37 protein-coding genes and 1 pseudogene are annotated in these 48,497 nt (G+C 58.7%); 19 read left to right on the forward strand and 19 right to left on the reverse strand.

Features of this window, described 5'->3' with window-relative positions:
• The first annotated feature begins 1,239 nt into the window (after nt 1-1,239).
• Nucleotides 1,240-2,610 (forward strand): tyrosine-type recombinase/integrase, encoded by a 1,371-nt coding sequence (locus ACM6JT_RS17895; protein WP_414856954.1) that lies wholly within the window; start codon nt 1,240-1,242, stop codon nt 2,608-2,610.
• 41 nt (nt 2,611-2,651) lie between these two features.
• Here the strand turns inward: ACM6JT_RS17895 and ACM6JT_RS17900 are convergent, their stop codons facing one another.
• From ACM6JT_RS17900 to bcpA, 6 genes are all read right to left on the reverse strand, one after another.
• Nucleotides 2,652-3,059, reverse strand: coding sequence for a hypothetical protein (locus tag ACM6JT_RS17900; protein WP_414856955.1), 408 nt, complete (start codon nt 3,057-3,059; stop codon nt 2,652-2,654).
• 500 nt (nt 3,060-3,559) lie between these two features.
• Nucleotides 3,560-4,150: a hypothetical protein gene (locus tag ACM6JT_RS17905; RefSeq protein ID WP_414856956.1), complete on the reverse strand. Its 591-nt coding sequence runs from the start codon at nt 4,148-4,150 to the stop codon at nt 3,560-3,562.
• Between the two features lie 154 nt (nt 4,151-4,304).
• On the reverse strand, nt 4,305-6,041 hold the full coding sequence (locus ACM6JT_RS17910; protein WP_414856957.1) for a ShlB/FhaC/HecB family hemolysin secretion/activation protein: 1,737 nt from the start codon (nt 6,039-6,041) through the stop codon (nt 4,305-4,307).
• Nucleotides 6,042-6,065: 24 nt separating this feature from the next.
• Nucleotides 6,066-6,287 carry a CDI system lipoprotein BcpO gene (gene bcpO, locus ACM6JT_RS17915; protein WP_080324020.1) on the reverse strand — a complete coding sequence of 74 codons (222 nt, stop codon included), beginning with the start codon at nt 6,285-6,287 and terminating at the stop codon, nt 6,066-6,068.
• A gap of 32 nt (nt 6,288-6,319) precedes the next feature.
• Nucleotides 6,320-7,132: a contact-dependent inhibition immunity protein BcpI gene (gene bcpI / locus ACM6JT_RS17920; protein ID WP_414856958.1), complete on the reverse strand. Its 813-nt coding sequence runs from the start codon at nt 7,130-7,132 to the stop codon at nt 6,320-6,322.
• 1 nt (nt 7,133) lies between these two features.
• Nucleotides 7,134-16,565 carry a contact-dependent inhibition toxin BcpA gene (gene bcpA / locus ACM6JT_RS17925; RefSeq protein ID WP_414856959.1) on the reverse strand — a complete coding sequence of 3,144 codons (9,432 nt, stop codon included), beginning with the start codon at nt 16,563-16,565 and terminating at the stop codon, nt 7,134-7,136.
• 414 nt (nt 16,566-16,979) lie between these two features.
• On the opposite strand from bcpA, the gene ACM6JT_RS17930 reads away from it, so the two are divergent.
• The 9 genes from ACM6JT_RS17930 (at nt 16,980) to ACM6JT_RS17970 (ending at nt 23,617) form a co-directional block, all read left to right on the forward strand.
• Nucleotides 16,980-17,726, forward strand: coding sequence for a hypothetical protein (locus tag ACM6JT_RS17930; protein ID WP_414856960.1), 747 nt, complete (start codon nt 16,980-16,982; stop codon nt 17,724-17,726).
• Nucleotides 17,727-17,821: 95 nt separating this feature from the next.
• Nucleotides 17,822-18,790: a DUF932 domain-containing protein gene (locus tag ACM6JT_RS17935; RefSeq protein WP_414856961.1), complete on the forward strand. Its 969-nt coding sequence runs from the start codon at nt 17,822-17,824 to the stop codon at nt 18,788-18,790.
• Nucleotides 18,787-18,987 (forward strand): hypothetical protein, encoded by a 201-nt coding sequence (locus ACM6JT_RS17940; RefSeq protein ID WP_414856962.1) that lies wholly within the window; start codon nt 18,787-18,789, stop codon nt 18,985-18,987. Before ACM6JT_RS17935 ends, ACM6JT_RS17940 begins: the two co-directional genes overlap by 4 nt.
• Nucleotides 18,988-19,055: 68 nt before the next feature.
• A complete protein-coding gene (locus ACM6JT_RS17945; protein ID WP_414856963.1) occupies nt 19,056-20,051 on the forward strand; it encodes a YqaJ viral recombinase family protein in 996 nt (331 codons plus the stop codon).
• A gap of 11 nt (nt 20,052-20,062) precedes the next feature.
• On the forward strand, nt 20,063-20,278 hold the full coding sequence (locus ACM6JT_RS17950) for a hypothetical protein (protein ID WP_414856964.1): 216 nt from the start codon (nt 20,063-20,065) through the stop codon (nt 20,276-20,278).
• 50 nt (nt 20,279-20,328) lie between these two features.
• The gene (locus ACM6JT_RS17955) at nt 20,329-21,255 is read left to right on the forward strand and encodes a phage capsid protein (RefSeq protein ID WP_414856965.1); all 927 of its coding nucleotides are present in this window, start codon (nt 20,329-20,331) and stop codon (nt 21,253-21,255) included.
• Nucleotides 21,252-22,343 carry a hypothetical protein gene (locus ACM6JT_RS17960; protein ID WP_414856966.1) on the forward strand — a complete coding sequence of 364 codons (1,092 nt, stop codon included), beginning with the start codon at nt 21,252-21,254 and terminating at the stop codon, nt 22,341-22,343. Before ACM6JT_RS17955 ends, ACM6JT_RS17960 begins: the two co-directional genes overlap by 4 nt.
• Nucleotides 22,344-22,409: 66 nt before the next feature.
• Nucleotides 22,410-23,216 (forward strand): DUF4942 domain-containing protein, encoded by an 807-nt coding sequence (locus ACM6JT_RS17965; protein WP_414856967.1) that lies wholly within the window; start codon nt 22,410-22,412, stop codon nt 23,214-23,216.
• A gap of 101 nt (nt 23,217-23,317) precedes the next feature.
• Nucleotides 23,318-23,617 (forward strand): hypothetical protein, encoded by a 300-nt coding sequence (locus tag ACM6JT_RS17970; protein ID WP_414856968.1) that lies wholly within the window; start codon nt 23,318-23,320, stop codon nt 23,615-23,617.
• A gap of 3 nt (nt 23,618-23,620) precedes the next feature.
• Here ACM6JT_RS17970 and ACM6JT_RS17975 read toward each other — a convergent pair whose 3' ends face one another.
• On the reverse strand, nt 23,621-23,878 hold the full coding sequence (locus ACM6JT_RS17975; RefSeq protein WP_009891843.1) for a helix-turn-helix domain-containing protein: 258 nt from the start codon (nt 23,876-23,878) through the stop codon (nt 23,621-23,623).
• A gap of 65 nt (nt 23,879-23,943) precedes the next feature.
• Here ACM6JT_RS17975 and ACM6JT_RS17980 point away from each other — a divergent pair, with 65 nt between their 5' ends.
• Together ACM6JT_RS17980 and ACM6JT_RS17985 are read left to right on the forward strand one after the other, a co-directional pair.
• The gene (locus ACM6JT_RS17980) at nt 23,944-24,342 is read left to right on the forward strand and encodes a hypothetical protein (protein WP_414856969.1); all 399 of its coding nucleotides are present in this window, start codon (nt 23,944-23,946) and stop codon (nt 24,340-24,342) included.
• Nucleotides 24,343-24,351: 9 nt separating this feature from the next.
• Nucleotides 24,352-25,143, forward strand: coding sequence for a methyltransferase domain-containing protein (locus tag ACM6JT_RS17985; RefSeq protein WP_414856970.1), 792 nt, complete (start codon nt 24,352-24,354; stop codon nt 25,141-25,143).
• A 78-nt stretch (nt 25,144-25,221) separates the two neighbouring features.
• Here ACM6JT_RS17985 and ACM6JT_RS17990 read toward each other — a convergent pair whose 3' ends face one another.
• Entirely contained in the window at nt 25,222-25,569 is a 348-nt protein-coding gene (locus ACM6JT_RS17990) for a helix-turn-helix domain-containing protein (RefSeq protein WP_043224931.1), read from the reverse strand.
• Nucleotides 25,570-25,698: 129 nt separating this feature from the next.
• Here ACM6JT_RS17990 and ACM6JT_RS17995 point away from each other — a divergent pair, with 129 nt between their 5' ends.
• Nucleotides 25,699-26,880, forward strand: coding sequence for a toxin-antitoxin system YwqK family antitoxin (locus ACM6JT_RS17995; protein ID WP_414856971.1), 1,182 nt, complete (start codon nt 25,699-25,701; stop codon nt 26,878-26,880).
• 98 nt (nt 26,881-26,978) lie between these two features.
• Nucleotides 26,979-28,244 (forward strand): IS256 family transposase, encoded by a 1,266-nt coding sequence (locus ACM6JT_RS18000; RefSeq protein ID WP_414856972.1) that lies wholly within the window; start codon nt 26,979-26,981, stop codon nt 28,242-28,244.
• 164 nt (nt 28,245-28,408) lie between these two features.
• Here ACM6JT_RS18000 and ACM6JT_RS18005 read toward each other — a convergent pair whose 3' ends face one another.
• Both ACM6JT_RS18005 and ACM6JT_RS18010 read right to left on the reverse strand, forming a co-directional pair.
• Nucleotides 28,409-29,503, reverse strand: coding sequence for a hypothetical protein (locus ACM6JT_RS18005; protein ID WP_414856973.1), 1,095 nt, complete (start codon nt 29,501-29,503; stop codon nt 28,409-28,411).
• On the reverse strand, nt 29,500-30,786 hold the full coding sequence (locus ACM6JT_RS18010) for a hypothetical protein (RefSeq protein WP_334016304.1): 1,287 nt from the start codon (nt 30,784-30,786) through the stop codon (nt 29,500-29,502). Before ACM6JT_RS18010 ends, ACM6JT_RS18005 begins: the two co-directional genes overlap by 4 nt.
• Before the next feature lie 414 nt (nt 30,787-31,200).
• Between ACM6JT_RS18010 and ACM6JT_RS18015 the strand changes: the two genes are divergently transcribed.
• Nucleotides 31,201-31,527, forward strand: a complete 327-nt coding sequence (locus ACM6JT_RS18015; RefSeq protein WP_414856974.1) for an H-NS family nucleoid-associated regulatory protein — start codon at nt 31,201-31,203, stop codon at nt 31,525-31,527.
• Nucleotides 31,528-31,555: 28 nt separating this feature from the next.
• Nucleotides 31,556-32,059 (forward strand): DUF6933 domain-containing protein, encoded by a 504-nt coding sequence (locus ACM6JT_RS18020; protein ID WP_414856975.1) that lies wholly within the window; start codon nt 31,556-31,558, stop codon nt 32,057-32,059.
• Nucleotides 32,060-32,219: 160 nt separating this feature from the next.
• On the opposite strand, the gene ACM6JT_RS18025 is transcribed toward ACM6JT_RS18020, so the two are convergent.
• From ACM6JT_RS18025 to ACM6JT_RS18055, 7 genes are all read right to left on the reverse strand, one after another.
• On the reverse strand, nt 32,220-32,855 hold the full coding sequence (locus ACM6JT_RS18025; RefSeq protein WP_414856976.1) for a GIY-YIG nuclease family protein: 636 nt from the start codon (nt 32,853-32,855) through the stop codon (nt 32,220-32,222).
• Nucleotides 32,856-32,987: 132 nt separating this feature from the next.
• Entirely contained in the window at nt 32,988-35,039 is a 2,052-nt protein-coding gene (locus ACM6JT_RS18030) for an ATP-binding protein (RefSeq protein ID WP_414856977.1), read from the reverse strand.
• 86 nt (nt 35,040-35,125) lie between these two features.
• The gene (locus tag ACM6JT_RS18035; protein WP_414856978.1) at nt 35,126-38,281 is read right to left on the reverse strand and encodes a type I restriction endonuclease subunit R; all 3,156 of its coding nucleotides are present in this window, start codon (nt 38,279-38,281) and stop codon (nt 35,126-35,128) included.
• Nucleotides 38,281-39,027: an abortive infection family protein gene (locus tag ACM6JT_RS18040; RefSeq protein WP_414856979.1), complete on the reverse strand. Its 747-nt coding sequence runs from the start codon at nt 39,025-39,027 to the stop codon at nt 38,281-38,283. Before ACM6JT_RS18040 ends, ACM6JT_RS18035 begins: the two co-directional genes overlap by 1 nt.
• Complete coding sequence (locus ACM6JT_RS18045) at nt 39,024-40,259, reverse strand: restriction endonuclease subunit S (RefSeq protein WP_414856980.1); 1,236 nt, start codon at nt 40,257-40,259, stop codon at nt 39,024-39,026. The genes ACM6JT_RS18040 and ACM6JT_RS18045 overlap by 4 nt, the downstream gene beginning before the upstream one ends.
• Nucleotides 40,249-41,805 carry a type I restriction-modification system subunit M gene (locus tag ACM6JT_RS18050; RefSeq protein WP_414856981.1) on the reverse strand — a complete coding sequence of 519 codons (1,557 nt, stop codon included), beginning with the start codon at nt 41,803-41,805 and terminating at the stop codon, nt 40,249-40,251. Before ACM6JT_RS18050 ends, ACM6JT_RS18045 begins: the two co-directional genes overlap by 11 nt.
• Nucleotides 41,806-42,428: 623 nt before the next feature.
• A complete protein-coding gene (locus ACM6JT_RS18055; RefSeq protein ID WP_414856982.1) occupies nt 42,429-42,782 on the reverse strand; it encodes a hypothetical protein in 354 nt (117 codons plus the stop codon).
• Nucleotides 42,783-42,871: 89 nt separating this feature from the next.
• Here ACM6JT_RS18055 and ACM6JT_RS18060 point away from each other — a divergent pair, with 89 nt between their 5' ends.
• Genes ACM6JT_RS18060 through ACM6JT_RS18070 form a run of 3 tightly spaced genes read left to right on the forward strand, consistent with a single transcriptional unit; the run spans nt 42,872 to nt 46,264 of the window.
• Nucleotides 42,872-44,470 (forward strand): recombinase family protein, encoded by a 1,599-nt coding sequence (locus ACM6JT_RS18060; RefSeq protein ID WP_414856983.1) that lies wholly within the window; start codon nt 42,872-42,874, stop codon nt 44,468-44,470.
• Entirely contained in the window at nt 44,448-45,368 is a 921-nt protein-coding gene (locus ACM6JT_RS18065; protein WP_414856984.1) for a ParB/RepB/Spo0J family partition protein, read from the forward strand. The genes ACM6JT_RS18060 and ACM6JT_RS18065 overlap by 23 nt, the downstream gene beginning before the upstream one ends.
• Before the next feature lie 29 nt (nt 45,369-45,397).
• On the forward strand, nt 45,398-46,264 hold the full coding sequence (locus ACM6JT_RS18070) for a plasmid partitioning protein RepB C-terminal domain-containing protein (RefSeq protein WP_414856985.1): 867 nt from the start codon (nt 45,398-45,400) through the stop codon (nt 46,262-46,264).
• 127 nt (nt 46,265-46,391) lie between these two features.
• Here the strand turns inward: ACM6JT_RS18070 and ACM6JT_RS18075 are convergent, their stop codons facing one another.
• Together ACM6JT_RS18075 and ACM6JT_RS18080 are read right to left on the reverse strand one after the other, a co-directional pair.
• Nucleotides 46,392-47,576 carry a hypothetical protein gene (locus ACM6JT_RS18075; protein ID WP_414856986.1) on the reverse strand — a complete coding sequence of 395 codons (1,185 nt, stop codon included), beginning with the start codon at nt 47,574-47,576 and terminating at the stop codon, nt 46,392-46,394.
• A gap of 637 nt (nt 47,577-48,213) precedes the next feature.
• Nucleotides 48,214-48,497, reverse strand: a pseudogene (locus tag ACM6JT_RS18080) (hypothetical protein); the annotation flags it as partial.

Below are 48,497 nucleotides of genomic sequence, written 5' to 3' on the forward strand. Positions count from 1 at the left end.
GCCGAAATCAACGCTGCCGAAGTTTCTCGTTTCTTCACTTGTTAGCGGCGTAATGATTGGTCTCTCGCGCCGTAATTTATCGAAATACTTGCAAGCACAGTGTCAGAAACTGCAAGGTCGGCATTAGATCACCTGTCGATCAGTGCTGCCTCAACACCGGACACCTTTTCATAAACGCCCGCTCCAACAAGGAAAAAATCGTCAATCGACTCTAAAACAAATAAAAATTTGACGCTTTGCAATAAATAATTTCAGATAGAAATAAAACATTGAGACTCTACGCAACCCGCCGGGGGCATGCCTCTCTCCGAATCTACCGACAACGATCCAGCCATTGATTTTTCTACAACTTTCCAAAAAACACACGCAATTTACAGCCCTTCGCGAGTATTTCCACCACCAAACCTAGGATCGAAAAATATCCCATAAAACCACGAAGTGGATAACAACCAACTACTATCTCAAATAAACCGGATTGACATTTGATGCAACCATCAATTTTCGAGGCGCCTCGTTGCAACCATGCGATTCCATTTCCGCTCGCGTGTATCCAATTTACAACATGAGATCGGCCTACCGCCAAAGCTCGCCTCATGATGGCTATGCACGCGCGCCCCCACTGACGAATTTCCACATAGCACCGCTCGAGGGTTTTCGTGAATCCCACCCACTTCGCACACCGCCGCGCTGATCGCGATCGTCCTTGTCTTCGTTGCCGGTCATGCCGCCTTGTCGACCCTTTTGGGCGATACCAGCGACTTGACCTCTGCGTTTTACGCAGATGGTAACGGAGGGGGCGGACGGGTTGCGTCGATAGGGTACCTGAGTTGGCCGACGTCACCGGATATCCCCGAGAGTCGCGGTCACCAGCTAGTGCGCACGTAACGGCATGGATGGAAGGCCCTGGGCGGATGGCGGCATCTGAATTGACGGAAAATGCCTACACGAAGCCAGAAACGACAAAGGGCTACGAGACAGAATCTCGTAACCCTTTGACTTTATTGGTGCCGGCTGCAGGACTCGAACCCGCCACCTGATGATTACAAATCATCGAACATCCGGGTTGATCAGTTACGATCGAGATAGATGTAGGCGCGGCAACCCTTATATTAAAAGGCCTTCTCGACTCAACCTGGTGATTTTACATTGACTCGCGTTGCCTGAGCATCCCATAATTTGCCTACACCGCACCTACACGAAAGCGTGTAGGCAGCCAAGGCCAGTTATGCCGGAGCCAGCATGTCCAAGGTAAATTTCACGACAGAACGAGTGAACTCGCTTCCTTGCATAGCAGGTAAGCAGCAGACAATCCACTGGGATGCCAAGAGTCCCGGTCTAGGGCTCAGAGTCACGAAATCAGGCGCCCGCGCCTTCGTTTTTGAATCGCGCCTCTTTGGCAAAACCATCCGTCTGACGATTGGCGATCCTCGCTCTTGGGATCTCAGCAATGCCCGAGCCGAAGCTGCTCGACTTGCCCTCCTGATTGACGCCGGACGGGATCCCCGAGAAGTCAGTGCCGAACAAAAGGCCGCGCACGAAGCACGGTTGGCCGACGCACGTCGCAAAGACGTGCTTTTCGTCGATGCGTGGGAAGCGTATTTGGACGATCTGCGTACACAAGTGTCACCAAAGACAAAACGACCTCGATCGGCTCAGTACATCGAAGACCACCGCAAGCTATCCGCCGCGGGCGGTGAAGAGAAGAAGCGCGGCAAAGGGCTTACCTCGCGAGGACCACTGTATGTACTGATGCGAGTGAAGCTCGCGGAGCTAACAGGAGCAGCGATAGCCGAGTGGCTTCGGATTGAGACAACAGAACGCCCGACGAGCGCTGCGTATGCCTATCGAGTCATCAAAGCCCTAGTACGGTGGTGCGAAAGCCACGAACGCTTCGCAGGGTTGATCCCAAGCGACTGCTACTCATCCACGAAAGTCAAATCTCTTCTGCCCAGTGCAAATACAAAGGAGGGAGATAGCTTACAGCGCGAACAACTGCATGCATGGTTCACGGCCGTACGAGCGATCCCGAATTTTGTCGTCTCCGTATACCTCCAGGGCCTTCTCATAAATGGATCTCGCCGAGAGGAGCTTGCTGAACTTCGCTGGGACGATGTCGATTTTGATTGGAACAGTATGCGTCTAAACGACAAGATCGAAGTCAAAAACGGTCGGGTCATTCCGCTGACCCCGTATTTCGCAATGCTTCTGAGAGAGCTAAGGAACATCAATGACAAGCCACCGGCAACATCGGTGCTTGCCACCCTCGCAGAGCAAGGCAAGACATGGCATCCATCTCCGTGGGTGTTTCCAAGCCCCACATCAGAAAGCGGGCATATCGAGGAGCCGCGCTACGCTCATAACCAAGCAATTCAGGCGGCGGGGCTCTCCCACGTAACGTTGCACGGACTGCGCAGGTCTTTCGGCACGTTGGCCGAATGGTGCGAAGTTCCTGTTGGTGTTGTCGCCCAAATTCAAGGACACAAACCAAGTGCTCTTGCAGAGAAGCATTACCGACGCCGCCCTCTCGACATGCTTCGAATGTGGCATACGAAAATCGAAGCGTGGATGCTCGAACAGGCAAACATCAAATTCGAGCCTCCAAGGAACTGAAATACGGGGCAGCGAACACGATTCTTGTCCCAACCCAGTCGTCAGGCAGTTTCGTTCTTGACTGGAATCGGCGAGCGCCCCGTTCCCGTCACGAAACGTTGCAGCCGATCCCAAGCCGCGAGATAGCGGTGCTTCGGCACCGCTGCCAATTGTTCGTCATGCGCGACTAAAAGCCGCTCCACGTCAGCGGCTTCGTTCTCGTGAAGCATCCACGGCTCGTTACGCTCTGCACGCGCGATACAAGCGTCCAATGCGGCCTCTGCTCGACGATACAAGTTCAGGTCTGATCCGGAGGTCGTCTCGCTGCGCATAAAGAACGCCAAGTAGACAACGCGCAACAGGCAAGTGACTTGATCACAATCTCCGCGTCCCGAGCGAACCACAGCCAGCGCCATATGGTTCTCCAGCGACAACGATCGCACCTTTTCGGTCGACAACGGCAACAGCATTTCTTTCGTAAGCGTTGCCCGACCGCCCCGCCGTCCCGCACCTCTTCCCACTGATTTACCCTTCTGTTGTCTCACATTATCGCGCCACGACGCCGACAGTTGCACTATCTCCCCTCGTGGTCATAGCGCCGGCGCAATGCCGGATCCCGTGTGATTCGCAACCGAAAACAGTTCGGGCACCACGCGCCACGATTGATCACCGTGTTAGGCATTGAGTTCCACACATGCCCGTGTGCGCACTGCCATGTCAATTTGACTCGATTGCCGTGATATTCGGTACTCAAGCATCGACCACCGCGCGCCGCAGCAACCGCCTGCATGTCCTCTATCGTTCGGCGCTTCGCGAGATTCGCGCAATGCCGACACCATGCCCCGCCAAGTACCAGATGCCTCCACGTCGTCCATTCATGTCCGCGTGCGCATCGAAATTGGTACTTCGAGTTTGTCAGCTGATACGGAAGTGCGGCATACGACGCGCGATTTTCGCCCGCCGCCGATACTTATTGCCTCAGACGGACGACGTACAGGCCGGTGAAGTTTGCAGCAGCGGCTAGGCTGTAGTTCGGCCGATTCGAATAGATCGAGCCCATGATCGTCGGCTTGTAGGTGACGACCCCGCCCGAAACACTGGCCATCTCGATCACCGGAGGATTCGGATCGGGAACGACATCGGTGGTGAAGTTCAAGGTCAGCGTACGGTTGAACATGTTGTCGAACCCACCGTATGACTTGATCTCGTAGACATAGTCCGCCTTCACACCCGCCGGAACCGGGTCGGGTTTCCCGAGGCAAATCGTCCCGTCGCGAACGACTCCGTCTTGCGGCGTCTTGAACGTCAACGTTGCGATACCGTCATCCGTGACCAGCGTCATCGTTGCGTTCGGGATCGAACTCTTCGTGACTTGAATCGACTTGTACCCGTCCGGACACTTGAACTCGACGGGCCGAGGGTCCTGCGTCGTCGGTGAGGACGCGCCTGACGCGCTGTCGCTGCTCGCAGCATTGCTCGCGCTGCCATCACTGCCACCACCGCATGCCACCAACAACGCAGCCGTGCTCATCAGGCACGACAGAATCATTCTCTTGTTCATCTTTTCTCTCTATTTGTTAAGTATGCTAATTAAACCAATTGCCGTCGCTCATGGTTCGACCTCGATCGCCCAGTGTCACTTTCCCGAAATGCGTTGGGGAACGCCACCACGCAACCTGTCCGGATCCACGCGAGGCCGATCGCGACTCACTCATTCAAAACTGCGCAGTCAATTGGAATCCGACCGCGAAACGTGCGGTCGGGAATTCAGATGGCTTGTAGACTGGCGTACCCACGAACAGGTCGTACGCATAGGCTCCGAATCGCGTACCCACGCTACCCTTTATGCCGATCACTGCGCCAGCCAACTGCGTCCCGACAAGGACGACAGGCTGCGGGCCCCATACGCGACCATAGTCGAGTCCCGCATAAACTGCCTGCCCCGTCTGCCCGATCGGCGCCTGCAATTCGTTGCGCCAGTAGAATCCGCGTGCTGCGGCGAGCATCGTCTCGCCATCGAACCCGCGCACCGTATAGCGACTGCCAATCGTCAAGTCGTCGATGTAGTAAAGCGTGTTTCCGGTGTACTGACCGTGGAATGTGCCGACATAGCGGAATGGCTGCTTGCCGATCGCGAAGGGCACCGACAGGTTCGCGTCGAGCACCGCCATCTTGAAGCGATAGGTCGGCCCGCCTCCCGCCGCCAACGTATCGTCCTGGGCGCCCAATCCACCGACACCTTGACGATATGCAAGTGAGCCGTCAAACTGCGCGCCGCCGAAGTAGTGGCGATCAGTCAGGCCGAGCTCAATCATCGTGTTATTGCGGCGCTGCTGCGAGATCTCAGTGTCTTCGATAAAGCTTTGTCCAAAACGGCGTGACAGGCGAGCGTAGGCGCCGAACACATCGTTCTGACTACGCGACAGCACGCGGGCCAGCTTGAAATCGACCGTCTTTGAATTGCCGCTCGCGACGAACGTCTGATTCACGCCAGCAATCTGCTGGTAGTACGTGCTCGTGTATGCGGAGAGCGTTGCGGTCCAGTAGCCCCACGGGATCGAGTAGAAGCCGTTCCAGCCGTGCGAACCGAGCCGCTTGTCGCCGAACTCGAGATCCTGGCTCACGCCGATGTTGAAGAGGTCGTTCAGGCCGAGCGGATTGTCGATGCCGAGCGACAGGTTGCCCTGCAGCCGGCCGGTCGCCCGCGTGCCCGAGTTGTCGATCGAGGCGACGACGGTCCACGGCTTGCCGCGCTTCACGTCGAGCACGACGTCGCTTTCGCCCGGCACATCGGCCGGTACGATCTGCATCGACACGTCCTGGCTCGACACGCGCTTCATCTGCTCCAGACCTTGCTCAAGGTCGCGCAAGTTCAGCAGTTCGCCGTCGCCGTTCGGGAAGGCGGTCTTCCAGGTGCCGCGGAGCTTTTCGTCGGCGAAGCGCACATGGCGGATGACACCGGGGATCAGCGAGAGCTTCAGCGTGCCGGTCGACAGATCTTGTTCGGGCAACAGCACGCGCGTCGTGACATACCCGTGCGCCAGAATCGCCTGCGACATGCCCTTGACGAGCATGTCAAGTCCCTGTTTGCCGACACACTGCCCAGTGTAGTGCTCGAGCCATTCGCGCGCGAAGGCGAAGCGATCCATCGGCAACGCCGACGCGCCTTGCGATTTCAGCGAGGTAGGCAGCGCATCGGGTACGTCGAGCACAAAACGGTCGATGCGAAAGCACGGCGTTTCGGATGGTAGCGCTGGATACCCTGCGCTCGCCGTTACGCTCGAACGCACCCCGGGCGCTGTGACGGTCCGTTCGCGCTCGCGCGCTTCTTCCTGCTGTCGGATTTGCTGGTCGTTGCCCGAAATGATCGGGCGAGGAGCTTCTTGCGCCGACACGGCCATTGGAATCAGCCATACGGCCGACAGCAGCACGACCGGGATACGGATTGTCATAAATGTGGTGTTGTTAGCTCGACTTTATGGTTTGGGTGCTAAATGTCCCGGAATCCAAACCCATTCCGTACCGCTCCATTTCCAGAAGCCCATGACCCAGATCGTGCTCGACCACGACGGCAACACGGGCTCCATTTCCGGTTTCGGCGGAGGACGCGGAGGTGCATCAGGTGGCACGGTCTCGCATGCAGCGAGAAGCGTCGACATGACAAACGCTAGGGCCATGGGCCATTTGGATTTCTTCATCGTTGCCTCAAAGCGAGTGCGATGTGCGCCGATCACGTCTTAAACCACCGGGAAACGCGGCCAATCAGTCCCTGCGGAGGCGGCACCCACCCCGGCTTCAGAAAGTCGTAGACGTCATCGTAGTGATCGAGGGGCTTCACCGGCATCAGCTCCATTGGTATCAGCGGATGATCGATTTCCACAGGAATGCCCCGACGCCAACACAATTTGGCTTCGAGGACACCAAGATAAGAAAAAAAATCCTCATCGATCGGATCCGTGCTATTTAACGGAGCATGCTTCAATTGAATTAATGACTCTAGCCCGGTCTTGTCGCTCTTAAGTAACAGCGAATAGAAATCTCGACCTTCCGCGCATTCCGTGCGCAATGGTTTCTTGCCATTCCTTGCAATCTTCTCGATCATCCTCGATATTTGATCATCGTCGCCACGAATGGCGAGTTGCAGCATGTAAACATGAGAGAAATTGCTGAGCGGGTCATTTCTATATTTAATGAGATCCGCCGTTTCAGCACGAGCAACCTTTTGGATTACTTCCTCATTATCCGAAAGGAGTGCAACCAATATGGGCTCGCCAGTATCGAACGATGCGCCGCCCGACTCACCAATACTGGCAAGATTTAATCGTGCAGCGAGATACATATTTTGCTTCAACAAAGCAATGTCATTTTCAACAAAATACTCGTAGATTGCTTGCGCGTGAGCACGCCTTGACAGTCCAATCAACACGGAGCCGATCCGGACCTTGTTTCGCCTAAACTGAATGTCATGGAGCAGCTCGGGAAGTAAACGCTTATTAGCCTCAACCAAGTTGCTAATTTTTCGACACCGATCTTCATTCTTCATATCACTTTCCGTTTGGCTTGATAAGCGACATTCCGTTTGAGTCAATCCCAGAAACCACCTTAATCAAATTCCCGCTGGCCCTCGCGGATTCGATTGTATCCGCCGTTTTCACAAGCTCTGGATTGCCCGACGCTTTGAGTCTGTCTATGCTGCGTTGGATCCACGCATCCGACATTTGCGTTGGCAGATCTCCGGATGGCCCGTTCAGTTGTATTGAGCCATTTGCGTTAAGAGGTTTTACTTCGTTGATGTATACTTTATCACCCTTAACATAAACGCCATCAAAACAATTGACGCCACACTTTCCATCCAGTGGGGTAAAGCCGTTGCGTACGAAGTAGTTGTTTGCCACGTATTCCCGGGCTTGGCCCTGGAGTTCCGTAGACGGGAGATGATCTATCTGCGACAGTACTCCTTGTTCCGCAGTATTCAGCTTAACCGGCATGCTCTCCATCGTCACCTTTCCGGTGCTGATGAAGCCTTTATCCGTGGGTTTAACCGCTCCCGCCAACCAAACATCAATCGACTCACCCGCGCGGGCGACCGTCGATGCGATCTTGTTGGTAAGGATACCGCCGATGACCGTTTCCTCGATCGTGTAATCGGGTTTCACGGAGCCGTTTTGCGTGGCGAAGGAATCCACTCGATTCTGATCGCGCTGGCTTGCACCCGGCACGATGGAGCCGGGCAGCGAACCCAGCCCGGAGTTCAAGTACTGGTCTGAACGTTGCGTGGGCGTCGCACTGAAATACGTCTGAGCCGAACCGTAGGAGATGATAGGCGAACCGCGTACCAGAATCGGCTTGCCCATATATTGCGACAACATATCTTGCGCTGTCTGAAGGTTCGCCAGGTAGGAGCTCAGCCCACCCATCGCGCCTTCGCTGGTCGGATTGTTCGCCGTCTGGATCAGCGTCTGGAGATACGCCATGTTTTCCTTGTTGGCAGTGTCGTCGACCATTCCCTTCGCCGCGCGCTCGAGCATGTCGGTCCAGTAAGTCGTTGCCTTCGCCACGCAACTTGAATCGCCGCGGCATACCGCCTGCGCCTTTTCCTTTGCGAGCTGCTCGACAACCTTCACCTCTTCTACGTGAAGCTGCCGATTGTAAAGCTCGTTGTTGACGGCCGACCCTGCACCGGCCAGCGCACCGGATGAACCGCCACCTGCGACAGCGCCAGCCGCCGCACCGCCCGCCGTTGCCACGATCTCGTTTAGCGCATTCCGCGCGGCGGCTTGCGCGCTCAGCGGCAACTGGCTCACAGTCTGATCGATGATCGGCTGCGCCAGGGACTGCAGTACATCACCGGCCAATGAACCCGCGACCGCTCCGCCGATGTTGCCACCCGACAGCGCTGCCCCGATCGCCGCCACCGCGGCGTGCAGCGCGTCGCGACCCGCACCGCCTTCGCCGAACAATGCCTTCATCTGCGGGCTGCTGTTTTCCAACTGAGTCGCCGCTTCCGCCACCGCGAACGTCGCGACCTTGCCGAACGCCTGCGCAAAGGCCATATTGTTCTGGACCTTCTGCAGGTTGAATGTGTTCTCCACCGTCTGGTTCGCGTTCGCGGTGTCGCGCGACAGCCCGGCCGTGCTGTCCGTGCCGTTCTGTTCATCCGACTTCACGACGATCTTCGCCGGGCTCACCGCGGCGTGCGTAACGCCGCTCGCGCTATCACCCGTCTGTGCAAAGCTCGGGCCGCCCGACGTCGAAAAACCTTCCGACGATCCCGAATACGACATCTTGTTCTGGATGTCGGTAAATCCGAGGCTGCCGGTCGTCAGCGTATTGCTGTCTGCCGGCGCCGCGCTCGCGATCTGTGCGCCGTTGAGCTGCGTATGGCCCGCCACGTTGACATCAAACCCTTCCTTGCCAGCCACGATGCCGGTTTGCTGGTTCACCGACGCATAATTCGCGTCGATGCTGGTGTGGCCGATCGATGCGTCAACGCCGCCACCATAGCCGAATGTAAAGCTGCCGCTGACGCCCGTGTTGTGCTGGTTGCTGCTGTAATTCGACGTATCCTGAAGGCTCGTCATCGTCAGGTCGCCGCCGACATCGACCTTGACCTTGTCGCCTGAAACCTTGGCGCCCGACAACGTCGTGTCACCGCCCGACTTCATCGTCAGCGTGTTGCCGGCCGCCACCGTCGTATTGGTTTGCGTGACGCTGTCGCCATTGCCCTGTCCGTGCGAGTTCGAGCCATTCGCGAAGACGCTGATCCCCGTATTCTTGCCCACGCCGATCGCCACGCCTGCATTCCAGCCGGTCGAACTGTTCGAGCTCGTACTCTGTTCGGTGCTCTGCGCACTTTGCAGCGTGATCGCGTTGTTGGCGTCGAGCGCGACGTTCTTGCCGAGCACTGACGCTCCGGTCATCGCAATGTTTCCGGTGCCCGCCTGAGCGTTTCCGCTTGCGTCCGGTGTGCCCGTCGCGGTGATGGAGACGTTGCCGTTGCCTATGATCGACGAACCTTTCGCGCTCGAGATCGATGTCGTCGCATTGCTGCTGCTATGGCTCGACCCGATGCTGAGCTGTACCTGAACGCCCTTGGCAGCTTCGCTCACGTTCCCGTTCGACAGGGCATTGGCCGCGTCCTTGATCCCGCCGCGGTTCTGGTAAGCTTGTTCGGCAGCCGCCACGGCCTGTACTGCGGCGAGGCGCGAATCGCCCGACTGCTGGCCTTGGCGGACGGCGCCTGCCATCGACTGTCCGAGTCCGACCAGGCCGCCGCCCAATCCGACACTCAAACCCGACTGGCTGAACTGCTGCGACTGCGCGTCCTTGTAGGTGTCGTACGCGGCATTTACCGTCACGTTTTGAGCGGCGATTCCGACATCCCGGCCTGCCACAATCGTGCTACCGGTAATCGTGGCATCCTTTCCAGCCTGGATCGTGACATTGCCCTGCGATGACCCGATCACACTCCCCTTATTCGTCACCGAGCTGCTTTGGTCTTGCTGCGCGGCCGAGCGCGAACCTACCGTCACCGACAAACCACCATTCGTCAAAAGACCCGATTCCTTCTTGTCGAAATAGCTGGACGATTGAGTCGTGTCTTGCGAGGTCGTGATGTTGACGTTGCGCGTCGCCTGCAACGTCACGTCGTTCGTGCCAACGACGTTGCTACCCGCCACGTTGATGTCGCGATTGCTGACGATGTTGACGCTGTCGGCCGACACCGTGCTGCCCTGGCTATAGGTCGCCGTCTGGTCGATGCCGCTTGCAACCTGCACGCCGCTCACGACATTGCTGTGGCTGTGCGTTTCGTGCGAGTTCAGCACATGCGTTTCGGTTGCCGCGCCGATATTCACATCGCCGCTCGCCATCAGGTTCGCATTGCCTTTATCCAGGCTGACCGTGCTGCCGCTGATCGTGAGATCCTTGCCCGACGCCAATGTGACGGTATCGCCACCCTTGAGCGTCGTGCCGGTCAGCGCCTGATCGGACGTGTGCAACGTCTCCGCGTAGCTGCCATGGCTATCGCTACCCGAACTGTTGCTGTTCACCGTCGACGTCGTGCTCGCCGCGCCGAGCGTCACGTTGCCCTTGGCCGCGATCGTGCCGCCCTGACCAAGGTCGATCTGCGCGCCCTTGGCCGTCAGGTCTCCGCCGACGCCGATGCTCGACTGCCCACCAACCGTCACCGAGCTGCCGGTGACCTTGTTGATGTCGGTATTCGACACGCCGTTCGCCCGTTGCACGATCTTGTGCTCGCCCGTCTGCACCGCGCCGAGATCCCAGTTGCCGCCGACGTTCATCCCGAGATTGCCGCCGACCGACAGGTTACCCGCATTCTGCTGGAAGTTGCCGCCGGTGACGATCGACGCATTGCCCTCGACGTCCAGTTTGGCGGTTGGCCCAAGCGTCGTCACCACGCTCGTTGCACCGTCCCGACTCACGCGCGTGTTCGTCTTCGTCGCCGTATCGAGAATCAGGTCCTTGCCGGCATCCAGTTGCAAACTGCCGGCCTTCACGTTCGCCGACGTCAGATCAATGTTGTTCTCGGTCTTCAGCGACATCAGCCCGCCGCTTTGCAGCGCGCCGAATGCGTTGTCGATCTGCTTGCCCTGGATCGCCAGCGTGTTGTCCGCCTTGATCGTGCCGCTATTCGTGAACGACTGCGCGTTCTGGAAATCGATATTCGTCGCGCTGATCAGCGGGCCGTTGACATTCTGCTGGTTCGCCTGCGCGAGATACACGACCGGAACGAGCACCGACTGGCCGTCGACCACGCGGGTTTCCATCATGATCACGTTGCCGGTCAGCTTCGACACCTGGTCGGCCGACAGGCTCGCGCCCATCGGCAAATCGAGCGACTTCGACAGATCCGCGCCTGCCGTCATCAACGACTGGTACATCGTTTGCAGATCCGCGTACGGCCCCAGCACCGCCTTGCCGGTCAGCGCCGTCACCTGATTGCGCACCAACTGCTGCTCATAGAAGCCGTCACCAAGCCGCTTCGGAATATGCGTGAGATCAACGCCGAGCTGTCCGAAGAAGTAGTCGCTCGAAATGAAGTTCTTCTGGTTCGTGAACGCCGGATTCGTCTCGATCACGTAGTTCGCATTCGGCGCGGTCGTCGGCCGGTACAGGCCACCTTGCGGAATCGTGAGGTTGTTCAGCACGTTCAGCGCCGTCGCACTGGCGATGATCGGATCGACCGGCGCCGGTGGACCACCGTGCACGGACGATGCATCCGATTTTGCGCCGCTGGCGTTGCCGCTCAGGGTGGTCGGCGTAAGCCCCGGCACCGACTGCCCCGGCAACAAACCGAGCGGCGGAATTGATGCGTTAGCCGCCGTGTTGCTGACGCTGACACCCGTGCCCGAAATCGTGCCGTTCGAACTTATCGTCGAGAAGTAGCCGGGCAGCGTGTAATCCTTGATCGACGCCGGCGCCGCCTGCGTATAGCCACCCGGACGCCCAGTCACGAACGGCGCGTTGCCGAACGGCAGTTGCCAGTCGTGTTCGGTGTTGTCGTAGTTGTTGTAGTGATACTGCCCCGAGTAGGAAACCGTCACGCCCGGCAGTTTCTGCCCGGACGCCGCCCAGCCGTCGGCGTCATAGTGCGCCGGCATCTTGATGTCGCCGACCGCGGCGATGTTGCTCCAGTAGTTTTGCATCGTGCCGACCGACGACGCATCGATCTTGCCGCCCGACACGATCTGCGCGGCCGGGCTGATGTCCGTTACCGTCGTTGCCGTCGCGCTGTCCGCGTAGTAGGTCGTGAACTGATACGTGCTGTTCCACTGACCGCCGTGAGGCGGCTCGGTGTAGACGCCGCCGATGCTGTCCGGATCCTTCACGCCGACCTGGCCCGTGCGGCCCTTGATCGGAATACCGAACTGGCCGAGCAGCGATGGATCGATCGAATTCGTCGAGGTCTTCATCACGCGGCGCGTGCTCGTGATCTTGTCCGCGTGCAGTTGCATGTCGCCGTCGGACTGGATCAGCGCCGATACGTTGTTGACGAGTCCCGCATTCGTGTAGTTGCCGCTCGCGTCCTTGCCGCCTGCCAGCACAACCTTGCCCATGCCGAAGATCGCCGTCGTCGCCATCGAATCGGTCGCGGTCGCGTCATCGCGGTTTTCGATGTCGTGCGCGAGGATTTCCAGCGTACCGTTGCTGTCCGATGCACCGATCAGCGCGGTCGGCCCGAGGTTCGAGATCGTATTCGTCGCGTTGAGCGACGCACTGGCGCCCACGAGCGCGCCGCTATTAATCAGGTTGGTCGATTGCATGTGCAGCAGGCCGCCGGCCGTCAAGGCGCCCACGTTGACGATGTTGCCCGCGTTGACGCTCAGGTTGTTGACCGATTGCAGGTTCGCGTTGTTCGTGAAGGTGCCGGGCAACGTGAAGGCAAGATCGTGACCGACGTTGAACTGCGTATCGGATGCCGCCGTGTAATCGCCCTGCAGATTTACGTTGGCGTCGTGCGTTGCGCTGTACGTGCCGCCGCCCTGCAGCGTGGCCGCCGCGACCGACAGGTCGTGCGTGGAGCTGATCTGACCATTCGTGTTGGTGATCGCACCGGTCGTCGTCACGTCCACGTCGCCGTTCGAATTCGTGACGTTGCCAATCGTGCCGCCGCTATTGTCCAGGGTGTTGCCTTGAACACGCAGTGATGCACCGCTGAGTTGACCGCCCTGCGTATTGCTGATCGACTCGGCGCCGACCGTCACCTCGCCATTGCCGGTAATCGCGCCCATGCCCGCTACGCCGCCGGCGTGGCTGTTCGTGATCTGGCTGCCGCCTTGCACCGTCATCTTGCCCGCGCCGAGATCGACAATGGCGCCGTCCGCGTTGTCGATCGAGGCCGATTGAATGGCGAGCGTGCTGGTGTCGCCTGCTGTCGACTGCCCGGCCTGAATGTGGCCGCCCCGGTTTGACAGAGCGCCGCCGTTCTTCAACGACAGCGACGTGTCCGATCTCAGCAGGCCCTGCGCGTTGTTCACGTCGCCTGCGATGGTCGCGTTGATGCCGCGCTGCGCGGCAAGAATACCGCTCGCGTTGCTCCAGGAAGCCGCGTTGACGACGGCCTGCCCCTTTGTCACGATGGTGCCCGACGCGTTGTTCAGCGCGCTCGATCCATTGCCCGGCGCGATTGTCAGCGTGCCGGTGCCGGCATGCGTGATGGTGCCGCCCGCGTTGTTCAGCTCGGCCGGCGTGAGCGTCAGGTCCGTGCTGTTGGTCTGGATCACGCCGGCGGCCGAGTTGTCGAGCGTGCCGCTGACGTTCATCCCCATCGCTGACGATCCATACTGCGTGATCGTGCCACCGTGGTTCACGAGGTTTGAAGCCGTCAGCGCAAGCTGATTGGCCTCGAGCTTGCCGCCGCTGTTGTCGAGCGTCGAATCGGCGGTGACCGACAGGTTCGGCGCGACGATCGAACCGCCCTGGTTCGTCATCGAGCCCGTGTGGATCGTCGCGTTCGTGCTCGCGCCGATCTGGCCGCCGTCGTTCGCGAGCGTACCGCTGGTGACGCTCAGATCCGTGTTCGACAACAGCTTGCCGCTCACATTGTTCAGCGTGCCGGCGACGGTTGCCATCAGTCCGTTCTGTGCGTTGATCGAGCCCGATGTGTTGTTCAGCGCGCCGGTTTGCGCGACGACGCGCCCGTTGCTCGCGATCGAACCGCCCACGTTCGACACCGCCCCCGTACCTCCGCCGAGCGTCAGCGTGCCGTTGCCGGCATGCGTGATCGTGCCGCCATCGTTGACGAGCGCGGCAGGCGCGAGCGTCAGATCGGTACTGTTGGTTTGCAGCGTGCCGCCATTCGAGTTGTCGAGCGTGCCCGACACGTTCACGCTCATCGCGCCAGCGCCGGACTGCGTGATCGTGCCGCCGTGGTTCACGAGGTCGGTCGCGTTTAACGACACCTGGCTCGCCTGCACGGTGCCCGCGCTGTTGTCGAGCGTCGTGGCGCTGAGAGTTGCCGTCTGGCCGGCGATCGAGCCGCCGTTGTTGGTCAGGCGCGCGCCCGCATCGACGGCCACCTTTTGCGCAGCCTGCAGCGTGCCCCCACCATTGTCGACCGACTGGCCCGATACCCGCAGATTCGTGTTGGATGTGATCGCGCCGCGATTGACAACGTTTGCGCCTTGGACCGACACATCGCCGTTGCCGCCGATGACACCGCCTTGCGCACCGTTCGCGGTGGTACCCGCGGCGTTGGTCAATTGGCCGCTCGTCGTCACCGACAGGCCGTCGCCATTGAGCGACGTGATACGACCCGCCGTGTTGTCCAGCGTCGCACCGGCCACCGTCATGCCGGCCGCGCTTTGAAGGGTGCCCTGGTTGTTCGCGATGGCGCCGCCACGCACGTCCGCCGTGCTCTCGGATACCAGTTCGCCGGACTGGTTGGCGATCTGGCCGGCGACGTTGACCGACAGCGGCCCCTGCGATGAAACCTTGCCGCCCTGATTCGACAGATTGCCACCGGTCAGCGTCGTGCCGCCGCCGCTCGACAGGCTGCCGTGATCGTTGATCACGGTGCCCGATGCGTTCGCCTGAATGGCGCCTTGCGCGCTCGTCGTCGCGTTCGACAGGTTCACGTCGCCGGCCGTCGCGCTCAGCGACAGATTGCCGTTCGTCGCCGTCTGGCTACCGGCGAGATTCACGCTGCCGCCCGTCAGCGACGCATTGCCGCCCGCCACATTCTGGCCGGTCGCGGTCAGCTGGCCCGACGCCATCAGGTTGAGGTCGCCACTGTGCGCGACGGAACCGTCGTTGTTCACGCCGGCGCCGAGCGTGCCGGTCGAATTGATGCTCCCGGCATTCACCGTCGTATTTTGCTGCGCCGCGAGCGTGCCGCTGCTCGTGAGATCGGCGGCCGTGTTCACCGACAGCGATTGCTGCGCATACGTGGTGCCACTATTCTGGATGCCGCCCGCGGCCGATAGCGCCATATTGCCGCTTGCCGTGGTCTTGCCGGTGAGCACGAGCCGGCCATTCGACTGCAGCGTCAGATCGCCTGCCTGCGCGGCGATGGTACCGGCGTTAGCCACCCCCACACCGAACTCATTCGATGCGAGGACGATTCTATTGCTATACATGCCGCCCAACTGGCTCACGTCGATCGCGACCGCCGGAGCGGAGCCGTCGCCGGCGATCGGTGTCGCGGCAAGCGTGTCGTGGTTGACCTGGGCCGCGCCTGCGATCACGTTCAGGTTCTTCGCATAGATGGCGGAATTGACCTGTACAGCGCGGGCGATAAGGTCCACCTGATCGGTACCGGTTGCGTTCAGGCCGGCGCCCGAGACGGTCACGAGCCCGCGGTTGACGTTGTAACCGGCGAGCGAACCATCGGCGCCGTAGTACGGCACGCCGGTCGTCAAGGTCGCGCGGCTGGTATTCAGGAAGGTTCCGCCGTCCACGAAGATCCCGGACGGATTCGCCAGGATGAGCTCCGCGCGAGCGCCTGCGATCTCCAAAGCGCCGCGAATTTGAGAAGGGTTCGGACTATTGACCTGGTTGACGATGATCCGCGCGGCCTGCCCGGCGCCGTAATTCGGGTTGCCGTTGATCCAGCCCGCCTGCTGCGTCTGAACCATCGTGGCCGAGTTGTTCAGGATCGCGCCAGCCTTTTGGACGTCGAACTGGTTGTAGGTGTTCAGCGAAACGCCCGCGCCGCCCGGCTTGTTGATATTCACTTGCGGCAGGCCGTTGGGCGTCTGGATTACCGATGGTGCATTCGGCCCCGCTCCGACGATTTGTGCGTGCACCCACATCGGCATCGCGCCCGCGGCAATCAGCGCACCGAATGCGGCAAGCCGCAACGCGAACTGCGTCACTACATGCACACCGCTGCGATTGAGGGTACGCCGCGTTTCACCTGCGCTCGCCTTCCCCGCTGAGCTGGCCGTTTCTTCTACTGCGACCAACATACCGTGCACGCGGCTGAACACCAGCCGATAATGGTTTTTGTTCATAACCTTGGTCTACTCGCGATTTTCGTTCGATCCGCCCTCACGGCCTCGAACATCGCATGGAATCTAATTTAAACCGTGGAAAGGCAGCGTCAAAGAGTGTCAATCGTTGCCGAGATACGACGGACGAAACAACTCCATCGCTCGATTACTGCCACGCCAGTCCGGCTATCTCGATATTTTGGATAACGACATACTCTATCGACCGCAAATATCGACGGCATTGTTAATCGTAATCCGCGCGAATCTTACCTCACGCATCATCTCAAAAACACCCCTGACAGAATTGCGAGGTCGAATCGGCACTCGACCAGGAATTTACTTTCTTTCAACCACATATCACCTTCCTGAGCACGGCCAGCTACGGCCGCTCCGCTAATGCATTTCCGCATCGGCGCACTTCGCTCAGGAGTTTCCGTGATCTCTAATCCCCCTACCTTTGTGCTGATCGGGCTGGGCCTCGCGCTCGTCGCCTTGTTTGCGGTGGGCTTCTATTGGCTCGCCACCAAGGATCGGCCGGCACACCGACACGCCCCCGTTGCTCCCTCACTAGCTCCCAGTGCTACCACCCCACGTTCCGTCGACGTCGATGAATCCGATGAATGGGAAGCGTTCGCGCCGTATCCCGATCACGTCGTCCGCACGGCGCATGAAGCCAGCGCCGATTCGGGCGATAGCTGTCCACCGTTCGGTCGGCGAGACGAATTCGCCTACGCATCCCCTGCGACCGAAGCTCGCCACGACCTGCACGACGCGATCGAATCGTTGATGGGCGAACCGAGCAAGCCTGATCCGGCGCCGACCAAGGCCGCCGTGCCGTCGTCGTCCGGTTCATCAATCCGCTGTCCGCGCTGCCTGTCCTCACGTATCGACACACGCAATCGCGCCCGCAAAGCTGGCAGCACGATCGGCAGCGTTGCAGGGGCGACGGGTGGCATGGCCGCCGCCCTCGCCGGTGCGGAAACCGGCGCAGTCGTTGGCTCGATCGCCGGACCACTTGGTACCGTCTTCGGCGGACTCGCGGGCGCTGTGATCGCAGGACTCGTCGGCAGCGCCGCGGGCTGCGCAGCCGGGTCCGCTGTCGGCGCGGCAATCGACGACAACGTTTTGGACAATCATCACTGCCTCGCGTGCGGTCACGCTTTCAGTGCCGCGCAGAGCTGAACGGCTCGTCTCCCCCTCTTGCTCGTCTCCCCTCGATTTCCCTTCCGTCCGGCGCTCGCCGGGCTGTATGCCCTCGTCCTTTATAAGGAGCAACCATGCATCTCGTTCAAACAATGGCCTACGTCGGAGCCGAACCCTGGCACGGCCTCGGAAGCAAACTCGCCCCAAAGCAACCGCTCGAAGTCTGGAGACGTGCGGCCGGCATGGACTGGCGGATCGAAGAGGCCGAAGTGCGCTTCGTCGCCGCTGGCAATCGCAGTCTCGGCTCGATTCACGCGTTTCCCGAACAGAAGGTGCTGTATCGATCAGACACCAAGGCACCGCTGTCGGTCGTCTCCGCGCGCTATCAGGTCGTGCAACCCGAAGAGATTCTGGAGTTCTATCGCGATCTGACGGAGATCGGCGGCTTCCAGCTCGAGACGGCCGGCGTGCTGAAGGAAGGTCGCAAACTCTGGGCGCTCGCCCGCACGGGTCAGTCCGGCATGCTTAAAGGCAAAGACGAGGTGAATGGCTACCTGCTGCTCGCCACGGCGTGCGATGGCACGCTCGCGACGACAGCGCAGTTCACGTCGATCAGAGTCGTTTGCAATAACACCCTGCAAATAGCCTTGGGGAACAGCGCTGGCGCGATCAAGGTCTCGCATCGATCGCAGTTTGATGCAGCCGCCGTGAAACGACAGCTCGGCATCGCCGTTTCGACCTGGGATGCCTTTATGGTCCGCACCAAGGCGCTATCCGAACGCAAGGTGACGGACTCGGCGGCCGAAGCGTTCCTGCGCCGTGTGCTGACCTACTCCACCGCCAATCTCCCTGATCGCGAAACGGTTGCCGTCAACGAGCGCGCGATCAAGGCAGTGGGCCAGCTCTATGCCGGCCGCGGGAAAGGCTCGGATCTGGCCTCGGCGTCCAGCACGGCGTGGGGTTTGCTGAATGCTGTCACCGAGTACGTGGATCATCATCGTCGCGCACGCAGTGACGATCACCGTCTTGATGCCGCCTGGTTCGGTGCGGGTGCAACGCTCAAGCAACGCGCGTGGGACGAGGCGATGAAGCTTGTCGCATGACCAAGCCCATACCGCCTCTGGCCGTCGACATGCGCATCCAGATTCCGCGTGGAATCGGGTTACGGTTCGGCGGCCGCTACGCCACGATCCTGCAAATCAAACCGCAAGGCACGATTGTCCACCTCGGAAATGGAAAACTCGTGACCTTCGCTGGCGACGCGTTGCAAGACGCATTCCGACGTACCCGTTCGACATAACCCCCGTATTCCCTCACCTTTCGCCCGGTCAGATTCGTCCTGCCGGGTCTTCCTATTTGCGAGGTTCCATGAACACCCCTCACCCCGAACCACCCCGCACGCGCAAACCAGCGCTGCAGCTCGTCAAGACGAACGATCTATCGCGCGACGACTGGCTTGCTGTTCGGCGTACCGGCATCGGCGGCTCCGACGCCGCCGCCGCTATCGGCCTGAATCCCTACATGAGCGCGCTGGAATTGTGGCTCGACAAGACTGGTCGTGCCGATGGTCTGCCCCGCCCTGATCCGAACGATACGACGTCGCCGGTATTTTGGGGCACGCTCCTTGAGCCCATCGTGGCCGCCGTCTATACCCGACAGACCGGCAACAAGGTACGCAAGGTCAATGCCGTACTGCGTCACCCGACGATCCCCTGGATGCTCGCGAACATCGACCGGGAAATCGTCGGCGCACGCGACGTGCAGGTTCTCGAGTGCAAGACAGCCGGCGAGTTCGGTGCGCGGCTCTGGCGAGAAGGCGTGCCCGAGTACGTGCAGATCCAGGTGCAGCACCAGTTGGCCGTAACCGGCAAGACAGAGGCGCACGTCGCCGTGCTGCTCTGTGGTCAGGCGCTCGAAGTGCATCGGATCGATCGCGACGATGCGCTGATCGGACGTCTGGTCGAACTCGAAGCGCGGTTCTGGCGGTTCGTGGAAACCGATACGCCACCCCCTGCGGATGGATCGGAGTCGGCCGATCGCGCGCTGCGTCACCTGTATCCCGGCAATGGCGAAACGATCGACTTCAGCGACGACCGCTTGTTGTCGTCCACGTTCGCCGATCTGGTCGCAGTACGAGCCGAGATCGAGACACGCCAGCAGCTCGAAGCGCAGCTCAAGCAAACGCTCCAGCAAGCCATGGGTGACGCGACGCGCGCTGTATTCGAGTCCGGCTCCGTGTCGTTCAAGCGCAGCAAGGATTCGTCCTCCGTCGACTTGGCTCGCCTGCTGACCGATCACCCCGAGTACGAAGCACAGTACGCGACCTCGAAGCCGGGTTCCCGGCGTTTCCTCGTTTCTACCTGATTCCATTCCCCATGACCAATTTGGAATGCCTCACGGAGATCATGACGTTCTCCCGATACGGCGCGCTCGCACAAGCATTCGTGATGGATGCACTGAGCCAGCACGCGGCACACGTTGCCGCAACCCCACTCGATCAACTGCAGCTCAACCCGATGGTCAGCGCACGCGCCTGGCACGGCGTCGCGCAGGAGATCCACACGAAGCTCGAAGCGCACTTTTCCCGATAGTCCGCATCGCTCGCAGTTTTCTTCTCCCTTTTTCTATTTTGAGGACCATCATGCTCAAAGGTCTCGCCATCACGCCGCCCGTTATCGGGCGAATCTCAATCGGGCGCATCGTCGAGAAGAACGGCAAGCGCGTCCCCGAGAAGGACGACCAATTCACCCTCACCACCCAGGTGCAGCAGCGCGGCGAATGGTTGCTGCACCCGCTGAACGAAACGCTGCGCAAGGCGACATCGGGCAAGCTGCGTGCCATTCCGATTCGTGTGCTGTTCAACGATCCGGATCTGAACCTGCGGGCTGAGTACTCGCTGTTCGACCGCGATACCGGACGGCCCGTGTGCGTCGGTAACGGGGAAACCTGCCGGCGCGTGACGGACGCCGGCATCGAAACCCTCCCCTGCCTGTCGCCGGACGGCTGCACGTTCGGTCGTCAGGGCAACTGCAAGCCGTACGGGCGGCTCAACGTCATCGTCATCGTCGGCGACGAGGACGAGGACGAGATGGGTTCGTTCATCTTCCGCACCACGTCCTATAACAGTATCCGAACGCTCGCCGCGCGGTTGCACTACTTCCGCGCGGTGTCCGGCAATCTGCTCGCCTGCTTGCCGCTGGAATTGAAGCTGCGCGGCAAGTCGACGGCCCAGAGCTACCGGTCGGCGATCTACTACGTCGACCTCGGCGTGCGTTCGGGCAATACGCTCGAACAGGCACTGATCGAGGCGAAGGAACTGGATGCTCGGCGCCGCGCCGCCGGTTTCGATCAGGCCGCGCTCGATGCCGCTGCGCGTGCAGGGTTCGCTAAGGGCGCGTTCGAGGACAGTCCGGATGAAACGGCGGCTGTCGCGGAAGAGTTCTATCCAGGTACGAACAACCTCGATACCGGGGACGGTCGCACCGACGAGACGACCGGAACGCCGCCGTCGACCCTGCGCGACAAGCTCGAACGCAAGGCCGTGCTGCTCGGCGGCAAGGCAGCATGAGTACGCGTCGCTCGACGTTCGTCCTGGCAGTCTGCACAACCGCCACTGCGCTCTGTCTGTCGGTGCTCGCCGGCTGGCAACGCGGCGGCACGTTACCGGAACGGCTTATCTGGATCGCCATCGGCATGGTGCTCGTCACGAGCGCGCACCTGTTGCCGGCGCTGATCCGTGAGATGCCGATCGCCATTCGAGGTGTAGGTAGCGTGTTATGGGGCGCTTGCCTGCTGGCGGCATGCTTCGGTCACGCAGTGTTCTTCACTTTAGCCCAGCAGCATGCCGGTGAGCTACGGGCGGCAACGGTACGGATGACCTCGGTACCGGAGTCCGCTCGTAGTCTCACGGCGGTCATGGCAGAACGCGCGACTGTGACAGCACAACTCGCGGTCGCGCAGGCACGTAACTGCATCGGAAACTGTACGACGCTCAGATCCCGTCGCGTGACGCTTGCCGCACGACTGGATGCGCTGAACGCCGAAGCCGAAGACGTGCGGCGCCAGCAGGCCGCAGTGGATCGAGTCACGGTACAACATGATGCGTTACTCGTCGATCCAGTCACGTCGCGACTCGCCGCGTTACTCGGGATCACGGCGATGCGTGTCGACTTGCTGTCGGGGTTGATGTTTGCCGCCGTGCTCGAAGGTGTGGCATGCCTGCTATGGACGGTGGCGCTTCGATCGCCGGGAACTGAAGCTGAATCCTCAGCGACCGGCGTCACGTCACCGACCGTCGCGACAGTCACGATGACGGGCGACGTGACCGCACCGGTAGTCGCGGCAGTCACGGACGCGACTGATCTCGGCGAGCCGGGAGTCACTCAGGTCATCGCGAGTCACGCCAGCAAGACCGTTAGTCGCAAAGATGTAACGCCCGGTCATGAGACGACGCCTCGTAGTCACACACCACGTGACGGCCCGATCACGCCGTTTCCCACTGCTCGCACCGACGACCACCTGTCGCAGCTCGTTCGAGACGTGACCGCCGGTTTGGTTCGGCCGACCGTCGCCGACATCAGACGGCATCTGGGCTGTTCTCAGGCCCGCGCGGCAGAGCTACGTCGGCAGCTCGCTGAACACACATCGACAGCATAAGCGGCCGGGCTTCGTGCCCGGCCTTTTGCTGTCGCTTTCCCAATCACCTTCCCATCACCATGAAACATGGAACCGAATACGCTCGTCCCCAGCATCAGCATCGCCAATCTCGCCAACCAGCGCGTCGCCGTCGTCGAGCGCGTACGCGCTGCCCTCGATCTGCTCGGCGAAGCCCAACGGCTTGCCAAGGCCGCGCATCTCGGCTTCCCGCGACTCGTGCTCGATGAAAGCTACGGCTGTCGCGGCCGCCCGACCATTACAGGAGAGTACGCCAAGCGCGACGAAGCCGAAGCCGCTATGGTGCGCATCGTCGACGTGCGCGGCTGGGACTACCTGATGTCGGAGTCAGGCCTGCGTACCTTCATGGATGCGAAGGCTCGCGACCAGTGGAGTCACCAAATTGCCGAAGGCGAAGTGCCCGAACTGACCGTCGCCAACATCGAAGCCACCTTTGCGCAGCTCTACGGAGCACGCGGCGACATGTTCGAACGCGGCGTGCTGCAATGCTTCCAGCGGCTGTCGTGGGACTACAAGACCAATCAGCCTTTCAAGTTCGGCAAGCGCATCATCGTCCGGTATCTGCTCTCGCAAGGCAGCTCCAACTACCACGCGACGAACGAACTGGACGATCTGATGCGAGTGTTCAGCGTGCTCGATGGCAAGCCGGAGCCGGATCATCGGCATGGCATGTCGACGCTCATTTCGGACGCACAGCATCAAGGGAAGACAGAGGCCGAGCACGGCTATTTCCACCTGCGCTGGTTCAAGAACGGCAACGGCCACCTGACGTTCACACGCGCTGATCTGGTCGACAGAATGAACCTGATTCTCGCGAAGCACTATCCGAACGCCCTGGCGTCCGAAGCCCGGTAGTTCCGGGACGCGTCCTGCGTCTCGTCTTCCCTTATCCATTCAGCGAACTCGGTATCCGGTTTATCCGGAGGCTCGTGTTCGTCCGTTACCTGGAGAATTTCGTGAATCTGCCATCCACCGTTCACGCCGGCCCGCGCTTCAAGCTCGGGCGGATCTTCGCCACGCCCGCCGCGCTGGAAGCCATCGCCGACGCGCACGTGTCGATCATCGACCTGTTGATCCGCCACATGCACGGCGATTGGGGTGACCTGTCTGAATCCGATCGCCAGCAGAACGAGTTGTCGATCGACGCAGGGCTACGCCTGCTGTCCAGCTACGTTCTGCCCGGCGGTCAAACCGTCTGGGTCATCACCGAATGGGATCGCTCATCGACGACGTTTTTGCTGCCTGGCGACTACTAGGCGTCATCGCGGCAGGGACGAGATTGGCGGGTTCAGCAGCGCGTCGATGAAGGTATGCGGATCCGCGTCCAGCACCCTCAGGAAATCGAGCAATTCCACGACATCCACACGGCGAGCGCCGCTTTCCACCTTCGAGACGAAGGCTTGTGGGCGCCCGAGCCGGTCGGCGACGTCCTGCTGTAACAAGCCGCGCTGTTTGCGTAGCTCGGCGAGCAGCGTCGCGATCCGCTGATAGCGGGGATCGTGGATTGGATGGGTCATGAAGAGATTCTAGATACGCATTTCGAATATTCTGTATTCGTATACGGTATATTCGGGAGGCTTACATGTTTCAACTGATTTGGCTGGGCAGCGGCGTCGCTACTGCGCTGGTCATTGTCTTCGACATGCGCAAGCTCGGCGCTCGCCGCGTCGGCTTGCCACCGATCGGATGGGGCGTTGCGTCCGTATGCCTCGGCCCCATTGCGGGGGCGATCTATCTGAGCCGGCGGAGCGCAGCACGGCAAGCGTTGATTGACGCGGTTTGGGTACTCGTCGGCGACCGGACCGTTCCCGATCAAGTCCGTCGGGAGCGGCTAATCGCTCTCGCAAACGTCGGCGTGGTCGGTCCGGTGATTTACCGGGCGTGCGCTGCGGTCCTGCATGCAGAACCGCCTGTCGAGGCGCGGCAGATCACTCCCGCTCCATCGCGGCTGACCGACGACGACCTCAGCCGCCCCTTATAAGGAAAAACGATGTTGCAAACGACCAAAGACGTTCATCACCGCGGGGATGCTTACCTCAATCTAACTTGCCCTGTATGTGGCAGTCTGCCGATGCCATATTTCGAGCGGGACGGTTACTACATCGATCGCTGCCCGGAATGCCGGTTCGTCTACGTCCGTAACGTACCGTCAGATGCAACGCTAGCCGCGTTCTATTCCGGCTACTACGGTGATGTCAACGAATTCGTGCCGGTCTCCCGGAAGCGGCTATCGAAGCGCCTCTCGAAATCGGTCGAAAACTGGTGGCATGCGCGCAACCTCGTTCGATGCGCAGCAGGCCGGCGCAAGCTGCTGGAGATCGGATATGGCGAAGGGCACCTTTTGATGGCGCTCAAACAGACGCGGCGATTCGAGCTGCGAGGCATCGACTATGCGACCGGGCCGATGTCGTACATGAGCGCAAACGGTATTGATGTGGCGCAAGGCAGCCTGTTCGACCAGCACTACCCGGACAACCGATTCGAGTTCATCGTCGGTTTCCATGTACTCGAACATGTTCAGCACCTAGGTGAGTTCATGTCGGAAGTGCGTCGCGTGCTCGCGCCTGCCGGCCGCGTCTACTTCGTCGTGCCGTGTGTCACACATTTCTCCGCTGTCCGCCGCGGGCAGAACTGGAAGCACTTCGGACCGCCGGGACACCTCTGGTACTTCTCAGTGACGGCCATGAGGCGATTCATGACGGACCATGGCTTCAAGGTCCTGTCCGCTCACTGCATCTCGAACCGGACGCACCTGACCGTGCAGGCCGAAAAGACGTCGTAGTTCGGTGCCTGGGTTCTGGCAAACATCACCCTCGGATCGCCAGAACCGTTTCGCCGACCGGTTCTCCGGTCGGTTTTTTTATTTGTGTGCCAGTCGAGCTGCGAGCGTTTCGACGATCGATACCAAGGTTTCTCGATCTTGCGGGTTCAGCTTCGTAAGCAACTGGCTGAGATGCCGAGCCTGATCGTCGGGCCGGTGGCTGGCTTCCGTCAACAGGTCGGCGACATTGCACTGAAACACCTTAGCCAGTTGGACCAAACGAGCAACCGTCGGCATGACAATACCGCGCTCGATGCGCGAAATCGCTTCATTCCCGACCCCGAGCTGCTCAGCTACGTCCTCCTGCGTCAGTTGGCTCTCCTCCCGACGCCGAGCAATCGCCTTGCCGACCCGCCGGGCGAGCCGCGTTTCTTCCGTATCCCGCATGTCCGCTCCCATTCCACCTAGATGGTTGGGCATCGACTTCTTGACATGAAGGACTTATAGGGTTGAGATTCATCTTTTTGAGTTGATTTTCAGTCGATTCCGCTTCTACATAAGAACAGGACCACTCACATGAAAGTACCGAACTACCGCTACCCGCTGATTCTTTCTAGCCTCGTTGCGGCCCTCGCATTGACCGGCTGCAAAGGCGACGTACTCGACTATCGCAACGCCCAGTTCGTCAATGGCAAGGTCTATGCCGGAAACGCAAACGAGCCGTTTTCCGGCAAGCTGACGAACGTCCCAGCCGACAAGCTCTTGAGCCAGCAGCCGGGATTCAGCCAGATCAGCGCAGCGATCCTCAATACAGGTGCGTTGATTCCGGGAGATCCTCGTGAGGCACAAAGTCTCATCGGAAGCGGAAACGCCGTCCTGCTCATGTTGACCCCACACGCAGTATGCGATGTCAACATCGACGAAGGTCTGCCGGATGGCAACGCAACCTGCTCAGATCCCAATGGCGGTGCGAAGCGGATAGAAGCCCGATTCAAGAACGGCACACTCGACGACAAGTTCGCGCTATTCAATACCAGCGGTGATCATCAGCTTGTCGACGTGACGCTCAATAATGGGCACCCGGACGGGAAAATGGCGATCTACAACTCGAGCAATGCCACGCTGGTCCATGTTGCTCATTGGCAAGACGGCGCTCTGTCCGGCGACGAAGAAGCCTTCGATCCTAATACGGGCAGCCGTGTGCTGTCCGCCACGCTCGTCCATGGCAAGTATGACGGTGCATTCACGCGCTATGCGTCGGACGGCAAGCATGTAATTTACAAGACTACATTCGCGCACGGCACCCAACAAGGAACCGAAGAATCATTCGATCCGAACACGGGCAAGCTGACCGGCCATGCCGAATATGTCGACGGGAAACTATCCGGCGAAGTCAAACGCTGGAATGCTGATGGGAAACTGATCTACGAAAAGACGTACCAGAACGGGCAAGAGATGCCGGCCAGCAACGAAATCAAAATATGCGTCGACGAACAACTCCACTCCCTGGACAACATGAACGGTGTTGGTGTCGATCGTCTGAACGAACTCGAAGCAACTTGCAAAGAGAAGCTTCGTGGTGGGCTCAACTCTGCCGCCGCATCCGCAACGACGGCAGGTTCGTCGGACAACGACATCTGCGTGTCAGTCTGGACGGCGGCTTTTCATCGCGAAAACGGCGACGAGGTGATCGTAACGGCCGACCAGCTCGACGAATGGCAGTCGTGGTGTAAAGACGGTAAGCGGCCGAACCGATGAGGCACACAGGGAGCAGCATAGTTGGATGCGCCGCGAGGACCTATCCGTCATTTGGTGGGCTGGGCATATCATGAGGTATAAAAGTCATGGATATGCTGATGAAGAAGAAGAGGCAAACCGTAGCGCGTCAGGCAGCGGCCCGAGGGCCGCTGCCTGAGTTGCCCAAGGAACTGCTGGACCAACTGGTCAAGGGGCCGATGACGCCAACCGAGGTTCAGGATCTGATGCTGGCGTTCAACAAGGCGGTGATCGAACGCGCGATGGACGCCGAGATGAATCTGCATCTGGGCTACCCGCCAGGCCAGCCCAAGCCGGTCGGGCAGGCCAACGAGCGCAACGGCGCCAGCGGCAAGACGGTCATCACCGATCGTGGTCTGGTTCGGGTCGAAGTCCCCCGTGATCGCGACGGCAGTTTCGAACCGATCCTGATTCCCAAGCATGAGCGCCGCTTCACCGGCTTCGACGAACGCATCATCGCGATGTACGCCCGAGGCATGAGCGTGCGCGAGATTCAGGCGTTTCTGGCCGAGAGCTACGGCACGGAGGTGTCACCCGACTTCATCAGTTCGGTCACCGACGAAGTGATGGCCGAGGCGCTGAGCTGGCAGAGCCGTCCGCTTGAGGCGATGTATCCGGTGGTGTTCTTCGACGCGCTGCGGGTCAAGATCCGCGATGACGGCGTGGTCAGCAACAAGGCCGTCTATCTGGCGCTGGGCATCCAGGCCGACGGCCAGCGCGACGTGCTGGGCCTCTGGATCGAACAGACCGAGGGCGCCAAGTTCTGGCTCAAGGTGTTCAACGAACTGAAGACGCGCGGCTGCCAGGACATCCTGATCGCCGTGGTGGATGGCCTGAAGGGGCTACCCGAGGCGATCGGCGCGGTCTACCCGCACACCACCGTGCAGACTTGCATCGTGCATCTGATCCGCAACAGCCTGGAGTTTGCCAGCTACAAGGATCGCAAAGCGCTCGCTACGGCGCTGCGCCCAATCTATGCCGCCGCCAGCGCGCAGGCGGCCGAGCAAGCGCTACGGGACTTCGCCGAGGGGCCGTGGGGAGGCAAATACCCGATGATCGTCCAGTGCTGGCAACGCGCCTGGGAACACGTCACGCCGTTCTTCGTGTTTCCGCCGGACATTCGGCGGGTGATCTACACCACAAACGCCATCGAGAGTTTGAACATGCAGCTACGCAAGATCGTCAAGACGCGCGGCCACTTCCCGAACGACGAGGCGGCCGTCAAACTGCTCTGGCTGGCACTGCGCAACGTACTCGCCAAGTCGGTGCGGACCGCCTTTGATTGGAAATCCGCGATGAATCAGTTTGCTATTCTGTTCGGTGATCGATTTACGATGGCGCGCTGATCACAGATTGTTCAACCGCCTCGCCCACAAAAATGCGGACAGGTCCCGCCGCGAGGCGCATCCAACACGTTTCAGTCGTTTCTTTTTTATCGCGACGCGTATCCCGATACGCTCGGGGCGCGAAACCGCAGATGCTCGCAATACACATCAGCAACTACTCAACGTCAACTCGTAGGAACGCTTCCGAGGACCGTGTTGTAGTGGTCGGCAAAATCACGCAGCAATCTCGACAAGGAGCCAAGGTAGCGGTTTATCTGCATGGCATATTGCCGTGCCCGATTGTTTGCGGCGAATTCGATCGCGATTCGCCGTTCGGCAAGCTCTCGTTGAGGAACAAGCTCGCGAAACGCGAGATCCTTAACCGCCAAAGCTCCAGAGCCGGCCAAGAACGGTGCATCCAACAGGCCTCGCACCAGCTCGACTAGCTTGTCCCAATTTGGCAACTGGAACTGCCCCTGATCGTCAGCACCTCGAGCATTTGCCAGTGCCAAATGCAAGCGTTGACGCAACTCATATCCGTCTCGCCCACCCCAGACAAAATTACGCAAAGCAATTTCGAACCGTTCACGTGAAATCGCCGGATCAAAGACCGCATGAAAATCACGCGTCATCGCACTCAGAAAAAGAATTGCCTGCGCAACGAGCAAACCGTACAGCGCGCGATGACTGGGCTTTCCGACATCCAATTCACCGCCAGCTTGCTTGACCTTACCAAGTAGACTGCGAAATCCAACCGCTGCATTCCGTTCGAGGGGGCCATCGCATGTTAGGTAAGTCGCTAACGACTCTAGTCCCTTGAACTTTGCTCCGATCGCAAAAATCTCCTCCCAAGCCGATGCGTCATCAAGGTATGTGATGCCTTCAAGGTAATTCGTTGATGAAGATTTGCCATGCTCGTCGAACAATTGTTCGGAGAACAGCCGCACACCGATGTCACTGGCGGCCAACCTATGTCCTTCGGGCGCAGCTTTGTTCAGGATCACGAAGGCTTCGTCTGCACCTACTAGCTGCTTCAGGCCCGCAGCCCACAATGCACGAGAAATGGCGCTGATCTTATTTTGTGTCTTACAGTCAAACACGATCCGCCGCGTAGGGAACTCCCCTGCTGCCTTCAACCCGAAGACATCGATGTCCGAAATGTCAGCACTGGTCTCCGCCACATCGGCCGTGTGACGAACCACGACTTCCATGTGCGGCACGTAGCCCATTGCGACACAATAACGGATGGCCTTTTGCTTTTGTGCTGTATCTTTGATCATCGTAGATCCAAAAACAATTGCTCCATTTCAGCATGAGCCTGTGCATCCAAAGCTGGACGGGCAGTGGAGCGCAGCTTTTGCGCAGCGACAATCGACTGGATATACGACTCGTCACGTTGCAGAGCAATCCGAGCCTCTTCCGATACGCCCGCCGATAAGGGCTCCCCGTCTTCGAACAGGGAGATTGCATCGTCAACGGCATGGATGTTCTCGGGTTCATCAATCAGCACAAACTCGAACCAATCGTCCCTGACACGCTCCAATCGACCGACGCGCAATGCCACCAGATTGCGATACTGCGCCGCCGCTTCAGTACTCGCACCAATCCGCTTAGCGCTTCGCAGCTTTCCCAGGAGCGCTTGTGGCGAGCGAATCCGGAATTGCTGCGGCAAGAGCTGGCCTTTGCGAACGGCGGCGACCAGCGCCATGGTTCGCTCGTATATTTCACGAGCTGCGCCATCGAGACGCTGTGCGCCCGGATGGGGTGTAAACACGAAGTGTTCGTCGCGCCGAGTCTTAGCGTTACTAAGGCTCGGTGGTCGCAACACACCGTCGGCGATCAGATCCTGCAAAATCTGCAGTTCCTGAGACGTCAGCTTGCTCCCATTAATTTCACCGCGGGCCAAGATCAGGGACAGCGGCCACCCCTGCGCCTTCTGAATGAGCGTCAAGATGCGCTCGACACTTCGTGCGCCACCTGCAGCTGCTTGACTTGCAAGGGAATCAAGGTTGTCAGCGAAATAAAAAGGGCTTATTAGGATGTCCTGCCCCCTTGCACGTTTGGGCACGATCAAGCCGCCCTCTGTCGTGATGGATTCAATGCGACCGAAGACGGGCGTTGCTACGCCGATGCGATTGATCAACGCATCACGTTTCTCGGGCTTCGATCGCAACTCGCTGAGCATCGCGATCGCCACCTCCTCGTGTTCGTTCAATGTGATCGTTCCGACGTACTCCCCCAAGCCACTGTACACCGATGAAAAATGAGGAACCGTCGGAATCACCTTCTTGATCGACTTTCCTTCGGTGATCAACTGCACATACTCGATCTCCTCCAGCAGGGTGAGGACCCCAGGTAAAGCTACGGCGGGAATATCAAAAAAATAGTCTGCCACTTGACGTAACACACCGCCCTCAAGCTCCCCTAGCCCGCGAATGTGCAAGGCCAGCTTACCGGCCATACCGATGGTCGGCAGATGCTCGAACTCGGGCACACTCTTACGCGCGAGACCAACTTCGAGATCGTGAGCGAACTCGGCTTTAATTTGGTTTGTCGTTGTCACAGCTACCCCGGGCTTTTTATTTAATTAATGCGTAGAATACCCGTTTGCAGCAAAAATATCGACACGCACGCACCTGGCAGAGCAATGCGTCGGGCACAACCACAGGCTATGGAGCTATACCGGGTGAGTTAAGAGGTTAGACACCGGACATCGTAGATCGGCGGCCCCCAAAGGGTCGTTACCGACCATAGCGATCCTTGGCTCGCGTTACTCCAAGGCCTGCTCCCGCTTCGTAGGCTCGACATTATCCCGGTCGCGGCAGATCAATGTGCGCCGCCAAACGATTCGCGCGCAGGCATGCGCAGGCCGCATCCGACCTCGCGTACTCGGATGCAATTGCGTGGTTGGCGCTCAGCCATGCCACTTGACTGCGAAACTTCGCTCCAGACAGTAATTCGCTCGATACAACATTACATGAACAGCTCTACCATTCGAGAGTTGCAGAAGCAGCTCGGTCAATTGAACCTGCTTGTTGAAGAAGCAAGGCAACGGGAAAAGCAAGCCGTACTTGCCGAGATCGGCGAACACGTGAACGAATACGGCATCACCGAAATCGAGCTCCTGCGCGCCGCCGGCTTCGTCAAACCTAAGCGTCAGAAAGCACCCGTCATGTACTACGATCCCAACAGCGGGAATTCTTGGACTGGTCGTGGTAAGCGGCCAAAGTGGCTTGAAGACAAGAATCTCGATGATTACCTGATCCGAGAAGCCCCCAAGCCCTGGTGGCCCGAAGGACTCTGACTATGCCGTAGCTCGACGTCTCGAAACAATGCTTCACCTTCACTGTACCCGCAAGCTACTCGATCGCCTGGGTCGTCAGCTAACCGCCAACCCGGCGAGTACACCCGCGTCCACATTGAGCCGTTGGTACGCCACGGTGCTGTTCTGGCGACCGCAGGTCGCGCTCCTCGTCAACGAGCGTACGCTCTTGCCGCTGCTCATGCCGCTCGCCCCCGCTGCGACGTTGCCGACTCGCTTTCCCGAGGCTCTGGAAAGTGTGCTGCATGCTCATGGATGGCACGCAGCGCAGATCGACACCGAGATTCAGCACATGCGGGAGTACGAGATCGTCAAGACCACCAATCGAAGCGTCGTCGGAATGCTCAATGAATTCGCCTTTCTGGCACGAGCCTGGAAAGAGCAGCATAGCGAAACGGATTTGCACCGTCTCTCGATGAAACTCGCGGACGTGCCATGCAAGCCACTGCACTACGATAGCCCGGCACAACGGATACGCCAAGCTCTCGTAGGGAACGAGCCACCGAGTCGATAACGAAGATGCCCGCACTTGAAATCACGCTCGACGGCGTAACGGTCGCTACGGTTACTCGGATGTCAAACAAGACCGATTCACAGCATGCTCCTCCGGCTTCCCCGACCGCCAATCATTGTCGACCGTGCGCCCATCAATCGAATCAGATCGAGGGCAAAAGTTAGGTCAGGGTCGCACCATCACCGTACTTTTCCGCTTCGAGCCTGAGGCGACGTTCGCCCAACAACTCGCCGTCGAACATCCAGTAGCCTGGCCCGCTTGCAGCCGGCGTCTTATAGCCCATGGCATGAAGGGCCTTCAAGGCAGCCGCCGAAAGGCTCATGACTTCGCCGTCAAACAGCAGCTTTCCGCCGTCCACTACGATGCCCGTGACAGACTCGTCACGTGAAAATGTCAAGACATCACCTGACTTGATGCCGATCGCGTCCAGATTGAGTTTCGAACGACGTGCCTTGACTTTGTCGAGGGCCTGCTGCTCGTCTTTGTCGATCTCTGCGACGCCGAGCGTAATCTCCTTGAAATCTCCGATACTGATAGCTAGGACCGCCTTTTCGGGGTCCAGCTTGAAAAACTCACGCTTCGGATTCAGACGAACATCTCCGAAGAGTTGGTGCAGAATTTTCTCGAGCTTTACGTGGTCAGGCACTTCAGCCGCAAAATAGCACTCGAAAGGCAACGGCACGCCTGAATGGGCACTCAGTTGGGAAATTCGGGCTTCGACGCTATCGGCAGTCATCCCAATCTTGATCAGGCCCGGCATAGCTTCATTGGTAAGGATATAGACAATCTGCGACACGTTGATCCTTAGTTATTTTACAGAGCTGCCAGTAGGCCACCATCCAACCAACAGAGCTTGAAAACGGCGGCCAAGTTATCACTCACGCGCGACACAGCTCACATGTGAATAACGCATCGAGGAAACGCACGCCTAGGTTGTTGTTTGCAAATCGTCAACGAGCTGGTCCTTCGTTGACTGGTTAAACAAGTCGCGCCTGAGCTTTAGCTGCTCCAAAAGAAACGCATTAGCGAGTTCAAACGAATCAAGGAGGGTATACCAATTCAGCACGTAGCGCTTCATGCGAGGGTCATCACTGACGAGCCCGAGTTCCCCTCGGGCAATTTGCCCGCGTAGGCGACTCGTAATCTCGGTATCAGTCGATGAAATTTTCCTGCCGATCAAGATCAATTCGAAGTGCATCTTCTCACTTCCGAACTCAGGATGCTTCTTGATGATGTTCGCGTAGTCATCAAGCTGGCGCAAGTGCTTTACGTTAAGCGAAATGCCCGGTCGCTTAATCTCAATGATCACGCAGCGATAAATCTGCTGCCCGTTTGGTGCGATCGTGGGCACGCGACGCGCAAGAAATAGGTCTGTTTGACGTCGCGCGCCCGCGATGTCGGCTTGCTCATCGTCTACGTCGTCCGCGCCAATGTTATCGATCTGCGGAATCTTGTCGCGTAGATCCTTAGCGATCTTCGTAAACGTATCCTCCTCAGCTCCAAGCGTCTCATAACCGGGTCCAAACAACCATGTGTTGTTCTCGATGATCTTCTGTAGATCCGGCGTTTCTAGGACGTCCCGATAATGATCGTTCATTAACGTCCGAAGCTTCGAAGCCGCAGTCTGACGACGCTGCAAGATCTCAATGGTCGCAATGATGTTTTCCAGCGTTGTCTGCTTGAGCTGATCTGCGAGTGACTTAATTGCCTCTTCTTCTAGGTCGAGTACGCTGTTGAGCACATCAAAGAGTGAGTCGTTCTCGTTGGAAACCGCCAGCCGATCCAGAAGGCGGATGATGATTTTTCGTTGCTTCTTGCTAGCCGCGTTGAACACCGAAGGATCTGCAACGTATATCGACGTGATCAGTTGCTTCGTATTGTCCAAGCGCCATGATCGCTCGTCCGGAGGCAGTTCCGCATACGTCGGAAACAGACCATCGTCAACGTATTTTTCGACCTCTACTGCCGCCTTCTTCCGAAGAAATTGGTCATACACGGTTTGCGCCAAATCGCCGACCTGGCGCAAAAGCTTCTTCCACTCTGTGGCATTGGGCGTATGCGCATCAGGTTGAAATAAATTCTCATCATGAGCAAACGTATCTGCCCATGGAGAACTGATATAAATACTGGTAAAGAAACCAGCCTTATTGTTGAGTGCGCTAAGCTGTTTGTAAACGATTCTGCCAGCGGAGTCCAACAGATACGTGTACGACTTCTCCGAACTAGGTCTCTCGTCCCAGCGGATCACCTGCACGTCAAATGCATACTTACCGGGGGTAAGGATCTGCTGGGTAATTTCGTTGCTCGGGACAGGGATCAGCCCACCATCCAACTTCAGCGTCTTCGACGGGTGCAGGGCAAGAAACCACCCGAATTCAACCGCGAACTTCGCGCGTAGCTCATCAGCCCCAGGGAGCTGACACGAGAATTCCGACAACTCGACCAAAGTGCCTTTCGCTTGCTCGCGCAAGGCCGAGCATTGCGTCTCGTCGGACACAAACTGGGCGCGGTAGTCCTTAATGGTCATAGCGTTGATGGCGATTCGCGCCTGCCCATTGGCGGACTTGGTGTGCCAAGTCGCGAAGCGGCAAATACGATGAAAGGAGAGCCGACCGCGGCCGTGCGCACCATGCTGTGCTGCGTCCTCACGCTTGTGGGAGTCATTAAATCGGCCAAACGTGTGCTTCAGAGTTGTCGGATCGATACCGTCGCCGTCATCCAGAATACGCACCGTGGCCAAAGCACTCAGACTGTTGAGCCGAACGTCCACTTCCACCAGGTCGGCCTTGGCATCGAATCCGTTCCAGACGAGTTCGAACAATGGCTGCCAAGGCTCGATACTTTTGAAATGTTTCTTGATACCCTCGTTGCCGATTTCCGTGGTACCGGAGAGGTCGATATTTGTTGTCATGGTGACCTTTTGCAAATTTTCATGGCTTCGCCCGTATGGCGCCGCGGTGGTGGCGAAAATCCATTTCACTAACCGTAGACGTTTACGAAAGTACGCCGACAATATCGAGATCCGAACCACGCCCGCTAGTATTGCCGGTGGCTCCTATACACCCGTCAGTCACCATGTAATGTCGTCCCGCCGCGCGAAAATGCCCACCCTGACGACAGCGCCTCGGCCTGTTGTAGTACCGTCTGAACGGCGAGATCCTGCAAGTCAGGAGGATAGCCATATTTTCGCAAAATGCGCTTGACCAACACCCTCATCCGTGCTCGTGCTGACTCGCGATGGGCCCAATCTACCGACACGCTCCCTCTAAGGCTCACCAAGAGCTCGTGAGCGATCAACCGAAGCTTGTCGTCGCCCATTATCTGCACCGCACTATCATTCTCGGCCAGTGCATCGTAGAAAGCGATCTCTTCGTCAGATAGCCCCGACTCCTCGCCCCTCTGACGGGCAGCCCGGATGTCCTTCGCCAGTTGGATCAACTCCTGCAGCACTTCGGCTGTCGTGATCGCGTTGGCATGATAGCGCGCCACTGCGTCTTCCAAGCGCTCCGAGAATGCCCTAGTCTGTACGACGTTAGCTTTGCTCCGCGATCGGATGCCGTCATTAATCAACTTGCGCAACGCTTCCAGAGCGAGATTCTTTCGCTCCATCCGCTGAACTTCCGCGAGAAACTCATCGGACAGGATGGAAATGTCCGGGCTCTTGATTCCCGCTGCGGCCAAGATGTCAACGATCTCAGTCGAGACCACTGCGCGGCTCACGATCTGTTGGATTGCCAGTTCGCGTTCTTGCTCGGTGACACCTGAACCCGTCGCGCTCTTGACCAGCGCGGCACGAATAGCCTGGAAGAAGCCAACTTCCTCCCGAATTTCGCGGGCCTCGTCGGATGCCGATGCCAGTGAGTACGCCTTGGACAGCGCGAGTACTGCATCTTGATAGCGGCGATGAGCGTTCTTTTTGCCTCCCTCTGTTTTCTCCTTCGCTGCCAGCCTCTGCTGCAAGTCGAGAATCCACTCGATAGCTCCCGCCATCATCGCCAGACGCTCTTGTGGTGTCCCGGTCAGCGCCGAGGCGTAGTCGAAGCCGTGATACATGTCCCGGACAACCTCGTACTTCTCCATCATCACCGCGATGGCTTGCGCTTCGTCGACGCCGGTGTTGTCCTGATCGTTCTTCGAGTACTGTTGCAGGGCCGACTTCAGGCTTTGTGCAATACCGATGTAGTCCACGATCAGGCCGGCTGGCTTGTCGCGGAACACCCGGTTCACGCGTGCTATCGCCTGCATCAAGCCGTGCCCCTGCATCGGCTTGTCCACGTACATCGTGTGCATACATGGTGCGTCAAAGCCGGTCAGCCACATATCCCGTACGATCACCAGTTTGAGCGGGTCTTTCGGATCACGGGCACGCTTGGCCAGCAGGTCGCGCCGTGCCTTGTTGCCAATGTGCTGCTGCCACTCGTGCGGATCGCTCGCCGCGCCCGTCATCACGATCTTGATCGCACCAGCGTTGTCATCGGCGCTATGCCAGTCCGGGCGCAGCTTGACAAGCTCGTCGTACAACTTTACGCAAATGCGGCGGCTCATACACACCACCATCGCTTTACCGTCGAGGGCAGCGACGCGATCTTCGAGGTGGGCGACCATGTCCTTGGCCACCATCGCCAGACGCTTGTCGCTGCCGACCAGGGTTTCGACCGTTGACCACTTCTTCTTAAAACGCTCTTGGTCTGCCTCGGAATCTTCCTCGGTCAAAACTTCAACCTCGGCGTCGATCTTTGGCTTCTCGTCGTCATCAAGTTCGATGCGTGCTAACCGGGACTCGTAATAGATCGGCACGGTCGCGCCGTCTTCGACCGCACGGCTAATATCGTACACATCGATGTAGTTGCCGAATACCGCCGGTGTGTTGACGTCGTCCGCTTCGATGGGCGTGCCGGTAAAACCAATGAAGGATGCGTTCGGCAGGGCATCGCGCAGGTATTTGGCGAAGCCATAGGAAATTTCGCCGGTCTTCGTGTCCACCTTGGCGTTGAAGCCGTATTGACTGCGGTGCGCTTCATCCGCAATGACGACCACGTTGCGTCGCGTGGTGAGCGGCTCCGCGATCTCGCCAAACTTCTGCAAGGTCGTAAAAATCACGCCGCCCGATGCTCGACTCAAGACCTTCTGCAGATCTTCGCGACTATCGGCCTGCACCGGCGTTTGCCGGATCAAGTCGCGGCACATCGAGAACGTTGAGAACAGCTGGTCATCAAGATCGTTCCGGTCGGTCAGCACCACTAGCGTCGGGTTGGCCATTGCCGGGTGTTTGACGAGTTGCCCGGCGTAAAACGCCATCAGTAGGCTTTTGCCGGAACCTTGGGTGTGCCAGATCACGCCAACTCGTTGGTTGCCCTCCGGAGAGGAGGCCGTCACCGTACTGTTGACCGCATGTCGCACCGCGTGGAACTGGTGATAGCCCGCAATGATCTTAGCCAGCCCAGAACCGGTTTCACCGAAGACCGTGAAGTGACAGAGCAGATCCAGCAGGCGGCGATGCTCGAACACGCCCTCGATCAGCGTCGAGAGCTCCGGCGCACCTTTTGGTGCAACGTCCGTACCGTCGGTGGTGCGCCATGGCATGAAGCGCTCAAGGTCTGCCGACAGCGACCCCACGCGTGCCGCAATGCCATCCGACGTCACCAGCAGTGCGTTGGTATTGAAGAGCGCCGGAATCTGCTTCTTGTAGGTCTGCAGTTGATTGAAAGCCCCGACCAAGGTCGCATTGCCGCTTCCGGGTGCCTTTAACTCGATCACGCCGAGCGGCAGGCCGTTCACGAACACGACAACGTCGGGACGTCGATTGTACTGACCGGCAATGACGACGAATTGGCTCACGGCCAGCCAGTCGTTCTGCTCTGGTTGCTCAAAGTCGATGAGCGCGACCTTACCCGCCGTCAATGTGCCATCGTCAGCGTAGTACTCAACGTCCACCCCTTCGGTCATCAGCTTGTGGATGCGGCGGTTTTCCTCGAGCAGCGATGGCAGTTCGGATTGCATTACACGGCGCACAGCGTCCTGCCTGGCTTCCAACGGGAGACCGGGGTTCAGACGAGCAACAGCGTCCTCGAATCGCTTCTTGAGCACGACCTCATCGTGACTCTCGCGCTCCGGGCGGTGCCCATCGGGGCCGATGTCCTCCTCACGTTCGATGCTGTAATCGAGAGCGCGCAACTGTTCCAGCAGCGCTTGCTCCACAGCGGCCTCCGACAGAAACGCCATTACGGTTCTCCTTGTTCTTCGATATGCTCCACAACTGGAGCCGATGCCCCCCTCGCGGCGTTCAACGCCTCGACATAGGCGTCCCGATCCAGTTGGTAAAGCAAACGGCTGACCTCGATATTGATCGGCAGCTCGTCACCGCCCGGCAGCAGGAAACGTAAGGTTGGCGAGTCGCCGTCCTCTGCGTCCACAGCCAACCCCACCTGCGCATCGATGAGCGCGTTGTCCTGCGCAAACCGCTCCCACGGTTCGCGGGAACTGATCGGGTCGAGCTGCGTGTCCAGATAGGCCTGATGTAGAAATGCCACGATGGCATCAGCCGCCAGAACCGAGCTGCGACGGTGGTGTTCTGCCAACCGTTCCAGATACGGGTCTTTGCCGTGGCTGGCGGGGCCTGCCTTGTTGCGCAGGTCGTTCAGCGCGTCGGCCAGCTTGTGGTGGCTGGACACCAGTTTCTTGAACCGGTCATCACGCACGTCGCCCAGCTTGAGGGCGCGAATCGCGGCGGTCAGCCAGTCCGACAGCGAGGGGGTCTCCTGCGTGGGTCTGAGCGGGGCTTGCTGGGTGTGGAAACTCTCCACCACCACGCGACACACCACCTCGACTACGGTCTTGGCGCAGTCAATGCATGCATCGTTGTTCTGCTCCAGATTGCGCTCCATCGCCTCGAAGGTCTGCTGCAACATAGGCGCGTCGCGCCAATGGGCGCAGGCCTCGCGGATGCCGGGGCACCAGTCCAGGGTCATACCGCTGCTCCGACGATGCGCTCGGCATCCGGTACGCGCAGCTCGCCGGAGATGAGCTTGGGCAGCAGGGTGTCGCGGAGCTGTGCGAGAAATTTTGACTCGTGAATCGTTGCGATGATTTCCTCGCTCGCTGCTTGGATATGCTGATTGAATGCAGAGGCTACATCCTCATGTGGCAGAACAACTGCGTAGCGCGCCATTTCAGGCCAGCTTGTCCGCGGCATCTTCGTTCCAGTTGAACCGGCGTTGGTGTACTCCACAAACGCATCACTTGATGCATGGGCAAGAACGAAACCGAACCATGTGGGTAACTTGGGCGCAATAACTACTATGTCGGTTGAACACACCCCGTCGACTGGAGCGACGCCGACCTTATGAAAGTACGGGCGTAGTTTTCCAAATAGGATTTCTCCGTGCTTAAACTCGTACTTGTTACTTTCCAAGCCATTCGCCACGCCCCATTCGGCAAGCGCGATGCAACGCTTGGGCATGTGTTCCAATGCGATGTAAGGTGTCTCGTCTTTGATTTCACCCGGCTGCACGCTACGGCGAGGATGCACTGCGACTTCTCCGAGTGAACCCATACACCACCCCTCCGGAATCTCCCCCAACTCCGATTCAACGAGCCGATCGGGAAAGAGGTCGTAGAGGTGCGCGGGCAGACCGGGCAGTGATTGGCCGCACTGCCAGCGGCCTTCCAGTTTGGCGCGTACCGGCTCAAAGTCCACGAACCACGCCTTGAACAAGGCGCGCGCCATCGCCTCCAGCGTTTCATTCGTGCGCCGGTTGAGTTCGATCTTGTCGTCCAGCGTGCCGAGGATTTGGGCGATGGCACGTTGTTCTTTGGGATCGGTCGGAAATCGCACCCGGGCCTGATGCAGGTGATTGCGGTTCAAGCCCGGAACAGCCGCCTTGTCCGAATAAACGAAAAAATCTATATCCCGCAAAAAGAAACTGATGAAACGAGGATCGTTGCCCTTGAAGTCGCGCACATAAAGCGTGGTGTTTAGCGGCCAGAAGTCCTGTTCGATGTAGAAGACCTGTCCCAGCGTTCCGTATCGCCCTGTCACGACCCCTGGACCCTTGACCATTGATTCTGCGTGGGTGTCCGTTACGCCTGAAGACGAAACCAGCGGAACGTTACCGGGCAGCCTGACTTTTTGCGGCAGGTCGTAACCACGCTTCAGCTCTATCACATCGCCAAGCGTACATTCCTTCCATTCACTCGCCATACCCAAGCTCCTTCAGGTTGGCCTCAATCGCCGCATCCAGCTTGGCCGCCGTTGCCCGCTGCTCGCGCCACTGGGCGGACAGCCGCGCCATCTTCTCCTCGAAGGGCTCGCCATCATCCACCTGCTCGGCAGCGCCCACATAGCGCCCCGGCGTCAGCACGTGGCCGTGCTTGCGAATGTCATCCAGCGTGGCGGACTTGCAGAAGCCCGCCACGTCCGCGTATTCACCCGCACCCGCTTCCCCGCGCCAAGCGTGGTAGGTGTCGGCTATCTTCTGGACGTCCACGTCGGCGAATTCACGCCGCGTGCGATCTACCAGCACGCCCAGCTTGCGGGCGTCAATGAACAGCACTTGCCTGCGCCGGTCACGCAGACCCTTGCCAGGATTCTTGTTGCGGGCCAGGAACCACAGGCAGGCGGGAATCTGCGTGGAGTAAAAGAGTTGCCCGGGCAGCGCTACCATGCAATCCACCGCGTCGGCCTCAAGCATCGCCTTGCGGATCTCCCCCTCACCAGACTGGCTGGAGCTCATCGATCCGTTGGCCAGCACCACGCCCGCCGTACCATTGGGCGCGAGGTGATGGAAGATGTGCTGCAGCCACGCGTAGTTGGCGTTGCCCACGGGCGGCACGCCGAACTTCCAGCGCACGTCCTCACGCAGGCGGTCGCCGCCCCAGTCGGAGATGTTGAACGGCGGATTGGCGAGGACGTAGTCAGCCTTGAGGTCGCGCAACTCGTCCTTGTGGAAGCTGCCTTCGTTGTTCCAGCGGATGTCGGAGTCGATGCCCCGAACGGCCAGATTCATCTTGGCCAGTCGCCACGTGATGTAGTTCGACTCCTGCCCGTAAATCGCAATGTCGCCGATGCGGCCGCCGTGCTCCTGCACGAATTTTTCCGACTGCACGAACATCCCGCCCGAGCCGCAGCAGGGGTCATACACGCGGCCCGAATACGGTTCGAGCATTTCGACCAGCACGCGCACCACGGAACGCGGTGTGTAGAACTCGCCGCCGCGCTTGCCTTCGGCTCCGGCGAACTGGCCCAGAAAGTACTCGTACACGCGCCCGAGGATGTCCTTCGAACGGTCCCCATCCTCGTTGAGCGCAATTCCGGAGATCAGGTCAATCAACTCGCCCAACATCACCTTGTTGAGCGCGGGGCGGGCGTAGTCCTTGGGCAGCACGCCCTTGAGCGATTCGTTGTCCTTCTCGATGGCGCGCATCGCGTCATCGATCAAGGTGCCGATGGTGGGCAGCTTGGCGTTGGCCCGCAGGTGCGACCAGCGCGCCTCCTTCGGTACCCAGAACACATTGTCCGCGAGGTATTCGTCCTTGTCCTCGGCGGCCTGTGCGTCGTCAGCCAGCAACGCCTTGTGCTTAGCTTCGAAGGCGTCGGAGATGTATTTCAGGAAAATGAGCCCGAGCGCGACGTGCTTGTAGTCGGACGGCTCCATGTTGCCGCGCAACTTATCGGCGGCTTTGAATAACTCGGCCTCGAAGCCGAGGTTGCCACCGCTGCCATTTTTCGTGTTTTCACTACTGGCCATATTGGGTTCCAGTTCTTCAATCGTTGTTCAGTTACGCCATGTGGAACGCGACCAGCATCCGTTCGGCCGCAAGCTACGGCATGTGCCTCCCGTCCGAACGCGTCGTATTCAGCGCCACCGTAGCCGCTGAGATCGCCACACGCTGTTCGCGCACGATTTCTCTGGTCGGCCAAATGTGGCTTTATCTCAACCTGCTCGACTTCTGCCGCCTGGCTCACGCGGCGCCAACCAGCCCAGATTTGCGCCGGTTGCCACCTGCGGTAGACATGCGTCCGACGGGTTTGGGGCGATTGTAACGAAAGTGCCCAGTCAAGTCTCACTGGCCTGATTCGCCGCCCCCACCTCCAATCTGTAATACTCTGCTCCGGTGGATCTTTCAGGAACCACCATGAGCGTCAACTCCATCGTGGATTTCATCCAGCAGAGCCACGTCGCTACGATTGGGACAATCTCCATTCTTACCGCCCCGATCCTTGCGGCTGTTACGTTGGCCAAGTTCCGTTTTTGCAACCTGCGGTTGGCTCAAGGCCGAACAAAGCGGTTACGTGCACTCGCACAAAGCACAACGCCGGCCCGATAAGCAGTTCGAAGGCGCGCACATCGCGCGGAGCATATTCGAGTACCTACGCTGCTTGACCGTTCAACATGGCAATCGCCTCAAACAGTAACTGAACCACTGCTTCCATATCGGCAGATTGCTGCATCCCTTGACCTGCAAGAAACATGATGGCCGAACGGATCGACGCAAAATTTTGCGCCAGCAGAATCAGATGCACGCCATTCGGCCCACGCACACCTGACAGCCAGTTTTGAACCGTGCGTTCGCTCGCATGTGTCATGCGCGCGAGCGTCTTGACAGCATGCCGAGATGTTCCGATCTCGCGTTTCAGCGCTACCTCGACTGCAACCGCGTATTCGCGAGCAGTGAGTCCTCGACCTGATTCGATCGGCAACTTCTTGCGTGTTTCCCGCAACATATTTCCGACCTCCGAAAGTATATTGGTTGTGATCGCAAGGTGACTACGACGAAATAGTACAAATTGAAAAGGCTGCGACTTCCAGTTGGATGGGGAATACGGTGACTCGTCGCGTACGAAAAAATCGAGCGGTAAATAGCAACGGCCGGGAGCGCGCCGCTGCCTATGTGCGTATGTCCACCGAACACCAGCAGTATTCGACGGAAAACCAGCGGGATGTGATCTTCGCGTTCGCGGCCGCGCGCAATCTTGAAATCGTCAAGATTTACGCCGATGAAGGGAAAAGCGGGCTACGGCTCGAAGGCCGTGATCAGTTGAAGGCACTGCTGCATGACGTGGAATCAGGACAAGCAGACTATTCTGTCGTCCTCGTGTACGACGTGAGCCGATGGGGCCGATTCCAGGACCCCGACGAAGCCGCCAGCTACGAGTTCGGGTGCAAGCGATCCGGCGTACGAGTGTTGTATTGCGCTGAGCAATTTGAAAACGACGGGAGTCCGGTTTCAAACATCATCAGGGATGTAAAACGGACCATGTCCGGCGAGTACAGCCGCGAGCTGAGTGTCAAAGTACATGCCGGCCAAATGAGGCTTATCCAGCTTGGCGTGCGGCAAGGTGGTCCGGCCGGCTATGGTCTGCGCCGCATGCTGATCGACCATACCGGTACTCGTAAGGCTGAACTGAAATTCGGCGAGCACAAGTCAATCCAGACCGACCGCGTGATCCTCGTACCCGGCCCGGTCGAAGAAACTGACACCGTGCGCTGGATATACAAGGCATTCGTGGAAGATGGGCTGACCGAATCGGAAATCGCGGCCTTGCTCAATCGCGAGGGCAAACTCACGGATCGCGGAACCGCTTGGACACGTGGCACGGTTCACCAGATCCTGATAAACGAAAAATACGTCGGTGATAATGTCTGGAATCGCACATCCTTCAAGCTCAAGGAAGAGCGGGTCAGAAATCCACCGGCGGCCTGGGCACGAGCAGAAGGCGCATTCGACGCCATCGTTGACCGGCTGATTTTCAACGCTGCACGCCAGATCATCCTCGCACGCTCTTACCGGCTCACCGACGAAGAAATGCTGGCTGCGTTACGCCGTGTACTGCTGCGACACGGCTACCTGTCCGGCATTGTGATCGACGAGACAACGGACTGCCCTTCGAGCAGCGCGTTCGCTGGTCGTTTCGGCAGCCTGATTCGTACATATACCTTAATTGGCTATACCCCGGATCGGGACTACCGTTATCTCGAAATCAATCGCCGTCTGCGCGAACTGCATCCGAGCATCGTTTCGGATGCAATGAACGCCATGACAGCCGCTGGAGCGCGAATAGATCGGAACTCGACAACCGATCTGCTGCGGGTCAACGGTGAATTCACGGTTTCGCTTGCCCTGTGCCGATGTCGCACGACCAATGCTGGCAGCAATCGCTGGCTTGTCCGGTTCGATACCGCGCTGAAGCCCGACATCACGATCGCCGTACGTATGGCCCCCGACGCGCAGTCGATCCGAGACTACTACCTGCTTCCAGCCATCGACGTCTGGTCAGAACAGCTGCGCCTCGGCGACTACAACGAACAGGGCTTCGACGCTTACCGCTACGACGACCTATCGATGCTCGTCTATCTCGGCCGCCGAGTGCCGCTACGTGGAGGCAGTCATGAATGGCAACCAAGATTCTAAACCTGGGCCGCCTTCGTCGTCGGAGAAGATATTGCTAATTCCGGCGGACCGGCTGCGCGTACTCAATCCGCGCACACGCAATCCCCTATTTTTTTCGCAACTGGTGGAGAACATCGCCGTGGTCGGATTGAAGCGGCCAATCAGCGTGGCGCTCGGCGGAAAAGACAAGGAGGGGGACTGGTACGAGGTTCTATGCGGGCAGGGACGCCTTGAAGCCCTGAAGCATTTGGGAGAGACCATGATTCCGTGCTGTATTTTCGATGCGCCGGAAGTTGATCGATTCCTGATTTCATTGACCGAGAACATCGCACGCCGGCGGCATACGACCGAAGAACTGCTGAGCGGCATCCAAGTGCTGCGCGCCAAAGGATACAGCGCAGAGCAGATTGCCCGAAAAATCAATCTCGACGCCGATTACATCAGTAGCATCCTGCACCTGCTCAACAACGGCGAACAGCGCCTTGTGCGTGCTGTCGAGAAACGAATTGTACCGATCTGGCTCGCCGTCGAAATCTCACGCGCATCGAGCGAAGATGTCCAGAAAGCGCTGCTGGAAGCCTACGAACAGGGCACGCTCAAGGGTGAACAACTGCTGCGCGTACGCAAACTGATTAGCAAGCGCGAGGCACTCGGGAAAGCGTACTACCCGAAACCCCGCTCCGGCCACGATGACAAACCCACGCCGCAGAAGCTACTGCGCATCTACAAGACGGAAGTGCGACGACAGAAACTCAATATCCAGAAGGCACGTATACAGGAAGAACGCCTGTTGCTCATTACGTCGGCTATGCGGCACTTCCTGTCCGACGAACACTTCCGCACCCTACTGCGCGCCGAACAGATCAGCGACATTCCCGAAGTCATTGCACGACGCATTCCAACCGAGATGCTGCCATGAGCGCGATAAGACATGGGTTCGAGCCAACCATGATCGAGGTGCCGCTCGACCATATTCACCCGCTGGTACCCATCCGAGCGAAGGTGCTCGAAACACCGAAGTTTCGGACAATCCTCAGTTCCATCCGTGAACTGGGTGTGATCGAGCCACTGGCCGTTCATCCGTCACAGAAAGGGGAAGGCCATTACGATCTGCTTGACGGTCGCCTGCGACTCGAAGCCCTGAAGCAGCTCGGACAAGCAACGGCCCGTTGCATGGTTTCGCTCGACGATGAGGGATTCACGTTCAACCGGCAGATCACCCGTATTGCATCTGTTCAAGAACATCGCATGATCCGTGCAGCGCTTGCCAAGGGTGCCTCGGAAGAGCGTATTGCCCAAGTTCTCGACATCGACGTGAAACGCGTCCGCGAGAAAGCTCACCTACTCGACGGTATTGCACCGGAGGCAGCCCGACTCCTGAAAGACCGACAGGTGATCCCCGCCGTATTTGGGGTGCTACGCAAGATGAAGCCGTTTCGCCAGATCGAAGCCGCCGAGATGATGATTGCCGCGAACAAATTCACGAAACCCTACGCGGAAATGATTCTCGTGACCACACGCTCCGATGCCCTGACGGACAAGGCCAAGCCAAAGAAGCGGGAGGAAATTTCACCCGAGGATATTTCGCGCATGGAAGCTGAGATGGAGCGCCTGCAACAGGACAGCATGGCAGTGGAAGACACCATCGGCGACACCATGTTATCGCTCGTCGTTGCAAAGGGGTTCATCGCTCGCTTGCTGCGCAACGAGAACATCCACGGTCATCTGAAGCGCTACCACGAAGACATGCTTTCCAGTGTCGTGACGACAATCGAAGCGATTGCCTCAGACAACAGAGCATCCGAGCGGGAATAGACTGTCTTACTCCTCTGCCGAGGTACAGCGGATTTCGCGACGCTTCCTGCGATTACTCGACAGCATGAATGCCTCGGACGTTCCGCTTGGGAATCTCATCAAACTGTCCGAACGAGCGAGGCTACCTCTACCTTCGCTTGGACGGTAACGGCTTGCTTCTCAACGCGGCCTGCGCATCGATCTTGCCACGCTTTCGCCCTCGTTTTATTGGCTTGTCCTTGGGTGGCAGGCTCGTCCAGAACGTATGGTCCCCATCGTCCTTCACAGAGCAAATGTAGAAGTCCGGCTTCGTAATGTACGCCGCGACACGTGTTTCTAGGTTGTGCCGCGTTTGCTCCTGGTGATACCGCACCGAACCAATTCCTCGCAGCTTCCCGTAGGATTGACTGTTGCAGTTGAAGTAGTTGCCTCGGCCCGTGGTGATGTTGGTCTTCCAGTGTTCTCCGAAAGCTCGAGCAATGTCCACGTCGCCATGCAGTTTGTCACCATTGACGAATACCAGCGCATGGAAATGCAACCCCATGTCGACCCCAAACTCCAGTTTGAGAGCGTCTCCCAAGTATGCCCCCTTCAGACGCTTGCAACGCTTCAGGAAGCGTCGAAACGCGATTCGATGACGACGAACTTCAGCGTAGCTGATCGAGGCCCTATGCGCCTTCATGTAGCTCAGATCCAGCCGAATGATTAAAAGGTGGTGATACCGGGCCTGTATCGCGCGAATGAGGGCGATCAATGACCGATAGTTCTCTGCTGCAGGACGCCAGTACCGCTTCAGCTGCTTGCGAAACACGTCACCGCGCCCTTCTTCTCGTATCCTCGTGACGATATTGTTCAGCCCCGCAACCACCGCCCTTCGCTCGTCATCGTTCAAGATCGGCAAGCAACCGATACGGTTACGCAGATCGAACACGGTATACACGCCCTGCGTTGCGTCCGATCGCTCATCGCGATAGAGATTCTTCCAGAATAGATCAACATACGGGTGCTGCCGTACGATCGGATGTTCCGCCAAGTTGCTTTCCAAGTCGATCTTCAAGCAATCCAAGAAGACTCCCCCGAGATCCTTCGAATCCACCTCAACGCTTTCCGGAAGCCACGGCAAGGCGCTTTCCACGCGCTTGATCGAGAACAACGGTCGTTGCGAGTCGATGACATCTTTCACGCATTTGGCAATACGTGACACCTCCCGCGATACAGTCCCAACCGCATCGCGATGTTCTTCTGGCCAGCGATCTTTCGCAGAGTACGTTGCAGCATTGAGCAACAGCTCCGCAACGTCCGCATCGCTGCGTCGTTCTATCAGCTTCGTCATCTGACCTACCTCTTGTGTTTTTTACATCCATCATCTGTGCGCCTGCTCATCGTCACTTGAGCGAGGGATGAATGCTGTGCCTTTGCTCCACCTAATGGGAAGAACTCCCATTGTGGATAGCATTGCTTAATACTTTCTTGCTCATACTTCCCTATGAGCCGTACCAGACATCTCTCCTGGTCTCTCTCTACGGGGCGCACTACACCTCTCTACGAGGTATAAGAAATGAACCGGAATTGCTTGATCAATCTCGCTCCGTCAACGCCGAGATTGCCTACTTCTATCATCGTTCCTGTGCCGGGTATTCGCGCATAGGATGTTGTGGTCGACTTGGTGTTTTCGATTCCATTGCGACAGCACATCACCGCCCCGTCGCGATGAACCAAACCGGTCGACTGAATCTCTGTCGCACAAGCTCGTCTCGATCAATTTTTCGCAGGTTTTCTTGTTAATTTTCCGAGTATTTTTCTCACGAAATTCTCAGGAGTTCGCGTCACAACGGTGCCCCCCTCCGGCAACGCCGCGGGCGAGGCGACCATTCCACCCGAAATCGACGAAATCAGCGCCCCAATAGAATCAATAGGTTAGGCGTTTTGGATACAGATTTTCTGGCCGGCCCGCTTACGGCTATCCGAAGCTACCCCGCCTTAGCTTCGCCTCTCGTCGGTCGACGCGGTGACCGCGCTTTGCGCTCACGCATGCCGAAATACTCGCCTGCGGGTTCGTTGCTCAAGCGCACCAGGGCACGGCGCATCGCTAGATAGCCGAGCGTTCTCTTGAGCCTGTCGCGTCGATCAGTGTCGTCGGCGCGGACCTCGCCGTGTACCCAGTCCCGGTCATACAAATCGCCCGTAGTGTCGGCTCGATAATAGCTGCCTCGCCCTTCGGTCACCCCCTCCACCCAATACGTTCCGATCAGGT

This window comes from Burkholderia sp. IT-111MI5, from assembly GCF_949752865.1.
GTDB classification, from domain to species: Bacteria; Pseudomonadota; Gammaproteobacteria; order Burkholderiales; family Burkholderiaceae; genus Burkholderia; species Burkholderia pyrrocinia_C.

Coding starts and splice junctions, on each gene's coding strand:
- bcpO (WP_080324020.1), bottom strand. CDS start 6,287: ATGAAGAAATCCAAATGGCCCATGGCCCTAGCGTTTGTCATGTCGACG.
- bcpI (WP_414856958.1), bottom strand. CDS start 7,132: ATGAAGAATGAAGATCGGTGTCGAAAAATTAGCAACTTGGTTGAGGCT.
- ACM6JT_RS18045 (WP_414856980.1), bottom strand. CDS start 40,259: ATGGCGAGTGAATGGAAGGAATGTACGCTTGGCGATGTGATAGAGCTG.
- ACM6JT_RS17895 (WP_414856954.1), top strand. CDS start 1,240: ATGTCCAAGGTAAATTTCACGACAGAACGAGTGAACTCGCTTCCTTGC.
- ACM6JT_RS18000 (WP_414856972.1), top strand. CDS start 26,979: ATGAAGAAGAAGAGGCAAACCGTAGCGCGTCAGGCAGCGGCCCGAGGG.
- ACM6JT_RS18035 (WP_414856978.1), bottom strand. CDS start 38,281: ATGGCGTTTCTGTCGGAGGCCGCTGTGGAGCAAGCGCTGCTGGAACAG.
- ACM6JT_RS17955 (WP_414856965.1), top strand. CDS start 20,329: ATGCTCAAAGGTCTCGCCATCACGCCGCCCGTTATCGGGCGAATCTCA.
- ACM6JT_RS18015 (WP_414856974.1), top strand. CDS start 31,201: ATGAACAGCTCTACCATTCGAGAGTTGCAGAAGCAGCTCGGTCAATTG.
- ACM6JT_RS18050 (WP_414856981.1), bottom strand. CDS start 41,805: ATGGCCAGTAGTGAAAACACGAAAAATGGCAGCGGTGGCAACCTCGGC.
- bcpA (WP_414856959.1), bottom strand. CDS start 16,565: ATGAACAAAAACCATTATCGGCTGGTGTTCAGCCGCGTGCACGGTATG.
- ACM6JT_RS17990 (WP_043224931.1), bottom strand. CDS start 25,569: ATGCGGGATACGGAAGAAACGCGGCTCGCCCGGCGGGTCGGCAAGGCG.
- ACM6JT_RS17985 (WP_414856970.1), top strand. CDS start 24,352: ATGTTGCAAACGACCAAAGACGTTCATCACCGCGGGGATGCTTACCTC.
- ACM6JT_RS17940 (WP_414856962.1), top strand. CDS start 18,787: ATGACCAAGCCCATACCGCCTCTGGCCGTCGACATGCGCATCCAGATT.
- ACM6JT_RS17935 (WP_414856961.1), top strand. CDS start 17,822: ATGCATCTCGTTCAAACAATGGCCTACGTCGGAGCCGAACCCTGGCAC.
- ACM6JT_RS17950 (WP_414856964.1), top strand. CDS start 20,063: ATGACCAATTTGGAATGCCTCACGGAGATCATGACGTTCTCCCGATAC.
- ACM6JT_RS17980 (WP_414856969.1), top strand. CDS start 23,944: ATGTTTCAACTGATTTGGCTGGGCAGCGGCGTCGCTACTGCGCTGGTC.
- ACM6JT_RS17995 (WP_414856971.1), top strand. CDS start 25,699: ATGAAAGTACCGAACTACCGCTACCCGCTGATTCTTTCTAGCCTCGTT.
- ACM6JT_RS18065 (WP_414856984.1), top strand. CDS start 44,448: ATGAATGGCAACCAAGATTCTAAACCTGGGCCGCCTTCGTCGTCGGAG.
- ACM6JT_RS18075 (WP_414856986.1), bottom strand. CDS start 47,576: ATGACGAAGCTGATAGAACGACGCAGCGATGCGGACGTTGCGGAGCTG.
- ACM6JT_RS18020 (WP_414856975.1), top strand. CDS start 31,556: ATGCTTCACCTTCACTGTACCCGCAAGCTACTCGATCGCCTGGGTCGT.
- ACM6JT_RS18055 (WP_414856982.1), bottom strand. CDS start 42,782: ATGTTGCGGGAAACACGCAAGAAGTTGCCGATCGAATCAGGTCGAGGA.
- ACM6JT_RS18070 (WP_414856985.1), top strand. CDS start 45,398: ATGATCGAGGTGCCGCTCGACCATATTCACCCGCTGGTACCCATCCGA.
- ACM6JT_RS17965 (WP_414856967.1), top strand. CDS start 22,410: ATGGAACCGAATACGCTCGTCCCCAGCATCAGCATCGCCAATCTCGCC.
- ACM6JT_RS17945 (WP_414856963.1), top strand. CDS start 19,056: ATGAACACCCCTCACCCCGAACCACCCCGCACGCGCAAACCAGCGCTG.
- ACM6JT_RS18005 (WP_414856973.1), bottom strand. CDS start 29,503: ATGATCAAAGATACAGCACAAAAGCAAAAGGCCATCCGTTATTGTGTC.
- ACM6JT_RS17905 (WP_414856956.1), bottom strand. CDS start 4,150: ATGAACAAGAGAATGATTCTGTCGTGCCTGATGAGCACGGCTGCGTTG.
- ACM6JT_RS18060 (WP_414856983.1), top strand. CDS start 42,872: ATGGGGAATACGGTGACTCGTCGCGTACGAAAAAATCGAGCGGTAAAT.
- ACM6JT_RS17900 (WP_414856955.1), bottom strand. CDS start 3,059: ATGCTGTTGCCGTTGTCGACCGAAAAGGTGCGATCGTTGTCGCTGGAG.
- ACM6JT_RS17975 (WP_009891843.1), bottom strand. CDS start 23,878: ATGACCCATCCAATCCACGATCCCCGCTATCAGCGGATCGCGACGCTG.
- ACM6JT_RS17910 (WP_414856957.1), bottom strand. CDS start 6,041: ATGACAATCCGTATCCCGGTCGTGCTGCTGTCGGCCGTATGGCTGATT.
- ACM6JT_RS17960 (WP_414856966.1), top strand. CDS start 21,252: ATGAGTACGCGTCGCTCGACGTTCGTCCTGGCAGTCTGCACAACCGCC.
- ACM6JT_RS18040 (WP_414856979.1), bottom strand. CDS start 39,027: ATGACCCTGGACTGGTGCCCCGGCATCCGCGAGGCCTGCGCCCATTGG.